The 43076-nt window shown below is 36.6% G+C and carries 43 protein-coding genes, 1 tRNA gene, 2 pseudogenes and 1 riboswitch; of the genes and pseudogenes, 6 read left to right on the top strand and 40 right to left on the bottom strand.

Annotation, left to right across the window (positions count from 1 at the left end; translation table 11 throughout):
• Positions 1-193 (bottom strand): annotated as a pseudogene (locus GEZ89_RS07275) (DUF2971 domain-containing protein); the annotation flags it as partial.
• A 13-nt stretch (positions 194-206) separates the two neighbouring features.
• Positions 207-2108 carry an ABC-F family ATP-binding cassette domain-containing protein gene (locus GEZ89_RS07270; protein WP_153225532.1) on the bottom strand — a complete coding sequence of 634 codons (1902 nt, stop codon included), beginning with the start codon at positions 2106-2108 and terminating at the stop codon, positions 207-209.
• Between the two features lie 153 nt (positions 2109-2261).
• On the opposite strand from GEZ89_RS07270, the gene GEZ89_RS07265 reads away from it, so the two are divergent.
• On the top strand, positions 2262-3980 hold the full coding sequence (locus GEZ89_RS07265; protein ID WP_075231728.1) for a phospho-sugar mutase: 1719 nt from the start codon (positions 2262-2264) through the stop codon (positions 3978-3980).
• 110 nt (positions 3981-4090) lie between these two features.
• Positions 4091-4438, top strand: a complete 348-nt coding sequence (locus GEZ89_RS07260) for a PedC/BrcD family bacteriocin maturation disulfide isomerase (protein ID WP_075231729.1) — start codon at positions 4091-4093, stop codon at positions 4436-4438.
• Between the two features lie 36 nt (positions 4439-4474).
• On the opposite strand, the gene GEZ89_RS07255 is transcribed toward GEZ89_RS07260, so the two are convergent.
• The 17 genes from GEZ89_RS07255 to efeO all read right to left on the bottom strand — a co-directional run bounded on the left by GEZ89_RS07255 (position 4475) and on the right by efeO (position 21037).
• Positions 4475-5284, bottom strand: coding sequence for an MBL fold metallo-hydrolase (locus GEZ89_RS07255; RefSeq protein WP_153225531.1), 810 nt, complete (start codon positions 5282-5284; stop codon positions 4475-4477).
• A gap of 1 nt (position 5285) precedes the next feature.
• Positions 5286-6635, bottom strand: a complete 1350-nt coding sequence (gene vicK, locus GEZ89_RS07250; RefSeq protein ID WP_153225530.1) for a cell wall metabolism sensor histidine kinase VicK — start codon at positions 6633-6635, stop codon at positions 5286-5288.
• Complete coding sequence (yycF, locus tag GEZ89_RS07245) at positions 6628-7332, bottom strand: response regulator YycF (RefSeq protein ID WP_075231732.1); 705 nt, start codon at positions 7330-7332, stop codon at positions 6628-6630. Before yycF ends, vicK begins: the two co-directional genes overlap by 8 nt.
• Positions 7333-7396: 64 nt before the next feature.
• Positions 7397-8560 (bottom strand): A/G-specific adenine glycosylase, encoded by a 1164-nt coding sequence (gene mutY / locus GEZ89_RS07240; protein WP_153225529.1) that lies wholly within the window; start codon positions 8558-8560, stop codon positions 7397-7399.
• A gap of 384 nt (positions 8561-8944) precedes the next feature.
• Positions 8945-9856 (bottom strand): bifunctional riboflavin kinase/FAD synthetase, encoded by a 912-nt coding sequence (locus tag GEZ89_RS07235; RefSeq protein ID WP_153225528.1) that lies wholly within the window; start codon positions 9854-9856, stop codon positions 8945-8947.
• Positions 9857-9921: 65 nt separating this feature from the next.
• Positions 9922-10860, bottom strand: coding sequence for a dihydroorotate dehydrogenase (locus GEZ89_RS07230; RefSeq protein WP_153225527.1), 939 nt, complete (start codon positions 10858-10860; stop codon positions 9922-9924).
• Positions 10861-10870: 10 nt separating this feature from the next.
• Positions 10871-11671: a dihydroorotate dehydrogenase electron transfer subunit gene (locus tag GEZ89_RS07225; protein ID WP_153225526.1), complete on the bottom strand. Its 801-nt coding sequence runs from the start codon at positions 11669-11671 to the stop codon at positions 10871-10873.
• Positions 11672-11919: 248 nt separating this feature from the next.
• Entirely contained in the window at positions 11920-12609 is a 690-nt protein-coding gene (locus GEZ89_RS07220) for a sugar phosphate nucleotidyltransferase (protein ID WP_322741497.1), read from the bottom strand.
• 12 nt (positions 12610-12621) lie between these two features.
• Positions 12622-13500 carry a DMT family transporter gene (locus GEZ89_RS07215; RefSeq protein ID WP_153225525.1) on the bottom strand — a complete coding sequence of 293 codons (879 nt, stop codon included), beginning with the start codon at positions 13498-13500 and terminating at the stop codon, positions 12622-12624.
• Entirely contained in the window at positions 13490-14359 is an 870-nt protein-coding gene (locus GEZ89_RS07210) for a phosphotransferase family protein (RefSeq protein ID WP_322741496.1), read from the bottom strand. The genes GEZ89_RS07215 and GEZ89_RS07210 overlap by 11 nt, the downstream gene beginning before the upstream one ends.
• 12 nt (positions 14360-14371) lie before the next feature.
• On the bottom strand, positions 14372-15394 hold the full coding sequence (locus GEZ89_RS07205; RefSeq protein WP_153225524.1) for a ribitol-5-phosphate dehydrogenase: 1023 nt from the start codon (positions 15392-15394) through the stop codon (positions 14372-14374).
• Between the two features lie 4 nt (positions 15395-15398).
• Positions 15399-16106, bottom strand: a complete 708-nt coding sequence (locus GEZ89_RS07200; RefSeq protein ID WP_153225523.1) for a 2-C-methyl-D-erythritol 4-phosphate cytidylyltransferase — start codon at positions 16104-16106, stop codon at positions 15399-15401.
• Between the two features lie 293 nt (positions 16107-16399).
• A complete protein-coding gene (locus GEZ89_RS07195) occupies positions 16400-16567 on the bottom strand; it encodes a twin-arginine translocase TatA/TatE family subunit (RefSeq protein WP_153225522.1) in 168 nt (55 codons plus the stop codon).
• Positions 16551-17282, bottom strand: a complete 732-nt coding sequence (gene tatC / locus GEZ89_RS07190) for a twin-arginine translocase subunit TatC (RefSeq protein WP_153225521.1) — start codon at positions 17280-17282, stop codon at positions 16551-16553. Before tatC ends, GEZ89_RS07195 begins: the two co-directional genes overlap by 17 nt.
• Positions 17282-18970, bottom strand: a complete 1689-nt coding sequence (locus GEZ89_RS07185; protein WP_153225520.1) for an FTR1 family iron permease — start codon at positions 18968-18970, stop codon at positions 17282-17284. The genes tatC and GEZ89_RS07185 overlap by 1 nt, the downstream gene beginning before the upstream one ends.
• Entirely contained in the window at positions 18945-20159 is a 1215-nt protein-coding gene (efeB, locus tag GEZ89_RS07180; RefSeq protein ID WP_153225519.1) for an iron uptake transporter deferrochelatase/peroxidase subunit, read from the bottom strand. Before efeB ends, GEZ89_RS07185 begins: the two co-directional genes overlap by 26 nt.
• 5 nt (positions 20160-20164) lie before the next feature.
• Positions 20165-21037, bottom strand: a complete 873-nt coding sequence (gene efeO / locus GEZ89_RS07175; protein WP_153225518.1) for an iron uptake system protein EfeO — start codon at positions 21035-21037, stop codon at positions 20165-20167.
• A gap of 185 nt (positions 21038-21222) precedes the next feature.
• Here efeO and GEZ89_RS07170 point away from each other — a divergent pair, with 185 nt between their 5' ends.
• On the top strand, positions 21223-21522 hold the full coding sequence (locus GEZ89_RS07170) for a YbaB/EbfC family nucleoid-associated protein (RefSeq protein ID WP_153225517.1): 300 nt from the start codon (positions 21223-21225) through the stop codon (positions 21520-21522).
• 40 nt (positions 21523-21562) lie between these two features.
• Here GEZ89_RS07170 and GEZ89_RS07165 read toward each other — a convergent pair whose 3' ends face one another.
• From GEZ89_RS07165 to GEZ89_RS07120, 10 genes are all read right to left on the bottom strand, one after another.
• Positions 21563-23326: a glycerophosphoryl diester phosphodiesterase membrane domain-containing protein gene (locus GEZ89_RS07165; RefSeq protein WP_153225516.1), complete on the bottom strand. Its 1764-nt coding sequence runs from the start codon at positions 23324-23326 to the stop codon at positions 21563-21565.
• Positions 23327-23334: 8 nt separating this feature from the next.
• Complete coding sequence (locus GEZ89_RS07160) at positions 23335-23925, bottom strand: 3'-5' exonuclease (RefSeq protein ID WP_153225515.1); 591 nt, start codon at positions 23923-23925, stop codon at positions 23335-23337.
• 70 nt (positions 23926-23995) lie between these two features.
• On the bottom strand, positions 23996-24487 hold the full coding sequence (rocS, locus tag GEZ89_RS07155) for a chromosome segregation protein RocS (RefSeq protein ID WP_000021254.1): 492 nt from the start codon (positions 24485-24487) through the stop codon (positions 23996-23998).
• Between the two features lie 176 nt (positions 24488-24663).
• Positions 24664-25542, bottom strand: coding sequence for a tRNA pseudouridine(55) synthase TruB (gene truB / locus GEZ89_RS07150; protein WP_153225514.1), 879 nt, complete (start codon positions 25540-25542; stop codon positions 24664-24666).
• 10 nt (positions 25543-25552) lie between these two features.
• Positions 25553-26827, bottom strand: a complete 1275-nt coding sequence (locus GEZ89_RS07145; protein ID WP_153225513.1) for a DUF2130 domain-containing protein — start codon at positions 26825-26827, stop codon at positions 25553-25555.
• An 80-nt stretch (positions 26828-26907) separates the two neighbouring features.
• Positions 26908-27705 carry a formate/nitrite transporter family protein gene (locus GEZ89_RS07140; RefSeq protein WP_153225512.1) on the bottom strand — a complete coding sequence of 266 codons (798 nt, stop codon included), beginning with the start codon at positions 27703-27705 and terminating at the stop codon, positions 26908-26910.
• A gap of 340 nt (positions 27706-28045) precedes the next feature.
• Positions 28046-28843 (bottom strand): formate/nitrite transporter family protein, encoded by a 798-nt coding sequence (locus tag GEZ89_RS07135; protein WP_153225511.1) that lies wholly within the window; start codon positions 28841-28843, stop codon positions 28046-28048.
• Between the two features lie 158 nt (positions 28844-29001).
• Positions 29002-29631 (bottom strand): hypothetical protein, encoded by a 630-nt coding sequence (locus GEZ89_RS07130; protein ID WP_153225510.1) that lies wholly within the window; start codon positions 29629-29631, stop codon positions 29002-29004.
• Positions 29632-29697: 66 nt separating this feature from the next.
• Entirely contained in the window at positions 29698-30114 is a 417-nt protein-coding gene (locus GEZ89_RS07125) for a hypothetical protein (RefSeq protein WP_153225509.1), read from the bottom strand.
• 117 nt (positions 30115-30231) lie between these two features.
• The gene (locus tag GEZ89_RS07120) at positions 30232-30741 is read right to left on the bottom strand and encodes a QueT transporter family protein (RefSeq protein ID WP_153225508.1); all 510 of its coding nucleotides are present in this window, start codon (positions 30739-30741) and stop codon (positions 30232-30234) included.
• A riboswitch (PreQ1 riboswitch) is annotated at positions 30739-30836 on the bottom strand. (Overlaps the previous gene by 3 nt.)
• 28 nt (positions 30837-30864) lie before the next feature.
• On the opposite strand from GEZ89_RS07120, the gene GEZ89_RS07115 reads away from it, so the two are divergent.
• From GEZ89_RS07115 to GEZ89_RS07105, 3 genes are all read left to right on the top strand, one after another.
• Positions 30865-31299, top strand: coding sequence for a GtrA family protein (locus GEZ89_RS07115; RefSeq protein WP_153225507.1), 435 nt, complete (start codon positions 30865-30867; stop codon positions 31297-31299).
• Positions 31300-31371: 72 nt separating this feature from the next.
• Complete coding sequence (gene mscL / locus GEZ89_RS07110) at positions 31372-31752, top strand: large conductance mechanosensitive channel protein MscL (RefSeq protein WP_045763279.1); 381 nt, start codon at positions 31372-31374, stop codon at positions 31750-31752.
• A 107-nt stretch (positions 31753-31859) separates the two neighbouring features.
• Positions 31860-31931, top strand: a tRNA-Arg gene (locus GEZ89_RS07105).
• A gap of 143 nt (positions 31932-32074) precedes the next feature.
• Here the strand turns inward: GEZ89_RS07105 and GEZ89_RS07100 are convergent.
• The 11 genes and pseudogenes from GEZ89_RS07100 to GEZ89_RS07050 all read right to left on the bottom strand — a co-directional run.
• Positions 32075-32455, bottom strand: coding sequence for a hypothetical protein (locus GEZ89_RS07100; RefSeq protein ID WP_153225506.1), 381 nt, complete (start codon positions 32453-32455; stop codon positions 32075-32077).
• A 2-nt stretch (positions 32456-32457) separates the two neighbouring features.
• Positions 32458-32874 (bottom strand): hypothetical protein, encoded by a 417-nt coding sequence (locus tag GEZ89_RS07095; RefSeq protein WP_228113877.1) that lies wholly within the window; start codon positions 32872-32874, stop codon positions 32458-32460.
• A 72-nt stretch (positions 32875-32946) separates the two neighbouring features.
• Positions 32947-34737 (bottom strand): DUF262 domain-containing protein, encoded by a 1791-nt coding sequence (locus GEZ89_RS07090; RefSeq protein ID WP_153225505.1) that lies wholly within the window; start codon positions 34735-34737, stop codon positions 32947-32949.
• Positions 34738-34852: 115 nt separating this feature from the next.
• Positions 34853-35419, bottom strand: a complete 567-nt coding sequence (locus tag GEZ89_RS07085) for a hypothetical protein (protein ID WP_153225504.1) — start codon at positions 35417-35419, stop codon at positions 34853-34855.
• A 67-nt stretch (positions 35420-35486) separates the two neighbouring features.
• Entirely contained in the window at positions 35487-36341 is an 855-nt protein-coding gene (locus GEZ89_RS07080) for an ADP-ribosylglycohydrolase family protein (protein WP_153225503.1), read from the bottom strand.
• Positions 36342-36535: 194 nt separating this feature from the next.
• A complete protein-coding gene (locus tag GEZ89_RS07075; protein ID WP_153225502.1) occupies positions 36536-37135 on the bottom strand; it encodes a hypothetical protein in 600 nt (199 codons plus the stop codon).
• A gap of 360 nt (positions 37136-37495) precedes the next feature.
• Positions 37496-38027, bottom strand: a pseudogene (locus tag GEZ89_RS07070) (GNAT family N-acetyltransferase).
• 465 nt (positions 38028-38492) lie between these two features.
• Complete coding sequence (locus tag GEZ89_RS07065) at positions 38493-39074, bottom strand: HNH endonuclease (protein WP_153225501.1); 582 nt, start codon at positions 39072-39074, stop codon at positions 38493-38495.
• A 5-nt stretch (positions 39075-39079) separates the two neighbouring features.
• Positions 39080-39697: a chemotaxis protein gene (locus GEZ89_RS07060; protein ID WP_153225500.1), complete on the bottom strand. Its 618-nt coding sequence runs from the start codon at positions 39695-39697 to the stop codon at positions 39080-39082.
• A gap of 15 nt (positions 39698-39712) precedes the next feature.
• The gene (locus GEZ89_RS07055) at positions 39713-41998 is read right to left on the bottom strand and encodes an ATP-binding protein (RefSeq protein ID WP_153225499.1); all 2286 of its coding nucleotides are present in this window, start codon (positions 41996-41998) and stop codon (positions 39713-39715) included.
• 14 nt (positions 41999-42012) lie between these two features.
• Positions 42013-43076, bottom strand: a 1064-nt coding sequence (locus tag GEZ89_RS07050) for an Eco57I restriction-modification methylase domain-containing protein (protein ID WP_153225498.1), incomplete at its 5' end; no start/stop codon positions are given.

Genomic DNA, 43076 nt, shown 5'->3' with positions numbered 1-43076 from the left:
GCTCTATTTCAGCTTCATAAATTCTATAACTACCTATGTACCTTTCATCACCATCTTTTCCATAGTAGTAAACATTAAATGTAATGTAATAACCATAGTCATTCCAATTATCTTTAAAAAAAACATAAGTGTCTGAAAATGTCTTATTAGCTACTTTCTTATATTCTTTGTTAAAATGTCTAAATTTTACCATCTGTTTTCTCCTCTTACACCTGCTCCGACAATTCTTCCCACTCCAACATAGCTTCTTCCTGACGATGGCTAATTTTATCCAGTTCTGCTTGCAATTGCATGAGTTCATCTGCATCATTGGTGGTATGCATTTGTTCAGAGATAGCTTGGGCTTGCGTTTCCAGTTCTTCGATTTCTGCCTCTAGGTTTTCGATTTGTCTCATTAACTTACGAAGTTCTTTTTGACTTTCCTTTTGAGCTTGGTAGTCATTAACTGGTGAAACTTCTTTTTCTTGGTCAACAGCTACCGCTTCTTCTGCTTGGCTAGCTGCTAGCTCTGCTTTTTTATCAACATAATAGTCATAATCACCAAGATAAAGTGTTGATCCATTCTCAGATAATTCCATCACATGAGTGGCAACACGGTTGATAAAATAACGGTCGTGGCTGACGAAGAGAAGAGTTCCATCAAAGTCAATTAGTGCATTTTCCAGAACTTCCTTGCTATCAATGTCCAAGTGGTTGGTCGGCTCATCCAGAATCAAGAAGTTGTTGTTTTCCATTGAAAGTTTAGCTAGAAGCAGACGAGCTCGCTCGCCACCTGACAGCATTCCAACTGATTTCTTAACATCGTCACCAGAAAAAAGGAAGGCGCCTAAACGATTTCGGATTTCCACTTCTGGCGTCAATCTAAAATCATTCCAAAGTTCATCTAAAACTGTATTGCTTGGTGTCAACTTACTTTGAGTTTGGTCATAGTAGCCAACTTCAACATTAGCACCAAAGCGCTTCTCACCCTTGATAAAGGGAATCTGATCCACAATGGATTTAATAAAGGTTGACTTACCAATACCGTTAGGACCAACAATGGCAATAGCATTCATCTTACGAAGATCAAGGTTGATGGGTTCTGATAAGATTTCACCATCATAGCCAATAGCAGCATTCTCCACTGTCAAAACAACATTACCAGATACTATATCAGAATGGAAGGTCATATTAGCTGATTTTTTACCAGCTTCAGGCTTGTCCAATCGCTCCATTTTCTCCAGTTGCTTGCGTCGAGATTGGGCACGTTTGGTCGTTGAAGCTCGAACAAGATTTCGGTTGACAAAGTCTTCCAAAGCAGCAATTTCCTTCTGTTGCTTTTCGTAGTTTTTAGCTTCAGTTGCAAGCTTCTGCTCCTTTTGCTCCACAAAACTAGAGTAATTTCCAACGTATCTATCTAAAGAATGTTTGGTTAAGTCGAGCGTTATGGTTGCTACTTTATCAAGGAAATAACGGTCGTGGCTGACGATAATTAAAGCACCGCTATAATTAACTAGATAGTTTTCTAACCAGGCAATGGTTTCAATATCTAGGTGGTTAGTCGGCTCGTCCAAAACCAAGAGATTAGGCTTTTCAAGAAGCATTTTGGCTAGCGCTAGACGGGTATTTTGACCACCGGAAAGCTCAGCGATTCGCATCTGCCACATGGACTCGTCAAACTTGAATCCATTTAAAATAGAGCGAATATCGGCTTCATAGGTAAATCCTCCAGCCTGACGGAAATTTTCTGATAGGCGATCATAGTCAGACATAAGTTTGTCTAATTCTACCCCAGTTTTTTCCCCCATTTCCAACTCCATCTGTCGAAGTTGTCTTTCAATACAACGCAAGTCATCAAATACATGTAGCATTTCTTCGTAAATTGTATTTTCAGACTCAAAGCGACTATCCTGTGCGAGATAAGAGAGGGAAATATCTTTTTTCTTATTGATTTCACCAGTGGTTGGCTCCTCTTCTCCAACCAATATCTTGAGTAAAGTAGACTTTCCAGCACCATTTTTCCCAACGAGGGCAATGCGGTCTCTTTCATCTACTTGTAGGTTTATATTATCAAAAAGAACCTCTCCAGCAAAAGAACGTTCAATTTTATTAGCTTGTAAAATAATCATACAAGTAGTATAGCATGTTTCCCTAAGGCATTCAAGACTCGATAAACAGGCATATGTCACTACTTTTCTGAAAATTATGCTACCGTTTTACTAAAACGCTAAAAAGTGCTATAATGTGAACGGTTAGAACAATTTACAAAAAGGAGAATTTTAATGTCTTACCAAGAGAATTACCAGAAATGGGTTGATTTTGCGGAGCTTCCAGACTACCTTCGTCAAGATTTGGAAAATATGGACGAAAAAACTAAGGAAGATGCCTTCTATACAAATCTTGAATTTGGTACTGCAGGTATGCGTGGCTTGATTGGCGCTGGTACAAATCGCATCAACATCTACGTTGTTCGTCAAGCTACTGAGGGATTGGCTCGTTTGATTGAGTCAAAAGGTGGAAACGAAAAAGAACGCGGTGTAGCAATTGCCTACGATAGCCGTCACTTCTCACCTGAGTTTGCCTTTGAATCTGCGGCAGTTCTTGCTAAACACGGCATCAAATCTTACGTATTTGAAAGCCTCCGTCCAACTCCAGAACTATCATTTGCAGTTCGTCATCTCAACTGTTTCGCAGGTATCATGGTCACAGCTAGCCATAACCCTGCTCCATTTAACGGTTACAAGGTTTACGGTGAAGACGGAGGACAAATGCCTCCACACGACGCGGACGCTTTGACTACTTATATCCGTGCAATCGAAAATCCATTTGCAGTTGAAGTTGCTGATGTGGAAGCTGAAAAAGCTTCTGGCTTAATTGAAGTCATCGGCGAAGCTGTTGACGTAGAATACCTTAAAGAAGTTAAGGATGTAAACATCAACCCAGCCTTGATTGAAGAATTTGGTAAAGACATGAAGATTGTCTACACACCACTTCATGGTACTGGTGAAATGTTGGCTCGTCGTGCTCTTGCCCAAGCAGGATTTGATTCTGTTCAAGTCGTTGAAGCTCAAGCAACTCCTGATCCTGACTTCTCAACTGTAAAATCTCCAAACCCAGAAAGCCAAGCAGCCTTTGCCCTTGCTGAAGAACTTGGTCGTCAAGTTGGTGCAGATGTTCTTGTGGCAACTGACCCAGATGCTGACCGTGTTGGTGTTGAAGTTCTTCAAAAAGATGGTAGCTACCTCAACCTTTCAGGTAACCAAATCGGTGCTATCATGGCTAAATACATATTGGAAGCCCACAAAAACGCTGGAACTCTTCCAGAAAACGCGGCTCTTTGCAAATCTATCGTATCAACTGACTTGGTAACGAAGATTGCTGAAAGCTACGGCGCAACTATGTTCAACGTTTTGACAGGTTTCAAATTTATCGCTGAAAAAATCCAAGAATTCGAAGAAAAACACAATCACACATACATGATGGGATTTGAAGAAAGCTTCGGTTACTTGATTAAACCATTCGTACGTGATAAAGACGCTATCCAAGCCGTTCTTGTCGTTGCTGAACTTGCTGCCTACTACCGTTCACGTGGTTTGACACTTGCAGACGGTATCGAAGAAATCTACAAAGAGTACGGCTACTACGCAGAAAAGACAATCTCTGTTACCCTTTCAGGTGTCGATGGTGCTGAACAAATCAAAGCGATTATGGCTAAATTCCGTAACAATGCTCCAAAAGAATGGGATGCAACAGCTATCACTGTCGTAGAAGACTTCAAGGCTCAAACTGCCACTGCTGCTGACGGTACTGTTACAAACTTGACAACTCCTCCAAGTGATGTGTTGAAATACACACTTGCTGACGGTTCATGGATTGCTGTTCGCCCTTCAGGTACAGAACCAAAAATCAAGTTCTACATTGCAGTTGTAGGTGAAACCAACGAAGAATCACAAGCTAAGATTGCTAATATCGAAGCAGAAATCAATGCTTTTGTAAAATAAAGACCTAAAAAGATGAGACCAAATAATCTCATCTTTTTTTCGTATCAAATCTAAGCAATTTTAGAAACTTTATGGCATACTAGACTTATCAATGAAAGCGAGGTAATCTCATGGAACAATTTTTAGAAAACATCAAAGATCTTGAAGTTACAACTGTAGCGCGTGCTCAAGAAGCACTTGACAAGCAAGAAACTGCAACTTTCTTTATCGGACGCAAAACTTGTCCTTACTGCCGTAAATTTGCTGGTACATTGGCTGGTGTGGTGGCTGAAACCAAAGCGCACATCTACTTCATCAATAGCGAAGAACCAAGTCAACTCAATGAGTTGCAAGCATTCCGCTCACGCTACGGAATCCCAACTGTACCAGGCTTTGTTCACATTGCAGATGGACAAATCAATGTCCGTTGCGACTCTTCAATGTCAGCACAAGAAATCAAAGAATTTGCAGGATTGTAAAATAGTCTATAAAAAAGAAGGCATAGGCCTTCTTTTTTATAGATCAGTCAGTGGTGTTGCAGTATCTGGTGAAGTATCGTAAACTTGAAAGTCTACTCCTACTCCCAGATCTGCTTGAGCTAACTGATTGACCATGGTCATGTGAGCCAGCTCTTTGATATTATTTTCCTTGGACAAATGGCCTAGGTAAATCTTCTTGGTACGATTACCTAGTGTACGAATCATGGCGTCTGCTCCATCCTCGTTTGAGAGGTGACCAAGGTCAGACAGGATGCGTTGTTTGAGTCGCCATGCGTAAGATCCTGCTCGCAGGATTTCCACATCATGATTTGACTCGATTAGATAGCCATCTGCGTTCTCGACAATGCCAGCCATCCGGTCACTAACATAGCCCGTATCCGTCAGCATGACAAAGCTCTTGTCATCCTTCATAAAACGATAAAACTGGGGCGCTACTGCATCATGACTCACACCGAAACTTTCGATATCGATGTCGCCAAAGGTTTTAGTTTTTCCCATCTCGAAAATATGCTTTTGAGACGAGTCAATCTTACCGAGATACTTACTATTTTCCATAGCCTGCCAGGTCTTCTCATTAGCATAAAGATCCATGCCGTACTTACGAGCCAGAACGCCCACGCCGTGGATATGGTCTGAATGCTCATGCGTAATCAAGATAGCATCCAAATCCTCTGGTTTACGATTGATTTCACTCAATAGGCTTGTAATTTTTTTACCAGATAGTCCTGCATCTACTAAAATTTTCTTTTTTGGTGTTTCCAAGTAAAATGAATTTCCACTGGACCCCGATGCTAAAATACTGTATTTAAAACCGATATCACTCATTCTAGTCTTCTAGTTCATCCTCCCAAATCTCTTCTTTCACGGCATCATTATCGTATGGAAGTACGATAGTAAAGGTAGATCCCTTGCCATACTCACTCTTAGCCCAGATAAATCCCTTATGTTGCTTGATGATTTCCTTGGCGATAGCCAATCCTAGTCCTGTTCCTCCTTGAGCACGACTTCTAGCCTTATCAACCCTATAAAAACGGTCAAAAATCTTTGGTAAATCTTCTTTAGGAATCCCAAGTCCTTGATCTGAAATAGATAAAATCATCTGATCATCTGTAGTTTTCATGTTAACAGTGATTTTTCCACCATCTGGTGAATACTTGATAGCGTTATTCAGGATATTGTCAATCACCTGGGTCATCTTATCTGTATCAATCTCAATCCAAACAGAAGTAATCGGATAGTCTCTCACCAACTCGTACTTCTTCTCCTCATCTTGACTTTTCATTTTATCAAAACGATTAAGGATAAAGGTGATAAAGGCCGTAAAGTTAATCAATTCAACATCTAAGTGACTAGTTGCGTTGTCAATCCGTGATAGATGCAAGAGATCCGTCACCATCCGCATCATACGGTTGGTTTCATCCAAAGAAACCTTGATAAAGTCTGGAGCAACCGGTTCTGTAAGAGCTCCTTCGTCCAAGGCCTCAAGATAGGATTTCACACTTGTCAAAGGGGTACGCAACTCATGACTAACGTTCGAAACGAAAAGCCTTCTCTCACGTTCTTCCTTTTCTTGTTCAGTCGTATCATGTAAGACTGCTACTAGACCAGAGATGAAGCCAGACTCTCTACGAATCAAGGCAAAACGAACACGCAAACTGATATACTCGCCATTAAGATTCTGCGAATAAATCATCAGCTCAGGACTCTGAGTAATAAGTTCTCTCAGCTCATACTCTTCTTCAATCTTGAGTAACTCTAGGATATTTTGATTAAGAGCATCATCCCTTTCAACTCCAAGTTGTCTCTTGGCCATATCATTGATCATGATGATTTGCCCACGACGGTTGGTTGCAAGCACTCCGTCTGTCATGTAGGACAGAATACTATGCAACCTTTTACTCTCTTGTTCCAGATTTTCTTGAGTCAGACGAATGACTTCAGATAAATCATTGAGATTGTTAGTGATATTAGTTATCTCTGAGCTTCCCTGCATATCCAAAACCTGAGAATAATCACCATCAATCAAATCTTTTATTTTCTGATTGATCTGCCTCAAACGAATATTATCACGACGACTCTCAAGCAAGAGAAAAGACACTAACAGAATAAAGCCAATTAAGATGAGGATAAAGATAAAGTCGCTCGTCAAAATTGTTTGTCTAATTACTTCAATCATTATTTCTCATATAATATCCTACACCACGACGAGTTAGGATGTATTCAGGTCTGCTTGGTGTATCTTCAATCTTCTCGCGCAAACGTCTAATGGTTACATCAACTGTACGGACATCTCCAAAATAGTCATATCCCCAAACGGTTTCAAGAAGATGTTCTCGGGTAATAACTTGTCCAAGATGAGAAGCTAAATGATGCAAGAGTTCGAATTCACGGTGGGTTAGGTCTAACTCTTCACCATATTTCTTAGCCACGTAGGCATCTGGTAAAATCTCCAAATCGCCAATCTGCAGACTTTGTAATTTCGTTTCAGGTTCTTGGCTATCAACTGAGACAAGATCTGTACGACGGAGAAGAGCTTTAACACGGGCCTGTAGTTCACGATTTGAAAACGGCTTGGTCACATAGTCATCCGCTCCAAGTTCAAGCCCAATAACCTTATCAAATTCGCTATCCTTTGCTGAAAGCATGATAATAGGAACACTACTTGTCTTACGAATAGTTTTTGCGACCTCAAGTCCATCAATCTCAGGAAGCATCAAATCCAAGATAATAATATCTGGTTGCTCAGCTTCAAATTGTTCAAGTGCTTCACGACCATTAAAAGCAGTTACAACTTCATAACCTTCCTTGGTCATATTAAATTTTATAATATCTGAGATGGGTTTTTCATCATCTACAATTAGTATTTTTTTCATTTAGTCACCTTTTTCCTTATCTCATTATACCAAAAAAAAGTAAAGAAGACACGCATGACCGATGCTAGCAGCTTCTTTTCAAGTAGGCTTGCCAGATCTTTTGCTGAGGTTTAGCTAGAGGATAATTGCTAAATTCTTCTGGACTTAACCAGAGGACTTCCCTATCTGTATATTCTTGTGTCTCAGTAACTCGGCCTGCAATTATCTGGATATGCCATTTACGATGGCTGAAAATGTGCTTGACCTCTTCAAAACGTAGATCTTGCCAATCAACTTCAAGATCATAGTCCTGTTCAAAACTCTCCTGTGGAGAAGGTCCCAGTTCTATAATTGGTTCAGCAACTTGACTGAAAAGGTCCAGGTCTTGAGTTTGGTCTGAGAATTCATCAACTTCAATCAAGGGAAAATGCCAAAAGCCAGCCAAGAGTTTTTCACTCTCATTCTTTTCCAATAGAAACTTCCCCTGACTATTTTGCACTACAAGAGCCTTTAGAAAAATAGGAATTGGCTTTTTCTTTGGAGCCTTGATAGGATAGTGAGCCATGGTTCCATGTTGATAAGCAGCACTGAAGTCCTTAACAGGACTCTCCTCCGGTCTTGGATTGACAGGAGCCTCAATATCTGAACCTAAATCCATCAAAGCCTGATTGAAATCACCTGGACGATCAGGATCTATCAGAACTTCCATCATCGCTTGAAAAATCTTGCGATTGCTAGGATTTCCAATATCATGATTGACTTCAAATAAACGTGCCAAAACACGCATGACATTCCCATCAACTGCAGGCTGCGGAAGGTTAAAGGCAATACTAGAAATTGCACCAGCTGTATAAGGACCAATCCCTTTTAAGCTTGCAATACCTTCATAAGTTGACGGGAAATTGCCTTCAAATTCATTCATAATCTGTTGAGCGGCTGTTTGCATGTTGCGAACACGAGAATAATAGCCAAGTCCTTCCCAGGCTTTTAATAAGCGCTCCTCAGGAGCATTTGCTAAGCTTTCGACGGTCGGAAACCAGTCTAAAAAACGTTCATAATAGGGAATGACGGTATCAACTCGAGTCTGCTGCAACATAATTTCAGATACCCAGATATAGTAAGGATTCTTACTCCGTCTCCATGGTAAATCCCGCTTATTTTCGTCATACCAGGCTAATAATTTTTGACGGAAAGAGAGAATCTTGTCCTCTTCCCACATGGTCACACTATATTTCTCCAAATCTAACATATTTCTAGTATAGCATAACCTTTTAGGATACTCAAAAAATCAAGATAGACATTGAAGAAAACACTTTTCTATCATAAAAAACAATCCTTATTATTTAAGCAAAATGGAGAAAAGATAGATTCTGTTCATAATACTCTAATTTTTATATAGCTACTTGTCAGTTTTAATTTTAAATGTTGACTTAAGTTAAATATAGTGGATTGAAATAAGATATAAACAAATTGATTAGGGGAGTCAAATCAATTTCTAGCAATGTTTTAGAAGTCGAAATGAACTATTCTTTATTTAGCCTACTATAATAATTATGATGATTCCCCAAACTTAAGCTAAAATACAAATAAAAAAAGAGTTTGAGAAAATCCCAAACTCTACTATTTTTTGATTTTATTTTCTAGCTATCTTTTCATCTTCTTCTAGTTGTTTAACTAATTGATCAACGCTATCAAATTTTACCATATCACGGATACGGTCCAACCAGGAAACGATGACAGTCTCCCCATAGATATCGTCGGAAAAATCAAAGATATGAACTTCAAAACGCTCTTCTTCGCCATCAAAGGTTTCATTTTTACCTAGACTTGCCATACCACGATAGACTTTTCTTTGGATTTCAACGTCAACGGCATAAACACCATCAGCTGGCATATATGTCCGATCCAAGTTGACTAGATTAGCTGTCGGGAAGCCAATAGTTCGACCACGCGCATTTCCATGAACCACTACACCTCTCGTTGGTAAAGGGAATCCCAAAAGTTTGCCTGCTTCTTTTACATCTCCTTCTAGAATGGCTTGGCGAATGCGCGTTGAACTAATTTTCCCCTTTTCGTCCTCAACTGGTGGAACAACAACCACTTCACCATGGAAGAGTTCTTTTAAATCCTCAGCTGTTTTTCTATCTGAACCAAGAGTATAGTCAAAACCAACTACAATGGTATCTGCCTTTGCTTCCTTGACGTAGGTATCAATGAATTCTTGGGCAGTCATATTTGCTACTCGACTAGTGAAATCCATCAAATATAAACTCTCAACTCCAGCTCGCTTCAATCGACGTTCACGTTCACTAGCATTCAAAATATGCAATAAGTGTTCAGGTGAGTATTGATTCAGAGTTAGTTTTGGTGATTCGTTAAAAGTTACTAGAGCTACTCCCTGGCGCTTTTCAGCAGCAATGTTAGAAGCTATATCAAATAATTTTTGATGTCCAAGGTGAACTCCATCAAAATAACCTAGTACAAGGACGTTTGGTCCTGGCGTTGCAATATCTTTTTCTGTTTTAATAGGTACTGTAATAATCATAGTATTTATTATACCAAAAAAATGGCGCTTTCAAAACAATTTAGGCTGAATTCAGTACATAAAACTTAGAGCAAGCTTTCTCTGACTTCTTTTCGCAACATTTCTAGACTTTCGATCCCGTACTTATCCATGACTTTTGGTAGATTTTCGATAATATCTGGACAAGCATAGGGATTCGTAAAGTTGGCTGTTCCGACACCGATTGCTGAGGCACCAGCCAGATACATTTCTAAGGCCGCTTCAGCTGAATCCACTCCTCCCATACCAATGATTGGAAGCTTAGTTGTTTGAGCTACTTGACGGATTAGTTTTAGGGCTACAGGAAATACTGCAGGTCCAGACATACCACCTGTCCCATTTGCGATAATCGGCTTTCTGGTTTTAAGGTCAAAACGCATACCAACAAGGGTATTGATCATAGTGAGACCACTAGCACCAGCATCTTCTGCAGCCTTAGCAATGGTAACAATGTCAGTAACGCTTGGAGTCATTTTGACGTAAACGGGCACATCTGATGCTTCTACGGCAGCCTTCACCACATCATAAGCCAACTCAGGATCTTGTCCAATTAAAAGTCCATGATTACCATGATCAACGTTAGGACAAGAGATATTGAGCTCAATGGCTTTCACGTTAGTTGCCTTTGAAATTCCATGAGAAACGGCTGCATACTCCTGTTTTGAAAATCCCGCAACATTGGCGATAATAGGGAGATTTGGGTATTCTCTTTCAAGCCAAGGTAGTTTATCAGAGAGAACGACCTTTAAACCTGGATTTTGTAAACCAATAGCGTTGAGCATACCTGCAGGAGTTTCTGCCACTCGTGGAGTTGGATTTCCAAATCTTGGTTCTAGGGTAGTCGCCTTAATCATGATAGAACCCAAGAGATCTAGATCATAGTATTTAGCATATTCTTGACCGAAGCCAAAACAACCTGAAGCAGGAATGATAGGATTCTTTAATTCTAAACCTGGTAGAGAAACTTGTAAGCGATTTGCAGTCATGACACTCTCCTTATAAAACTACTGTGCCTGTTTTAAATACAGGGCCATCTTCACACACACGTTGACTAACTGTTTCACTATCAGGTACTTTCAAGACGCAAGCGTAGCAAGCCCCCATGCCACAAGCCATACGGGATTCAAGAGATAAATAAGCTCTTGGATGCTCGTAAAAGGTTTGATTGATGTATTTCATCATACCAGGTGCCCCGCATGAGTAAACAGCGTCAAATTCACTGTCCAATTCTTTAATCACAACTGAGACATTACCCTTGATGCTATAAGAGCCATCATCTGTTGTCACAAATACTTGACTATATTTGGTTAATTCATCTTCCAAAATAACTGCATCTTTGGTCGCAAATCCTAGAACCGTTGTGACATCTACACCACGTTCATCTAATTGCTTAGCTACTTCAAGCAAAGGTGGAACACCAATACCGCCACCAACTAAGAGAACACGACTCTGCTTGTCTAAATCAGATAAATCAAAACCATTCCCCTGAGGTCCCATAACATCTAGGGCATCTCCAGCTTTTAAGGTTGAAAAGATTGCCGTACCCGAACCTTCAACTCGATAGATTAAATGACATTGTTTTTTACTTGCATTGATAGATGAAATTGAAATTGGACGACGCAAGAGATGGGCGTCATCAGGAACACGCAAATGAAGAAATTGCCCTGCTTTCATCGCTTCAACCATGTCTCCTTGAAGTACTAGTTCAAAGATCGCTGGTACGATTTCCTTTTGAGACACTACTTTCATGGTTTCCAAGCGAATAGCACCCATGCGTTTTTTACAATTTGGATTCATAACTTTTCCTCCTTAAATTTTAAGGGGTTCAGAAAAAGAAAAACCTTGCAATCGCAAGGTTTCAGTAAGATACTTACAGAAAAGAATCAAATAAACTGTGTTTATTCGAAGTTTGTGTAATCTATTTTCTATCTGACACCTTGTGAGTCTCTCTGGACTTCCCTTAAAGGTTAAATTTTCACTAGTATACTGTATCAAACGTGAAAAGTCAAGTAAAAATAGGTAAGGTATCAGTTCATAAAATTTGATTACTTTTGTGAAGAAAGAATATTTTCTAGTTTTTGATAATCTTTAACACTGTCAATTTCGTAGATAGAGTTTTCTTCCAACTCTTCTACATATACATCTAGTTCTTTGATATTATCTTTAACCATGTTATCCCAGTAGAGGTCTACAAACTCACCGCTTGCATAAGCCTCACCGATAAATCCAACAATCTTTTCAGCTGTTGGGGCGTCCCAGAATGATACCCCACTCAAAATACGTCCATTCTTGCTATCAACGATGATATCTTGAACTTTGTAGTCATCTCCGTAAACTAGGAACCACTCATTGTCACAATCTTCACGATAAACACTAAAGTAAGTTGAACGTTCGATATCATTACGGAACATATTCTTGAAAAGATAGTTATCCGCATCGATAACGTAGCTGTTAGCCAACTCTTCTTTTACCAAGTAAAGAGAGTAAAAGTTGTTGTAATCAGCATACTTATCATTGAAGACCAAACGAACACCGTATTTTTCTTTAAGATAGTCGAATTGTTCTTCCAAATAACCTACAACGATGATAATGTCATCAATACCACGTTCTTTTAAAAATTCAATTTGATATTCAACCAAAGGTTTTTGATTGACTTTAACCAAGGCTTTGGGAGTATTTTCTGTCATGGGTCTCAAACGAGTTCCCAAACCAGCTGCTAAGATAATCGCTTTCACGCGCTTTCTCCTTTATTCTTTAATAATAATGTAAACACCAGCCATTACAACAAATGAAGTAATGATTGTTAAGACAGTCAGAGGTGTTCTCAAGAACATTGCTGCAAACAAAACTGTCCATACTACATAACTGACATTTAGACCAGTTGCCTTTGCTGGTTGCAATCGATTGATAGCAATGTAGTAGGCAAGGTAAGAAATCATATTAAATGCTGCAAAGACTATCAGTAAACCAAACAATTGCCCATTTGCTACTTCTGCAAACGTGTGATGCGAGAAGAGCACAATAACAAGATAAGACAAGAAGGATGTAACTTGCCGAATCAAGAGGGCTTCAACTTCACTGAGATCACTTTCCATAGCAAAAGAGCTAAGAACACTTTCACTGCCCCAAGCAAGGGCACAAATCAAAGCACATAAAATTCCGATATAGAAAGAATTCACTTGCTCTGCTTTATAGGTCTGAGCAATAATTCCTGCAATGATTAGAAGAATCCCAAAAACTGTATTTTTGGAAATCTTGTGCTTCAAGAAAAAGAAGGCAAGCAAGACTGAAACAGCAGGATAAATCGCCGAAACAGACGATGCTAGAGAACTTCCAATATACTTAACCGCATAGAGATTGGCCTGCATACCAATCGGTCCTGCCAGTAAAGCACCAAAAATAACACTAACATTTCGAATATTCAAGAAGATTGAAAAACGTACTTTTCCTTCCTTAACTAGAAGAAAACCTAGTAAGATAAAAATACTGAGGAAGTCGTGTGCTGCTGCTACTACAAAAGGCGAAAGCTCTGTAAAGATTGAAAAGATATAGGCACTAATAGTTAATCCTAATCCCCAGAACACACCTGATAGCAGCCCAAAAGAAACTCCATTTTTAGTCTTCATCAGAACCTCCCATAGAATCCAACTCTTTCACAGCTCTATTGTAACGAGAGATTCCATAATCTCCGAAATCTGCACCATTTTCTTCTTTGTATATAGTCCAAAGACTCCAAATGATGTCTTGCAAGATTTTGTAGATACGAATTTTCTCACTTGAAACTGGAGTCTTGTCACTCGCATAATGACTTAAAAAGTCTTCTTCTTCTGCACTGGTAAATTCAGATTCTAAGAAGAGGGCTGCCAAATCCCACATAGGATCATTCATAGATGAATATTCCCAATCAATGAGATAAAGGTGACCATCTGGTCCTTCTATGAAATTTTCAGGAACCAAATCAATGTGACATGATTTCTTATCGATACCAATTTCTTCAAGTTGATCTTTCAGAGAAAATACTAACTTTCTGACAGTTTCATAGTTCGGATAGGAAATCTCCCCTTGAATCAAGGATTCATATTTTTTGATTTCCTCAAAAGGAGCAAACTCTCCTTTTAATTCCTTACCCGAAGCATGAACCGTTTGTAAAATAGGCGCAATCTTTTCAAACTTAGTCTTGATAGTAGTGGAATTAAGAGTATTCGCAGATTTAATGTACTGATTAACCTTGATACCTGCTTCAATATCGAAAAGATAATTTTCCACATCAAGTTTTAAATCTTTTAACAAGTCCAGATTAAATTTCTCATTCTGGCGGTTGATCAATTTATCTGTGCCTTTTCCGAAAAACTTAACGATATACTGATTTGAGGTTGTCTTAACCAAATAATTTTGATTAGTCATTCCTCCTAGTTGTTCAACACTTAAAATATCTTCATCAGTTGATAGTAAAGATGTCAGTTTTTCCTTAATAATCTTTTCCACAATCATCCTCCATTAGACTTCCCACTTAAAGACTGTCTTAAAGGCAGTATTTAGGTCAGTTGCAAAAACTCGGTGAATATCCTTAATTTCTCGTACTGGTTCTTCTAAATAAATGATATTTTTCAAACGATTGGCAAATCTCTTAATCTCCATCATTTGGATAGCTTTTTCGAAGTCAACACGTCCTGAACGCGAAGAACCTACTAGTAACAAACCTTTTTCCAAGGAATCTCGGGTATTGATGTTGACCTTGTACTCACTAACTCCCATCATCAGAATGGTTCCCTGTGGTTTGATGTAACGGATGAGATCATTAATAGCAGGTCCGCATCCATCACCACCACAACATTCGAAACCATGATCAAAACTAAGATCTTCTGGGATGCTATCCGTAATGTAAAGCTCCTTAGCAAAAGAGAAGAGTTCTAATTTCTCCCAATGACGACCAATAACAATAATCTCAGCTTCAGGCAAGGTATAGTTGATAATATTCGCCATGACAAAAGCTAAACTTCCATCACCAATAACAGCAATTCGTTGACGTTTACTATGTGAAACAGTAAGGAAACGATTCATAGCGTGCATACCCACACTGACAAATTCAGTAATGGCAGCTACTGTATCTTCGATGTTCTCGTAAGCTACCACACGATCCTTAGGTAGAGAAACAAATTCTCGCATAAAGCCATCATACCCACTAGACAAGAAATAGGTTCCTGTCATATAGTTTTCATAAAATTCCTCATCACTCTGCATAGGTGGTTGATTGGGAATCATGACAACCTTCTGACCAACTTTGTAGGTACCTGTGGGATCAGAAATAACAGTTCCACAAGACTCATGAATCATAGCCATTGGAAGTTTCTTTGATAAAATTTTTGGATCACGTTTTCCTTGATAGTAACGTTGATCCGCATGACAAACCGCCATAAAGTTTGGTCGAATAAGGATATGATTCTCTTGATCAATCTCTTCTTCTTGGTATTTGATATTGATAAATTTGGGTTTTGTCAGTTGATAAATTTGATTAATCATGTCTCTAGTCTTTCTCAATCATGCTTTTAGCAATCTTCAAGTCTGTAACTGTTGTGATTTTTAGATTTGAGTATTCACCCTTAGCCAAGGCTACATCTTTACCCTTAATGACAAAGATTTTACATGCATCTGTCAAAATTTCTTTTTCTTCTGCTGATAAAGAACCATACAAATCAATAAAGTCTTTACAACGGAAGGTTTGAGGAGTCTGTCCTTGGTATAGATGAGCGCGATTTGGAATATCTGTGATGAACTGACCATTTGTACTTTCAACAATGGTATCCACAGCTTCAACCACGGTATCAACAGCATCATGGTTTTTAGCGAGTTCAATATTATCTTGAATCATTCGAAGAGTGATGAAAGGACGAACTGAATCATGCGTCACCACAATATCATCTGCGGTCAGTGGACGGTGAGCATCAATAGCTTCAATAATTTTTTCAATACTAGAATTACGATCCGCACCACCTTTTGTGATGATTATACGGTCCTTGTGGAGTGGTAGGAATTTTTCAACTAAATCTTCTGCGTGTGTCACCCAGTCTCCGTGAACTCCAACTACAATCTTTTCAATAGTTGGCTCTAAGACAAATTTTTCAATAGTATGAATCAAGATTGGGCGATCTCCCAACTCAAGAAATTGTTTGGGTAAATTACTAATCCCCATGCGCGTGCCGGTTCCACCTGCTAAAATTCCAGCGTAGATCATTTTAATACTCCTTTAGTCTGTTCTTAAAAAAACTCATTCTTTACTATTATATCACAACCTAGCCCTTTATCGAAATAAATACTAGAATTCTCTAGCCAGAAAGAGCCTAGGCATACCTTTAGGGAAAGTAACTTGAATGATAAAAAAATCTCAACTCTATTTTCAACAAATATAGAGTTCTTCAGAATATTATAGAAACCTTAAAGAAACCTTAAACTAAATAAAAAAGTTAAGATTGTAGCCAGAGATAATTCCAAGCTAACAATTCTCAACTCTATTCAATCATTTTTCGTTTATTTTTCTTCTTCCTCACCGATGCCCTTAACGGCTTTCTTAAACTCGGCAAGCATTTTTCCTACTGACTCGCCTAACTCTGGTAAGCGTTTTGGTCCAAAAATCAACAGTGCTCCAAGGACAATGACTATCAAGCCTGGTGCACCAATATCACGTAAGATTCCCATTTTTTTCTCCTTTCCTTTTTCTCTTAATTATCCATTTACTAATAGCGATACTAACCTCATACAAAAGGATTAGGGGAACAGTCATCGCTAAATCGCTAATAAAATCGGCCGGCGTCAATATAACAGCCAATACCAATAAAATGAAGTAGGCATAACGTCTATAAGCAACGAGTAGTCCAGGCCCAATCAAACCAATTGAGGTTAAAAAAGCAATGATAACTGGCAATTCAAAGATAAATGCTAGTGGTACAGTAGTTTGAAAGACAAAAGCTAGATAATTTTGTGCTGTTAACTGTGTCTCAAATAAGTTTTCACCCAGTCCTAGCAAGACCTGAAGTAAAGCTGGTGTTACAAAATAAAATCCAAAGGCTAATCCTAAGATAAAAAAAAGGAAAGTTGCAGGGATATAAGCAAAAATTGCCCCTGCTTCTTCAGGTTTAAGGGCTGGTCGAACGAAACTCCAGACTTGATAGACCGTAAAAGGTAAGGTAAGGCTATAGGCCATCAAACTTGCTAAACGGAGATAAATCCATAAAATATCGTTCGGTCCTAAGACGATTAACTTCTGATTAAAGCCTTGTGTGATAAATTGATAAACCTGATCGGCAAATAATAGTGAAACGCAGAATACTAAAAAGAAACAAACAACTACTGCTAGCAATCTCTTTCTAAATTCTACCAAATGTTCAATAATTGTCAATTCCCTTTGATCCATTACTGTTCACCCTGTCTAATGGTAACAAGAATCACCACAAGAATAAAGAGAGCCTGCCCTGCCAAACTTTCCCAACTAGGGTAAATTCCCAATATATCAATACTTGGTATTCCTGCGATCAGATGGTTCGGTATCATATTTGTCAACTGTAGGGCATGAATGCTGACTCCCGTCATCTTAAAGGCTAAAGCATAAATCATCCAAGTCAGGATAAAGAAAACCTTGTGAGGTAGGAAAAATTGACTGGCCTTGTTCATCACAAAGGCAATCACGACTAAGACTAAGAGGGCTAGAGAAATTCCTAAGACAAAATCAAAACTAGAAATCCTTGGTAGAATCCCCACATAGAATAAAATCGTCTCAGCACCTTCTCGGAATACGGCTAGAAAACTCAGAGCAAACATAGAAAGGAAAGATCCTGTTTTCGTGACAGTTTGCATTTGTGATTCCATAAAAGTATTCCATTTTTTTACAGAGGATTTGCTATGAAGCCAAATACCGATTAAAATCATCATGATAACCGCAAAAATCCCGACTGCACCTTCGATGATTTCACGGTTAGTTCCTGAGGTGACTGCTGGAAAGGCAATCTGTAGGATATAGGCAATTAAAAGACTGGCCACTATACCAGCAAATGCACCACCATAGACCCACTTGAGTCCCTTTCTCATCTTAGCAGCTTTCAAAGTTGTCACAAGCGCCATGACAATCAAGAGTGCTTCTACACCTTCTCGGAGCAAGATGAGCATGGCGTCAAATGCATTATAGGAAGCGCTAGTATCAATTTGAGATAGCTCTGTAATCAAGCTAGAAAGCTTTTCTTGATATTCACTATCCTTTCCCTTAACCATGATGACAGGACTTTCACTTTCAACCTTGTTATAAAGCGAAGGATTGGTTGTACTTACAGAACCCTCGATGGTGGGCCAAATAGTAATAAACTCCTTCATAGTTGCAGCTGCTTCACTATCTTGACCAGCTTGAAATTGGGTCAAAGCCTTCTTTAAAAGGTCTATCCCATCCTTCAGTGTCAGATTGGATGATGTCGTCGCTACTTCTGTACCTTCAACAAAGTTAGAAATGGCTTTTTTCAAATCATTAAACGATGCCTGAATAGTATCAAAGTTCGTTGGTTCAGTCTCAATGCTACTACGCAGGAAGGAAATAGCTGTTTCCACTTGTCCATAATGAGCTGTACTATGGTCACGAACCACTGCTTCATTGATGGTCCAGGTTGAATTCATTTTTTTATAGGTTTCTCTTACTGCTTCCAGATCTTGAGAAGCGATTGCCTTGTCTAAGGCTTCAAAACGAGGTTCTAAGCGACTTACAAGTTTCTCTTTTTCTGCATCTAGGTCGACTGGATTTTGCTCTTTCTCAAATGTCAAAAGGACTAAAGAAATCTGAGTTAACTGGTCTTCAGTAATATCACCAGTTAAGGCTAACTTTTCTTGAACTTTACGTCCTGCTTCAGAGTCAGAATTCTCGACTTTCTCGAAATCTTTGGTCATTTCATCGATTAGTTTTCTTGCCTGATCTTGTTTACCTTCTTTAACAGCTTTAGTTGCATCAGTTATTTTCACAAAGTAGGGACTCAAATTTTCCTTAGCTTCTACCGGAAAAATCAACAGGAAGAAACAAGCAAATAGGAGGATAATACTTTTAGGATTCCAATAATTTCTGCCCAATGTAACCTCCCTTCTCCACTCCACCAAAGCAAGCAAAGAGACCACTACCTATATGGGTAACATATTCGTTCATTTTATCCATAGCACCCAGATTGGTCTGAACTTTAACAAAGCTATCTGGGTCCTTCTGGAAGGAGATAAAGAGCAAACCTGTGTCGAACTGACCTGTCTTTTCATCAATTCCATCAGAATAAGAATAAGATCGACGCAAGAGAGGCTTATCCACTTCTTTAGCTAAGCGTACATGAGAATCATCAGGAAGAAGGCTTAAATCAACCTGATCAAATTCGTTCTTCTTGCCAAAGGGAGCGCCACTTTCTTTATAGCGCCCAAAGGTATTTTCTTGTTCCTCGAGATTGGTTCGATCCCAAGTATCTAGGAACATCTGGATGCGCCGAACTGCCATGTAAGAACCATTTTCCATCCAATCCTTACTGTCAGCCCAAACAACCTGATCAAATTCTTTCTCAGTGGTAACATTAGCAGTCCCGTCTTTAAAACCAAAGAGATTACGAGGAGTTTCCATACGATTACCGATAGCTGCAAACCCTGATTGACTCCAACGAAGAGTAACGGCATTTCTACCCTTGCGAATAAGGTTACGAATAGCATGAAAGGCAACTTGCTCATCATCAGCACAAGCTTGGATAACAATATCTCCTCCCGTGTACTTTTCTCGTAACTGTTCCTTTGGAAATGGAGGTAAATCTCTAAAAAGTTTTGGACGCTTGTTCTCTAGTTTCATTTTTTCTAGGAAACTAGCCGAAACTCCAAAGGTCAGGGTCAAACGATGAGGATTAAGGCCAACTGTTTCTCCAGTATCACTTGGAGGCAGAAGGCTATTGTTACCATCTTTTTTAACCAATTCTCCTTCTACAAGTTTGGCACTATAATCCGTCCAATCCTTAAATAACTGGATGATTTTCTCTTTGTCAGTTGTATGCAAATCTAAAACTACAAAATAAATGTTTTTCTGCATGACAGTTGTAATGCCAGCTTGGTGTTTGCCATAGAAGGCTATTTTTTCATCCCCATACGAGATTTTCTCCTGAGCATCAAGCTTAGGTGAGAAAAAAGCAGAAGCACCAGAGAGTCCAAGTGCGAGACCAGCCCCTCCGATACCTGCTTTTTTTAGAAATTCTCGACGGTCCATTTTTTGTTCAAAAAATTTTTCGCCTTTGTTTGTCATATTACTTATTCTCCACCAAGAAATTTACCCATTTGTGATAATGGTTCACCAAGTTTTGTCACTGCTTCAGACAATTCTTTAGTGTCTTCTTTCGTTAAGTCTGTATAGAGCTTATAGTGTTCCTTGTCCGTCATGTGTTTGTCTAACAAACTATTGACAGATTTGAAATCTTCCTCTAACTCCTTAACCAAGGCTGCATCTGATTTTTCAAGCAAGGGTTTAAAGAGTTGGAAAATCTTCTCAGCACCTTGGATATTGGCACGGAAATCATACAAATCTGTATGAGAATAAATCTCCTCTTCACCAGTAATCTTACTTGTCGCTACTTCATTTAGAAGGTCAACAGCACCAGTTAGCATAATCTTGTAATCAACATCTACAGTAGCAATCTTAGCCTTCAATTCCTTGATGTCATTTACCAGTTGGTCACCATAAGACTCAGTTCCTTTGGTTGTGTTTTCCTCCCAAAGAATGCGCTCGATACGGTGGAAACCAGACCAACCTTCTTCAGTCTTATTTTCATCTAGATAGTCTGCTAATCGAAAATCAATCTTCACATCAGATTCACCGAAGCTCTCTGCAATGGGCTCTGAACGTTCATAGGACATACGGATTAAAGGGTATGCCTTTTTAGCTTCCTCTAACTTACCATCCTTCAAGAGTTTAACAAAATCTTCTGTATCTGTTAAAAGTTTATCAATCTGTTCTTCTACAAATGTTTTGTAGTCACTAGTTGCCTTATCCAATAATTTTTGGTTATCTTCTGATAATTTTGCGACCTGAGATGAATCACTTGTAGTTGGCGATTGTTCAAAACGAACTGCACAAGCAGATAACAACAATGCCGAAGATAAAAGGATAAAACCAAGTTTTTTCATTAGATACTCCTATTAAATCATGGGAAGCCCATTTGTTTTAAATTCATTATAACATAGATTTTCTAATCATTCAATAAATTGTCAGAAAATTTAATGTTTGCTCCTTTTAAAATTAGAATAGACTTTTCTAGTTAAAATTGTTAAAATAATAGGGAAAATAAAAGAAAAGGAAGCTATATACCACCATGATGAATATGCAAAACATGATGCGTCAAGCTCAAAAACTTCAAAAACAAATGGAGCAAAGTCAGGCTGAACTTGCTGCTACAGAATTTGTTGGCACTTCTGCTCAAAACCTTGTAACGGCGACATTGACTGGAGATAAGAAGGTCACAAAAATTAATTTCAATCCTGCAGTTGTAGATCCTGAAGACATCGAAACTCTTTCTGACATGACTGTTCAGGCAGTGAATGCAGCTCTTGAACAAATCGATGAGACAACCAAAAAGAAACTCGGTGCTTTTGCAGGAAAATTACCATTCTAATAGCATAAAAAGAGGCTGAATTCAGCCTCTTTTGTCTTATCTAAAAAGTAAAGAATTCTGTTGCCTTCTTTAGAAGTAAATCGGCGTATTCTGGGTCTTCCTGGGCAGTTTCAAGTTCTTCTTGTACCATTTCCAAATTATCCGTAATCATACCATCTACTCCTAGATGAAGCGACTTGTTAAAGGATTCCGAACCGTTAATCGTCCATACATAGAGCTTCTGCTCTGTATTCCAGAGCTTAGTCACGAAGTATTCGTCCAAGGTAGAATACTCCATAGTATAGCCACTTGCATTTGTTCTTGGGAAAACGGAATTGTAAGGCAGGATAAAGTAGACTGGAATCTCCTTATCATACTGGGTTACCTTTTCAATAACATGGTAATCTAGTGATTGCATCTGATGACCATAAACTTTGATTTTCGCCCCATAACGTTCTAGAAAATGATCCATCATTTGAGCACTATCATTTTTACTGGTTTTAATCTCAATGAGTAGTTTTTGATTTAGTTGGTTGGCACGATTTAGATAATCATCAAAGCTGGATATTTTAGTCTGATAACCATTTTCATAAATATCTAATTGCTTCAACTCATCTAAAGTTAAGTCTTGCGGTGTTACATTTAATCCCGCTAAACTTTTTAGGTTAGCATCATGCATCATAACAAACTGACCATCTTTGGTTTCCTGAACATCCATTTCAACAAGGTCTGGTTTTAATTGAGCTGTCTTTTCTAGGGATTCTACAGTATTTTGCACGCCATTAGCATTGGAAACACCTCGGTGGGATATCACACGCGGAGGATTTGCAACAGGTGCTTCTAAATAGACATAGCCTTCAATAGCAAAGATGACACTCGCACACCCCATAACACCCCATCTCATGAGATGGTCTTTCTTTCGTCTCGGTATAATATCCAATTCCTCACCCGTTAAAAATGAGGTGAACTTAACCAAGAAGTAAGTCAGGGCCATATAGTGGATATTTTTTATTAAAATATAGTTTGAAATAGCAAGAATCAAGGATTCTCTTTGTGTGAGACCATCCACTAAAAACTGCCCAACTAATAGTGGGACTAGAAGCAAGTAAAAGAAAAGATTTGTTTTGACAACAATGAGAAAGAGATGCCAAGCGTAAAACCAGAATTGATTTCTAGTTTTTTCAAGACTATAGAGCACAGCTTCCTTGACTGTCATCTTATCATAAAAGATTTTTGGAAGAACAAATACCAACTTAACAGAAACGTAGAGGAAGAGGATTGACAAGATGATAATACCTAGCCACCACATCCAGTATTTATCTTCCATGTAGGTCTGAATAAACTCTGGGATTACGATTTTATTAAAATAATAAATCTTTAAAATCTTCCTGATAAAAGGAAAAAGCATGGCAACATAGAAGAAGATAAATAAGGCTTTTGTAATTGTCAGACCTTTCATAAAGACAAGACTCTCACGAAAGACCTTACGACCGTATTCTATCAGTGTTCTTTTCTCATGATAGAGAAGATGACGCGCCCCTATAAAGAGAAGACTGAGTTGAAAATAAGCAACTAAAAGGTTAAGAATGATTAAGATTAAGAAGCCAATACTGACTATAGGAGCATTTTTGATGATGGCAAAAATGTTATTGTAAGAAATAAACAAATAGCCCGTCTGACTTAGCAAAAAACCCGCTATCAATGAATTCAAAGGTAACCAAATATAGTCGACCAACATAAAGATTAGAAAAAATAGAAAGAGGATTTTATCAAGATTGAGGTAAATCTTTTTAAAACCCAATTTTTTAGGCTTTTCAGGTCTCATAAAACCTCCTAATCAAACAGCTGTGATAAATCTAAACCACCAAAAGGATTAGAGTTAAGACTACTCTTGACGTCCAGTAAGATTTTACTTTCATCAGATTCTAAAAAAGCTTCATAAACACGCGCAGTCATACGAGCATCCTCTAAACTGTTATGAGATTGTCCCTTAAATCCTAGAAAATTTGCAACAGTTTGTAACTTGAGATTTGCAATCCCGTGAAGATCCGAACTACGTCGCTTAAAAGCTTCATCATAGAGGTCCACTTGATATTGGCTACTATAATCCAAACCATGTTCCAATAGAATCGGCAAATCACTCTTAGCTGCATTATAGCCAACGATAGGTAATTGACCAATAAAGGCTTGAAAATTTTTGAGAACATCTTCCACCTTCGGAGCATCCTTCAAGGTTTCAGAAGTGATACCCGTTAAACCATTGATAAAACTTTTCAATGGTACATCTGTATGAACATAAGAGTCAAAAGCTCCAATTTCTTCACCATCTTTAAAACGGACCGCAGATACCTGAATCAAGTGAGTTTTATCTTGGTGTTCATTAAATTCCAAATCAAATGAAATGTAATCTCTTAATTTTTCCATTTTATCCATCCCTTACTGTATGTGTAAAAAGAAACTACTTGGTTATACCTAGAAACCAAGCAGTTTTTTCTTATCCTCCAAATAAGCGAGCAAAGAAGCCTTTCTTCGTTGCTTGTACTTCTTGCTTAGCCTGATCCAACTCCAACTGAAGGTTTTCTTGGTCCTTCATGGCTTGTAGGGTTAACTGTTGTTGTTGATCCAATTGCTTATCTTTTTCTGCGATTTGACGGTCTTTGACACGCATCTGTTCGTCTTTTTCAGCTAACTGTTTGTCTTTGGCTTTTAATTGCTCATAAAGACGGATGATTTCAGCGTTCTTTTCATCAACAAGAATCTCCATTAACTCACGTTGCTTCACATCATCACTAACAGGTTCATCTTCAAAAATGGTTTTTTTGTAGATTTCTTCAAGCTTAATCAAGCCACTACGAGTTACCACAGTGACTCCTTTATCATTTTTAGTCGTATCTTCTTCAGGTAATTCCTTGACACGGTTATTGATTGCTTGGCGGGACAAGCCCAAGACCTCAGCAATCTCACTAACAGTCATCTCAATACTCATAATATCCTCTGAAAGTTTTCTAGCTTTTCTTTATTTAAATATTATCATAAGCAAGCAAAACTGTCAAATATCACCGTGTTTTCAACCCTTTTTCAAAACAATTTCTCTTCTAAACTAGACTGTCTATCAGCTTTTTTAAACTAAACATCAGTTTGCAATTTTTCCACCAGCTCTAATCAATTGAAAACCTTTCTTGGTTTATAAAGAGTATCCCGTTTCTCTAAAATGGCTAATAACTTATCACCTTCAAAACCAGCCAATTCCTTCTCAGTTTGTTCCAATTCAATAAAGCGACCAAAACGCACTTCTTCAGCCTGCTCTGGTGTCAAATAAACCTTAACTAAGTCACCTGTCCCAATCTCAATCGGATGTAGAAAATCTAGTTGTCCAGCCTCAACTTTTTCGGAAATTTCTTCCAAGGTCAAAGCATCGTCCAACTGTAATCCAGCTGCACTTGTTCGTGTTAAATGAGACATATGAGCTGCATAGCCAAGTTTTTCTCCCAAGTCAACTGACAAGGTACGGATATAAGTCCCTTTGCTACATTTTACACGAAAACTAAATCGAGCAAGATCCTCCTCATAGGAAATGGGACTGGTTCTTTCGAAACTATAAATCGTCACCTGACGTTCTGGACGCTCCACTTCTTGACCAGCACGCGCATACTCATAGAGTTTGCGACCATTGACCTTGACAGCCGAGTACATAGGTGGAATCTGAGTGATCGGACCTGTCAGACTGGCAATCGCTTGATTAACAATCTTTTCATCTAAGGGAGACAATACTGGTGTCTCTGCAACAACTTCACCACTAGCGTCTTCAGTTGTTGTAGAATATCCAAGAGTTATTTCTCCTTCATAGACTTTACCCTCGTCCTGCATAAACTCGACCATACGAGTCGCCTTACCGACGGCAATCGGCAAAACACCCACCACATCAGGATCTAGCGTCCCACCATGACCAATCTTCTTGGTTCCCAAAATCTTACGCAATTTAAAAACCGCATCATGAGAGGTCATGCCTGCTTCTTTTCTTAAGTTGATAATACCGTTCATGTGTTGCTTTCTACTCCCCCTTCAATGCTTCAAACTTGGCTTTCATGGTTGGATTTTTGCGGGTTAATTTTTTGACAGAAACATCATCCAGCTTATTGTTAGCTAGTCGGAGTTGGTTTTCTGATGTTGTCAGGAATTTCTTGACCTCTTCCATACGCTTAATGGCCTTGTCGATTTCGTCAATTGCCTTGCCAAAGTTGACAGAAGCTGAGTTATAATTCTTTGCAAAGGCGACCTTGAAGGCGTCCAAATCTTCCTCAAAACGAGTGATATCTATATTTTGTTCCCTGATAAAAGCCAGCTCCTGCTTATATTTAAGGGAATTAAGGGCAGCATTGCGCAAGAGTCCAATTAGTTGAATAAAGAACTGGGGACGAATGACATACATCTTCTCATACTCGTGGCTGACGTCAACAATCCCTGTATTAAAGTAGTCGTTTTCTGCTTCAAGCATACTTACCAAAACTGCATACTCACAGTTTTTCTCACGGCGATCCTTGTCCAATTCCTTGTAAAAATCTGCATTCTTGTGCTTCTTCTCTGTCCCGTCTGCTTCATTTTTCATCTCAAACATAATGGAAATGAATTCTAGTCCATTTTCATCAAAATCACGGAAGATAAAATCGCCCTTAGAACCACGTGCTGAAACCTTGTTGTCCTTCTCAAAGTAGGAATTTGGAAAGGCAAAGCTACGAACCTTGTTGAACTCACTCTCAGCATAGTGTTCCAAACTTTCACCGATTGCCTTGGTTGATTGTTGTGCCTTGAAATTCTTGTAGAATTCAACCTGCTCACTGGCTGCCTTTAGCTGGGCTTCATAATTTTGTTTTACAGAGGCTAGAGACAACTCATTTTCTTTTTCTTGTAAAAGGAGCTGGTTTTTGACCTGATCACGTTCTTTCTCTAAATCAGATAGTGTTTTTTGTAGTTGATTTTCATGTTCCAAGCGCAAGGTAGCCAATTGATTTTCGAGAGCTTGGACTTCTTTTTCCTTCTCTAGCAAGCTTTGACTTGCACTTTGCTCCACTTCTTTCTTAGCCAATTCTTTTTCGGTATCAAAGTTGTTAATTTGACTTTGAAGCTGGGCAATTTCTTGATCTTTTTGAGCCAGTTTTGCCTGTTGTTCATTTAAGGCTTTTTGTTCCACCAATGTCAGCTCTTGCTTCATGCGTTCATGCAATTCCTTATCAAACTCTGCAGTGCGAACTTGAGAAAGCAGTTCTGCATATTGACTTTCATTGACTGTAAATACTTCGCCACAATTTGGACATTTAATCTCGTTCATGTTATTCCTCTAAATTTATCTACTCTACTTTCATTATAGCATGGATAAACAAAAAGAAAAAGTTGGAATGAATCCAACTTTTAATCTACATATGTATCTTCGTTTTTATTTAAGAAGGCGTAAGGTAATCCCATGAGTAGACCACCACCGATAAAGTTACCGATGAAGGTTACACCCCAGTGACGAAGAATATTTCCAATACCGAAGTTTGCGATTGAATCAGCAGCAACACTGAATTTCACGATAGCAAATGATGCAAAGTTTGCGGCGATGTGCTCGTTTGTTAAGAATACAAACATGTAAATGGCTGAAAGAACCAACCAAAGTTTTGCCCCACCATCCTTAACTAAAACGAATGAAAGAATCGCGATATTTACAAAGACATTAGCCAAGATAGCTTCAAGCAAGATAAGTTCATTTGAACGGCCCAACTTCATTTCCACAACTCCAGAAATAAAGCTATCATGGGTAAGGTTTGCATAAGCTGCTGAATGGGCGAATCCCCAACCTGCTATAAGAGCACCGATTATGTTGAAGAAAGTACAGTATAGAAGAATTTCAGCTGTTTTTCTCCAGCTAATTTTTTTCAAAAAGCTACCAGCTGTCAAGAACATCATGTTAGATGTTACTAACTCAGCATTCAAGAAGACAATGTAAGCCAATCCCCAAGCGAAAACAAATGGGAAGAGGAAACGTCCACTACCAGGAGCAATCTTATTAATCAAGTCAGCTCCAACTGCACCAGCTGCTGTACTAAATGTTAAGAATGCACCAGCAAACATTGAACGGATAGCATACTTGAATTTACTTTGACTGTAAAGACTTTCCTTTTTCTTACAAGCAAATTCAATTTTTGAGATAAATTCTGAAGAAACCATATAAACTCCTAAAACTTTTATTTGTGAATATTATAACATAAAATCGAAATTATGGGAAGGCTTTCTTAAGACTAAACTTTATATTTTTACTAATTTTAGAAATCCTTTCCATCCTTATTCTATACATTTATTTTATTAATTTATAATTATTATTTTAGTTAGGTTTATATTTTCTATACTAAATTATTTAATATATTTTACCGATTGGAGCAATAATAAATTTCTGAAATAAAGATTAGATTAAAGTTATCAGCCAGTAATGACTGCAGTTAATTCTAAACAAAAAGAGAATCGCAATGATTCTCTCTTCTTCTATTACACCAATATAAAATACTCAGGTCTAATCAACGTAAGTTTCTTCGTTTTTATTTAAAAAAGCGTATGGTAAGCCTATCAGGAATCCTCCACCAATCAAGTTAGCGATAAAGGTAACTCCCCAATGGCGTAGGATATTTGGAATATCAAAGTTAGCAATTTGGTCAGAAACAATGCTGAATTTAATAATACTAAAAGACGAAAAGTTGGCTGCAATATGCTCGTTAGATAAGAAAACAAACATAGAAATAGCTGATAAGATAATCCATAGCTTAGCACTGCTATCTTTAACCAAAACAGATGATAGAATGGCAATATTTACGAACATATTTGCCAAAATCCCCTCCAACAATACCAAATCACTAGGTCGTGCTAACTTCTTAGCAACAATCTTTGCTAGATAACTGTCGTGTGTTAGATGTGAAAATGCAGATGAATTAGCAAAGCACCAACCTGCTAAGATAGCTCCAACTAAGTTGAAAAAGGCACAATAGACTAAGATAATAAAGGCTTTCTTCCAATCAATCTTCTTCAAGAATGTTCCAGCTGTCAGGTACATCATGTTTGATGTGACCAATTCAGCATTTAAAAATACAATGTAAACCAGTCCCCAAGCAAACACAAAGGGAAAAAGAAAATAGCCAGCACTAGGAACGATGCTATTTAGTAGATCAGCACCGATAGCCCCAGCGGCTGTACTAAAGGTTAAAAAAGCACCTGCTAACATGGAACGAATGGCATATTTGAACTTACTTTTGTCAAATAGACTTTCTTTCTTATGACAATAATAATCAATCTTTGAAATAAATTCTGAAGAACTCATATAAACTCCTAAAAATTTTTCTGTTACTATTATAACATAAAAAACCTTAAGGAAATAAAGTTTTTTCTATTTTTAATTAATTTCAGACCTTATTTTTCCATCATCTTTTTTAGAAATCCTTACCCAAGCTACAGCAAAAAATCATTACCATCTAGTTATTAGTTGCCAAAGTTCATAATTTCTTCCCTAGTCATTCCAACAAGCTCTGAAACCCACAAGCCCACAATATCTGACAAAACAGAATCGCAGAGATATTCATTCTCACTATGACCATATTTACAAGTGAAAAGCGGGGTTCTTATGGCTGATTGATAAAATTTTAAGGCTAACTCTTGCAGTTTTTCTGGATCAAATTCAAGTCCCAACTCTTGTGCAAGTCCAGTTCTCACTTTATCCCAATCTTCACCTTTTGACTGATAATTTTCTCGTGCTTTGTCGATAAATCCCTGACTGAATTTTTCCAACAAATGCTTGTTTTGATAGAGCAAACGACAGGAAAAGTCTGAGATAGAACCAGCATGAAGTAAGAAGGTAAGCAGGTCATCAAGGCTTTCTGCCACTCTCCCAACTTGGCCTTCACTCCCTATAAAGCCGATACTCTCATCCTCAAGAATTACATATTCTCCCCCACTACCGTCTTTAGCAAAGGCTATGGGCGAAAGAGAATAAACTTCATTGTTCTGAGAAAATTCAACCTCTTTCAACTGGTCATAAAAGAGAATATCGCATTCTTGCATCAATAAAATTCTTAGTTGTTTATCTTCTCTTATTACTTGTAGTTGATTCATATTAGCTACTCTCCTAGCTTTGACAACTGTCACAAGTGACAACAATTCAATTTTAGCAATCGACTCTTAATAATAATAATAGATTTTAATATGGCACTTCTTGGCCACATTGGCAAGATTTTTCACTAACTCCTCGTTTCTTTTGCTTTTCCCAAAATGAAAAGTAAAAGATTTTCCATCTTTCCTTGTAAAATACAGATGATACCTGTCCCCATTCATTCTTCTCCCTCGAATGTAATCAATATCAATCTGTCTAATTTCAGCTAGAGGAACAATCCTTTTTCTAAAAAGAATAATCGTGTGAATGTATAATCTTCCCTTTGCAATATGAAAAGGATCCAACATACTCCCACCACTTTTTAAGGATGTCTTAACTCTTTGGAAAAAAAGATAGAAATAAAATAGTGCTAAAAAAATTAACAAAAATCTAATGACCTGATTTTCCCAAAGGATTTCAAAATCTGAAATACGATAACTATACATATTAAAATAATTCCTTTTTTCTTTATTATACCACTTTTGTTGTGCTTCTAGGTTTATAGACAAAGAAAAAGACTGAACAAAGTTCAGACCTTTTCATGAATACTTGATGTGATTTCATTATCGAGTCAAATCAAGACGTTTACCGATTTTTCCAATAAGAATAGCACCAACAATCAAGGAAGCGAATTCTCCGATAGCAGTTGTAAACCAAGTTAAGAAGAAAGGTGCTTCTGCTACGATATTCAATTCAGCAGCAATGGTAATCATTGAAATTGAAAATAGAATTGAAAAGAAGAAATGATCTTTTCGAATCAATCCATTAAAAAGATAGTCTTTGCTGTATTTGCTGAACAACCATACTCCCAGGCTAAGGAATACCAGTGTAGAACCGCCTCCAACAGCGACATCAATAATTCCAAAACTGAAGAAATTAGCAATCATACATCCAAGAGTAACACCGATGATATACTTAGGATTGTAAAAGGCTAGGAAGTTCATCATTTCAGAAATACGGAACTGATAAGCACCGTAACTGATGGCATTAAGGGGTGGTGTGATTGTCAAAACCACATAAATAGCTACGACAATGGCAATATCTGCCATATCACGGATAGTTAGTTTTTTCATGTTTTCTCCTTTAGCGATTAACCCGCGTAAAATATGCTTGGTGAAAGAAGCTAAGCACCAAGGGTTGAGCAAGCCAACCTTACAAGTATAGCACATTTATGTCCTTTATGCTATACTGTTTTTATGAAAAGATACATAAAAAAATTTTTCGACAATGAAATCCTCTCCTACTTATTTTTTGGAGTTGCAACTACCCTTGTTTCTATCATTGTTCGTATCACTATTTTTTACTTTTGCCAACAAGAATTATGGGCGACTGCTCTGGGAAATATAACTGGAATTTTGTTTGCTTTTTTCACCAACGATACCATTGTTTTTAAACAGAAACGAAAAAATTGGTTCAAGCGTCTGATAAAATTTACGACCGCAAGATTCATAACCTTCCTCTTAGACCTGCTGCTGACCTTTATTTTTGTGACGAGCTTCCCCCATATTATCGGTCAGTTTGTAGGTGATAATCTCAATACTATCAATACAATTGAGACTATTTTTGCACAAGTTACTATCATAGTCCTCAATTACATCTTCAGTAAAGTTTTTGTTTTTAAAAAACACTAGGCATATTTCTTGCATTCAACAGATGATTAAGTTATAATTTAGATTGTAAAATTTCGAAAGGAAATTATGAAAATGTTAAAAGATCTTAAAGAATTTTTGCTCCGTGGTAATGTTGTAGACCTTGCTGTCGGTGTGATCATCGCTTCTGCTTTTGGTGCTATCGTTACTTCATTTGTTAATGATATCATCACTCCACTTCTATTGAACCCTGCCTTGAAAGCTGCGAAAATCGAACGTATTGCTGAACTTTCATGGAATGGGGTTGCTTACGGTAACTTCTTGAGCGCTGTTATCAACTTCCTTGTAGTTGGTACAGTTCTATTCTTTGTGATTAAAGCAATGGAAAAAGCTCAAAATCTTCGTAAAAAAGAAGAAGTCGCTGAAGAGGCACCTGCTGGTCCAACTGAATTGGAAGTTCTTCAAGAAATCAAAGCTCTTCTTGAGAAAAAATAATCATATAGAGGATTCGGTTCAATACTGAATCCTTTTTTTATTCTCCTTTGCTGAGCTTAGAAAAAACTTGAGTTCAGCTCTCTTTTTTGATATAATAATTAAAGTTTCCACCCTTAGTGTAATGGATATCACGTAAGATTCCGGTTCTTGAGATGGGGGTTCGATTCCCTCAGGGTGGATATTTTATAAAGAACTTACCAAAATCTGTAGATAAAGCTGTAAGGATTCAGGCTCCATAATATTTCTAGTGGATAAATTCCCTAAAGATATTATGGAGCCAATTTTATTGTTGAAAAAGGTTTGCTTTTACCTTGGTTTCAGTCTAGATCTTTTTGATAATCGGAAAAGCCTCTGTAAGGACGTCTATCCCAAAATTAATTCCCTGTACTTGGTAGTGATAGATGGGGTCAGGATAAAACTTTTGAACTCTGTTTTTAAGGTGAGTGTCTTTCATTTCAAGTAAAATCCCATCTGATAAATAGGGAATTTCTGGTCCGCTGAGTAAATCTTCTTCTAGTAAATTCAGGTTCCACCCCTCATCAATAGATCTGCAGAAAAGAATCTTACCAAAATCAATACAGTATTTTAACTTTTGATTCTTTAAGCTCTCAAGAAAAATTTGCAGATGATTTTCTTGAGAAAGTTGATACCGTAATTCATACCAATCATACTCTATTTCCTCACCAATATGAACCCACTTCATTTTTAACCAACCTCTTCTATCCTTATATCACTCTCTTGATTTTTATAGAGAACTAAGTCAAAAACTAGATTCTTTGCACAAATACGAAAATGAACCAAGTCTTCTTCAGCAAAAACTCCACCCGCCCTATGAATCACTTCTGTAATTAGGCTACTAGTCTCTAGCTTACAAATAGGCGATTCAAGATCTGACGAACTAGGAATCTGATGAAGAGTATCAAATAAGTCTCTATCTGTGATTTGGTAAAAATGACAGAAGGGAAATTTCAATCTAATCATGTGTTTCTTTCCCTTTAAAGTTATCGTAGAAATCTCGTAATGACTATTTTCACTAAAAGCTGCACTAGCTTCATATTCATCTTCTGGAATATTAGATTTCCACTCTAGCATTAAATCTCTCCCTCCACTATTTTCAATCATCTCATACGCTTTCTCTCTATAAAAATCTAAAGTAGTTTGAAAAACGCACACCTACTTGTTATTGATTTACCGTTAAATCCATCCTTTTTCCTTAAATTCAGCAATACGAGCTAAATCCTCATCTGAAGGTTTATTGGAAACAATTTCTTTTGTAATAACCGAATACTCTTTGTTCCATTTTTTAAGAATTGCAATAATAGAATCTGAAATCCTGATATCTCTTTTCGAAATTGATTCTAAATTCCACTCTTGAATTTCAGAAAGTCCCATAAATTTTGTGATTTCGATCTTAGAAGCTGCATATTCTTTTTTCTTTTTAGCAAAGTAACCATTTCCTGCTATAATATTTAACTTCTTTTCAAATGGTAATTTATTGCCTATATGCTCGATTTTCTCTCGGATTTTATGATCTGATTCATCGATAAAATAGTTAGTTTGCCATTTTTGAGGGAAGATATGCTCGATTTCCCATTTACTTGGTAATAATGAATCCTGATGTTTATAAGCAAGTGTTTTAAGCAACATTCTCACCACATTACGGTGAGGATTTTGGATTCCTGCTTCAAGTTGAGCTTGGTCTAGTTCTTTGAAATCAAATTTAGGAATATCTGATACAACAATTGCTGAATTTAATTTCAAAATATCACCCTTAACAGCATTGATAGTTGGAATAAGAATGTATTTTGTCATTAGTTCAGCGAGTAATTTATTTAAGAATCTTGCAAATTTATCCTCAAAGTTTTTATCCTTACGATAACAAATATAATATATAATCACCGGATATTTCCAGAACTCATTAGGATATGAAGTAAGTGTATCTAATGTTTGTTTTATCTTTATATTTGATGACCAACTCTCATCTTCCAGCACTTCACCTTTATTAATTACTTTCCATAATTCGATCATTACGAATAAATTATCTAATAATTCAGATTGATAAAGGCGTTCAAATTTGTTACTCGAATAGTATTTTCTGACACCAGGTGTAGTACTTTTAGTATCTTTTTCCAAAGCCCTAAGATAGAACATATAGTAATAAAATAATTGTTGGATACTTTCGTTAGCTGCTGTAGCTTGTTCATCAAGCTCTTTCCAGCGTTCAATAAATGTTTCCTTATCTTTTCCCTCAAGATGGTTATAAATCTTAGCTTTAAATATATCAGCATCAGATAGCGGTAAACCTCTGTCATTTAAAGTAGAGAAAATAGTCAATGCTGTATCTTGGGTATCGGCAGTTATTGGTAAAAGAATAGCTTGATTTAATAGGGAATAAATGAACTGATAAATCATTAAGGGATTCTCACTTGAATGTTTATCAAGTAACTCCTGAAAATGAATATAATTTCTAGAATAATTATCTTTAGAATCTTTATTTGCTCTTCCAGTTTCGAGAATTTTACGAAGAATTTCATTACCTTCATTATTAACAACACGTGATGTTAGAAGAGTAGTCTTATAATCAACTGTTCCAGTCAGTTTATTAGTTCGCCAGATTGAAGGTTCAATCTTACCAATAAAATTGTTTGCTTCTGGAGTTCGTTCTGATAATGGAGAATTAAATAGCTTTGTGTAAATCGCTCTTAACAATAAAAACAGAGAGGTAATACGTTGCTGACCATCAATAATTTCCTGTTCACCATTATCATTTTCATACGAAACGATGCTTCCAAGAAAATACGAACCTTCGCGTTCAGTACCCCCATTACTGACGGTAAATTCCCATAAATCTTCAAACAGTGTTTCAACCTGTTCATCGGTCCAAGCATAAGGACGCTGATATTCTGGAATAACAAATGGTTTTGTTCTTCCACTACCAAGTAGTGCTTCAACACTCTGCTTATTAACTTCTATTGTAGTTGGCATCTTAAACCTCCATATTATATTTGCTAAAATACTACATTTTTTATTGATTATTTTGAAAACTATATCAAATCGCTTTAACTAGCAATCCTACACATTCAAAACGAACTTTTAGTAACTATTGCATATCTTCCATGGCTTCTTTCACATATCTTTCTACATCTTCAATCTCTAAAAAAGAAGGATCAAGGTGACACAAAAAGTGCCAATCTTCGGCGCCTCTTTTTCTGTAGACAATCGCTTCACCGTCTTCACTTCCGAAAAAGCTTCTATCGACTTCATATCCGTTGTGATCTAAAAAGTCCTTTGCCTTGTGATAATTTGCTTCTCTAACTTCTACATAGGCTTTCACTTCATCGTTATTAACGATATAGGCATCGATTTTTGAAAATCCTTGGATCACTGTATCGTTTCTAACGGACAGATTTGAAATTTCTTTCCAAATAATGTCCACATTTTCCTCAGAGTTGAACATAAACTTAGAAAAGGGCACAATATTTCCCTTATAGACAATTTCCATATAATCCGGCAAGTGTTTTGGGTTCACATACTCCACCTCAAACCCATCTTCTGTTTCTAAAGTATATCCAGGAATTTGAGCTACAAAAGCTCGTCCATCTTCTAAAGAGTCAAACACGACTAAATCTTTAGAAAAATCATTTTGGTACAATTCTAATATAAGCATTGATAATCCTTTCTAAACTGTCCGTACATTATTTTTTCACCACAGGATACTGACTGGCTAGTCTCCATTATGATATTGAAACTTCTTTCTCCCATCGTCTGAGCACATCTTTTAAAGGCTCATCTAGGTAGGAACAAGCCTTTTCCTTAATCCAATCAGGAATTCCATAAGCCGCTTCTGCTATACTGCCTGTTATTGCAGCCAGAGTATCGCTGTCCCCACCAAGGGAAATCGCATTTCGAATCGCATCTTCGAAGTCTGTACTTTCTAGAAAGGCAATGATTGCCTGAGGGACCGTATTCTGGCAAGTCTCATTAAATCGATAATGAGGGCGAATTTCATCCAGAGTTTTCGATAGGTCATAGCCATACTCTTCCTCTATGTGCTCCTTGATAAGTCTCTTACATTCTGTAGGATTATCGTTGATTGGTTGCTCATAGTCGCCACTATAGCCTCCAAAGTAATAGCGACACATAAAGATAGCATCAGACGTCGCCATAGCTCCTTTGACACCATCTGGATGATTATGAGTCACCTCTGCAGAAAGTCGTGCAAGAGCTCTTCTGGACGGCCAGGCTCCTGTTCTGGCACAGAAACTACAATCCATGACCCAAGCACAAGGAGAAACACGCATGGCTGAGCCATTGCCAAAGCTATTATATGGTTCACGATCGTCGCCATCAACCCAATTACTAAATCTCGCACCGTAACCTGCATCGGGATACATCCTACCATATTTCTTCATGGCGTCAATAAAGTTATCCTTCTGACCGCCATTCATAATGGCTTCTGCAACAGCACAGGTCATAACCGTATCGTCTGTGAAAAAACAATCATCACGAAATAATGGAAAATCTTTCGTTTTAATATTGTCCCATTCATAAACAGAACCTACAATGTCTCCAACAATTGCTCCAAGCATAAGATTCCTCCTAATGTCCAATGTCACATCTATAAATATACTAAAAATCTACTCTACTTTTTTTTAGATCGTACAAAGAGTGATACCACCTCAACGTGTGTTTGCATCTAGCTTTTACTCCTATAAATTCATTAAAGTTAAATTTGGGGTATTAGAGGAATTGAAATATTCTCTTTCTAATCCTATAGATATGCCTATTCTGTTCGAGTTTCAGCTAAATATATTCCCCATTCAGCTAATTCTTCAGGCAAGTCATAAACAGTTTTTCCATTACTTTCATAGATTTCAGAGATTCCTGGTAACGTCTTAGAAAAAGTTTTCCAAGCTGTCACTAGTTCTTCTACAAATTGAATATTATGAGGTTCAAAAAAGTCATTAAATTTCGATAGTTCTTTACTATAAATTGTCACAACATTATAGCTATCAAGCATGATCTCATCATGACTTTTATGCCCACCAAATCCAAACTTACTTAGTCCATCATTAACAAGCAAATCACCGTATCTAATCAACAGTGCTAGGCATTCCTCTCTTGAACAACCATCAATATAATAAACATCCTTATGGGATTCCTTGATAATATTCTTTGCTATTACTTTTTCTCTATCAATACTGACAGGCAATTCCAAAATAAAAAATAAGGGCTCGTCATGAATCGCAATAAAGTGTTGAAAAACCTCTAATATTTTTTCTGCGTGTACATTCGCCATCAAATGATGTTCAGTTAACTTTGTAAATGACTCAAACAGGTTTTCTACCAAGCTAACTCGATGACCTTTTACTAAATTCAACATTATGCGTCCTCCAGAGAATTTAAACAATATTCACATTTATAATTTCATTATACCATTAAACCCCTAAAAAGACTGCAACTTCACAGTCGCAGTCTCTTATAAATCTATCTCAATTCCTTCAAGGAAAGTTATTACAATTTGTCCAGCTTCTGAAATAGATTGATATCATGTCAGACTATAGTATCCAGAAGCCCAACTTGAACTATTACTCTGATTCTTATCCTCTATTCGATTAGAGAAGCTACCTTCACGCTATTCATTATTCCTTTCGTTCACTTTTAAGAGCAGAGAAACACTCTCAGCAGTTCGGACTTACCGTATCATTTCGTCGTTTATGCATCGCTCTACGACAGCTATGCCTTACTTAAATGAAATCCACTCTGACTTTGATAGACAGGTTATATGTTCTGTGCGAAGAACACCTTCCAAAGCACATGGAACGTTCTCTTTTGTATGATGATAACGGAACCCACATTTTTCCTGAACTCTCTTTGACTTTGTATTGCCGTCAAAATAACCGCACCACAATTTCTCCAGATTCAAGTCATCAAATCCATGTCTCATTATCTCACGAACTGCTTCTGGTATCAGACCCTTACCCCAATACGGAACTCCAATCCAGTAGCCAATCTCAGCCTCAGTATCAGGAATGCCTTTATCATTTGCAGAGCCAATCATCAATCCTATGCTCCCCACTTTCTTTTAAAACAATAGCGTATGTCTCAGGCGCGGAAAAATAACTTTTTATAATCTCCCTGCTATTTTCAACGCTAATATGTATAGGCCAACCTGCAATCGGATCCACCTCGGGATCACTGGCATATTGAAATAAATCAGTGGCATCTCTTTCTTCCCATGGGCGAAGAATCATTCTTTCCGTTTCTAAAATCATTTTTTCTCCTTAAATTCCAACTGTTTATTAAATCACTTCAGATGAAAGTTTTTATAGTGTAGTGAACTTAGAGTAGTACGCCTTGGATTCTAAAACATTTATTAGACATTGTTTTGACTTTCCTAACCTCTTTGTTCATATCTTATTTCAATTAACTATACTTTTTTACCAGCAAGCATACGCACTCAGAGGTTTGCTGTTTTCGTATGACTTCGTCGTAAACTCCTTACTCTACGACAGCTATTCCCCAGGGAACCTTCTCGACCTTCTGTCTCAATTTGTCGCATGGACGGACTCAAAAGGTTCAGTGAACTTTTGAGGATTAGTTACACTTCTCTAATAAACTTACCGCTTCAGAATATCGTATATGAACTATATATATCAGCATTTGTTTTTATATAAATTTATATCATGATACATCATTTTATAGATTTAATATCTAGTCAAAACCGCAATAATATCTGATTACTCTTTTTTTTCGAATAATATTTTCTTCAACTCCTCTATAGCCTTATCTAATTCTAAATATTTCATCAATTCCTCTGATGTGAGCTTATCCTTAATTTCAAGTAAATTTTTCTTTGCATTAATCAATTGACTAATTTTCCATATTTCCTTCATCGGCCGTATATCAAACCTAAATGCATTTTTATACATGTATTTACCAATATTTGTATAGAATTCAATACTACCTTCTTTATCTCTGCCTAAATGAGTATCATATTCTTTTAATACAGGATCTACAAAGCCAACCTCTCCATCATTGGGTTTATCTTTATTTTCCGTTGGCCATTTGCCGAGTTTTTTTCTATTGCATGTGAAACAAGAATATACTAAATTGGAATAATCAAGTTTTCTACTTGAATCTATTCTGTCAGGAACGAAATGATCTGGTTCAAAACCTTTTGTTGTAACCTCTTCAGGTTTTCCACAATAACCGCATATATGTTTAAAGTCTTCTCTCAAATGAGGAACATATTTTTTATAGTCATTTTCTTGATTCACATCAATACTTCTACTAATTTCATTTTCTCCATGTATTCGCATAACTTTTACCTGTTTTCGATTTCCTCTACCAAAACATTTACTCTTCCAAGTATTTCATCAATTTTCTGATTAACCTCGCTACTTAAAAGATGAATTGGCAAGTCATCTACTTCACCATATGCACGTAATAATTTATATAAATCTATAAACTGTTCTTCTTCTATTGCTGATATAGAACCATTTTTCTTTGCTTTGAGAAGATTCTCATAGTCGATATGATATTTATGTAACCTAGTTTCAAAAACATCAACAGCCTGTTTGATCTTTCTTACAAACTCTTCTATATCATTTGCAGCTAAAACATTTCTATCTTCAATCAAATTTATAATTACTAAATTTTCATTTATTGATTCTTCAGGGTAATTAGTTAATATTAAGCATGGTAAATCAGGGACTTTCAAATTTATATAAGTAATTAATTCCGTCCCCAAAAACTTAAATTTATTATTAAGTTTATAATCTATAATAAAACATTTAATACCGTTAGATAAAAGCCATTCTATTATTTCTGGCATTTCAGTAATGCCGTCTGGATATAGTAATTCAATATTTTTTCTTGCTAAACGTACTTGATAATCCTCATATGAATCTCGATCATCATCAATAAATCCTATTCTATACATGTCAGTCCTCCACTTCTATTTCTTTATTAATTTTATAGTGGCATAGAATCCAGAAGTATATTTCATATTATCGGATAAATCTATACTTCCATTATAGTCAGCAACCGTTCTATTTATAATCCACATACCCATACCAGTGCCAATAGTTTCTCCCATTTCATTTCTTCTATCACTTTCCATAGGTTCTAATATTTTTCTTGGATTATCTTTATAGGCACGAGATAACCCTCGTCCAGAATCGCTGTATTTGATAATAATTTCTTGTTCTAAGTCAGATACTACGATTTTTATACTCTTATTATCTGAAAAACAGGATTCAAAAGAACTTACACTATTAGCAATCAGATTACTAAAAATGCTTTCAATATCATAAGGAAAACATTTTAATTGTATTTCTGAACCTTGAAATTCTAAAACTATTGAAACGTTTTTAAGTGTTTCTTCCCATGACTTTACCGTTTGTGATATCAGAAAGATTAAATCTGTTTTTTTCATAGTTCTTTTATCACGTGTTACAGAACCTATTGTTACCTTGAACCATGAATTTAATGAATCTCTCATTACATTAGCTTCATTTACATATTTTAACCCATCTTGTAAGTTTCTATCTAATTCCAAAGCTTCTTTAGCCATAACAATCTTTCTGCTTAGCTTATGAGTTATATCTTTAATTTCGTGGACATAAGTGTTAGTAACTATACCAGTTGTAGCTAATGTTCTTAGCAATCTATTCTCATCTTCTAAGTTTTTAATAACTGTATCTTTATGATCTAAAACGGTTTTAGCTTCTTCTGGATCTATAAAACTTTTAGCAGATTCTGATTTTTGATTGAGTTCACTGCTATCATCTAAAAATTTCTTATCTTCTCTAGCAGCCTTTGCTTCTTCTGCTTTCTTATTAATTTCAGCTTGTATCCTTGCAGCTTCCATTATTTTATCATAGCGAGCATCTAACTTACGAAAGACATATTGCCTATCTTTTTCAAATTCCTGAATCACATTAATTAAAAATTCTTTTAATAATACAAATTCCTTTGTTTCTACAATACCTTCTCTATTAGATTGGTCTGGTAATGTAATATTCATGCGAGAAATAAAAATTGATCCAATTATTTGATCAGTATTAACCCTCCACGCACCTGTTTGATGTGAAGGTGCAGCAGGAGATTTGTTTTTTCTACCAGCTAATAACAGCCAGTCATAATCAGATGTTTTGGGTTCTCCATAAGGTCTCACTCTAAAACTATCTCTATATATTTTTATTCCCCCAAAAATATCCCTCTTATTATTACGATTATTCGACAATTTATAGAAATATTTTTCAGCATCTGTTTTTGAAGAAGTCACTTTTTCAAAATACAAAACTCCGGAAAATTCACCTATTGTATTTTTAAACTGCTCCCCACGTTTTGGTAGCATATGTGCAAAGTTTGTTTCTATACAAATATATTTGCCTTTAAAATACTGTTCATCTTCTGAAGTAAATTCAGCTTGTGTAATTATTTCATCAAATCTATCACCAAAGTCAAATTCATTTCTATGTATCTCAATATAAGTTTTTCCATCTTTCAGAACATTAAATTTAATTTTATAATCATAAGAAAAAGCATTCTCAACATCTAATACATCAGCATCTTCACTTGAGTTTTGTTCATCAAAGAAATATACTTGAAATTCACTTTTCATTTCATATGGTATTAATGTTATTAAATCGTCCTTGATTTTTTTTATAACATTATCATTCCATGAGTCTCTTAAAGAAGTTAACTTAAAAATAGTTCCCGTGTTTTTTAAATTATTTAATATTATATTTTTCACTTCGTAATTAATAACTTCATCAAGAAACCCATCTATTGATACAGTTGGTTCATACAAATCTGCTGTTACATCTGTAATATTATCACTCTTTGAAAAATCCTCCCAATCAACCTTCCAAATTAACTTTCCTTCCACAGAAACAGTAAACATTTCACATGTATCAGATATCCTATCTAAAGCAAACCTTCCAATTCCTTTTGCTCCAGTTTGTATTCGACCTGATTTGCTAATAAATCTATCCTTTTTTGTCGATCTTCCAATAGTCATCCAGTGTTTTATAATGACATCCTTTGTCATACCACAACCATTGTCTGCGATATATAGCGAATTAGTTGTTTTTTCATAATATAAGACACAAATCGTAGCATCCGCATCATATGTGTTTTTAACTAATTCAATTATAGCACCGTTTAATTTTGATACATTTTCCCGTCCTATTAAACGAGCTGTATAAGCATCTACATTGAATGATATCTTCTCCATGGTAATTTCTCTTCCTAATCCAAAGTATATTCAAAATTCATAACATCTCTTGCTGTAATCCTCATTGTTGTTCCACTAGCATTAATCCCTATATCATAAACATAATTTAAAAATTCATCACTTTTCAAAATCTTTTCTGCAATTTCTAATGACAAATCTCCTTTTTGATATATACATATCCCTGAATAAGGTACTTGATTTTTAGTAATGTGATGTATTTTAACTTTTTCTGTTATCAAAGTAGATAACAATAATTTTTCTTGATTAAGATGGCTTAATGCTTGTGATCTTCCAAACTCGAACCATTGTGCATTTTTATCTTTATCACGCTTATTTAATCTTTCACTAAAGGATTTTAAATAGTTGTACACTCCTGGAAATTGTTGTATAAACTCTGATTCTTCAAAGCGCAATATACTATTATTTTCTCCATATGAGTATGGAAAAATCAAAAATTCTTTTCGGGCATACTGCAATGATCTTGGACTAACGGCTTCTCTTAATACCGATTTTTCAATTTTATACCCATTAACCAATATATGTTCATTATATTCTTCATATTTTTTTATTATAAATACTTCATTTAATAACGTAGCAATCGAACACATTGCATTAAAATCATCACCAAATTTTCTTTTTGCCTTTTTTTTAACTACTTCTTTTTTTCTAAAAATCCACTTATTTGTTAAACTATTTTTATGCAATGTTATTTCTCGGTTTTTTACCTTATTTACATATTGAATATCGTTATTGTTCTGTGTGCCATTACAAATAATAATAGCAGAAGAAATTAATTTATTTTCAAAGAGTTTTTCTGTTGTATAATCAATTATTACTGACAAATGAGGTAACATAAAGATACGTAATCTATCTGCAAATCTATTTTTAAAAATGTTGTTAGGTATCAGATAAGCTAATTTACCATCATCAGCTAATAGCTTTATAGACATTTCAATAAAAGCATAATAATAATCTGGTTTCCCATCTGAACACACTATAAAATTCTTTTTAATGAAAGATCTTGTAGTTTTATTTAAATCTGAATATGTTATATACGGAGGGTTTCCTATAATAAAAT

It is taken from the genome of Streptococcus mitis, assembly GCF_009496285.1.
Lineage (GTDB): Bacteria > Bacillota > Bacilli > Lactobacillales > Streptococcaceae > Streptococcus > Streptococcus mitis_BP.
The sequence above is the reverse complement of the archived record's forward strand: the minus strand, read 5'-3'. Positions and strand labels throughout refer to the sequence as shown.

Bases quoted from the DNA above. Each gene is read 5' to 3' on its own strand.
- GEZ89_RS07080 (WP_153225503.1), bottom strand. From the start codon at position 36,341: ATGCTTGGAGCAATTGTTGGAGACATTGTAGGTTCTGTTTATGAATGG.
- GEZ89_RS07085 (WP_153225504.1), bottom strand. From the start codon at position 35,419: ATGCTTATATTAGAATTGTACCAAAATGATTTTTCTAAAGATTTAGTC.
- GEZ89_RS07075 (WP_153225502.1), bottom strand. From the start codon at position 37,135: ATGTTGAATTTAGTAAAAGGTCATCGAGTTAGCTTGGTAGAAAACCTG.
- GEZ89_RS07120 (WP_153225508.1), bottom strand. From the start codon at position 30,741: ATGAAAAAACTAACTATCCGTGATATGGCAGATATTGCCATTGTCGTA.
- GEZ89_RS07125 (WP_153225509.1), bottom strand. From the start codon at position 30,114: ATGTATAGTTATCGTATTTCAGATTTTGAAATCCTTTGGGAAAATCAG.
- GEZ89_RS07130 (WP_153225510.1), bottom strand. From the start codon at position 29,631: ATGAATCAACTACAAGTAATAAGAGAAGATAAACAACTAAGAATTTTA.
- efeB (WP_153225519.1), bottom strand. From the start codon at position 20,159: ATGACAAACAAAGGCGAAAAATTTTTTGAACAAAAAATGGACCGTCGA.
- rocS (WP_000021254.1), bottom strand. From the start codon at position 24,487: ATGAGTATTGAGATGACTGTTAGTGAGATTGCTGAGGTCTTGGGCTTG.
- GEZ89_RS07065 (WP_153225501.1), bottom strand. From the start codon at position 39,074: ATGCGAATACATGGAGAAAATGAAATTAGTAGAAGTATTGATGTGAAT.
- vicK (WP_153225530.1), bottom strand. From the start codon at position 6,635: ATGATTGAAGTAATTAGACAAACAATTTTGACGAGCGACTTTATCTTT.
- GEZ89_RS07160 (WP_153225515.1), bottom strand. From the start codon at position 23,925: ATGGAAAAATTAAGAGATTACATTTCATTTGATTTGGAATTTAATGAA.
- GEZ89_RS07225 (WP_153225526.1), bottom strand. From the start codon at position 11,671: ATGAATCCAAATTGTAAAAAACGCATGGGTGCTATTCGCTTGGAAACC.
- GEZ89_RS07090 (WP_153225505.1), bottom strand. From the start codon at position 34,737: ATGCCAACTACAATAGAAGTTAATAAGCAGAGTGTTGAAGCACTACTT.
- GEZ89_RS07135 (WP_153225511.1), bottom strand. From the start codon at position 28,843: ATGAGTTCTTCAGAATTTATTTCAAAGATTGATTATTATTGTCATAAG.
- GEZ89_RS07255 (WP_153225531.1), bottom strand. From the start codon at position 5,284: ATGAGTGATATCGGTTTTAAATACAGTATTTTAGCATCGGGGTCCAGT.
- GEZ89_RS07195 (WP_153225522.1), bottom strand. From the start codon at position 16,567: ATGGGAATCTTACGTGATATTGGTGCACCAGGCTTGATAGTCATTGTC.
- mutY (WP_153225529.1), bottom strand. From the start codon at position 8,560: ATGTTAGATTTGGAGAAATATAGTGTGACCATGTGGGAAGAGGACAAG.
- GEZ89_RS07115 (WP_153225507.1), top strand. From the start codon at position 30,865: ATGAAAAGATACATAAAAAAATTTTTCGACAATGAAATCCTCTCCTAC.
- GEZ89_RS07265 (WP_075231728.1), top strand. From the start codon at position 2,262: ATGTCTTACCAAGAGAATTACCAGAAATGGGTTGATTTTGCGGAGCTT.
- efeO (WP_153225518.1), bottom strand. From the start codon at position 21,037: ATGAAAAAACTTGGTTTTATCCTTTTATCTTCGGCATTGTTGTTATCT.
- GEZ89_RS07165 (WP_153225516.1), bottom strand. From the start codon at position 23,326: ATGAGACCTGAAAAGCCTAAAAAATTGGGTTTTAAAAAGATTTACCTC.
- tatC (WP_153225521.1), bottom strand. From the start codon at position 17,282: ATGGATCAAAGGGAATTGACAATTATTGAACATTTGGTAGAATTTAGA.
- GEZ89_RS07235 (WP_153225528.1), bottom strand. From the start codon at position 9,856: ATGATTATTACAGTACCTATTAAAACAGAAAAAGATATTGCAACGCCA.
- GEZ89_RS07095 (WP_228113877.1), bottom strand. From the start codon at position 32,874: ATGATTGAAAATAGTGGAGGGAGAGATTTAATGCTAGAGTGGAAATCT.
- GEZ89_RS07170 (WP_153225517.1), top strand. From the start codon at position 21,223: ATGATGAATATGCAAAACATGATGCGTCAAGCTCAAAAACTTCAAAAA.
- yycF (WP_075231732.1), bottom strand. From the start codon at position 7,332: ATGAAAAAAATACTAATTGTAGATGATGAAAAACCCATCTCAGATATT.
- truB (WP_153225514.1), bottom strand. From the start codon at position 25,542: ATGAACGGTATTATCAACTTAAGAAAAGAAGCAGGCATGACCTCTCAT.
- GEZ89_RS07260 (WP_075231729.1), top strand. From the start codon at position 4,091: ATGGAACAATTTTTAGAAAACATCAAAGATCTTGAAGTTACAACTGTA.
- GEZ89_RS07215 (WP_153225525.1), bottom strand. From the start codon at position 13,500: ATGAAGACTAAAAATGGAGTTTCTTTTGGGCTGCTATCAGGTGTGTTC.
- GEZ89_RS07145 (WP_153225513.1), bottom strand. From the start codon at position 26,827: ATGAACGAGATTAAATGTCCAAATTGTGGCGAAGTATTTACAGTCAAT.
- mscL (WP_045763279.1), top strand. From the start codon at position 31,372: ATGTTAAAAGATCTTAAAGAATTTTTGCTCCGTGGTAATGTTGTAGAC.
- GEZ89_RS07140 (WP_153225512.1), bottom strand. From the start codon at position 27,705: ATGGTTTCTTCAGAATTTATCTCAAAAATTGAATTTGCTTGTAAGAAA.
- GEZ89_RS07055 (WP_153225499.1), bottom strand. From the start codon at position 41,998: ATGGAGAAGATATCATTCAATGTAGATGCTTATACAGCTCGTTTAATA.
- GEZ89_RS07100 (WP_153225506.1), bottom strand. From the start codon at position 32,455: ATGAAGTGGGTTCATATTGGTGAGGAAATAGAGTATGATTGGTATGAA.
- GEZ89_RS07270 (WP_153225532.1), bottom strand. From the start codon at position 2,108: ATGATTATTTTACAAGCTAATAAAATTGAACGTTCTTTTGCTGGAGAG.
- GEZ89_RS07200 (WP_153225523.1), bottom strand. From the start codon at position 16,106: ATGATCTACGCTGGAATTTTAGCAGGTGGAACCGGCACGCGCATGGGG.
- GEZ89_RS07060 (WP_153225500.1), bottom strand. From the start codon at position 39,697: ATGTATAGAATAGGATTTATTGATGATGATCGAGATTCATATGAGGAT.
- GEZ89_RS07230 (WP_153225527.1), bottom strand. From the start codon at position 10,860: ATGACTGCAAATCGCTTACAAGTTTCTCTACCAGGTTTAGAATTAAAG.
- GEZ89_RS07205 (WP_153225524.1), bottom strand. From the start codon at position 15,394: ATGATTAATCAAATTTATCAACTGACAAAACCCAAATTTATCAATATC.